Source organism: Psychrobacter okhotskensis (assembly GCF_013248965.1).
Taxonomy (GTDB): Bacteria; Pseudomonadota; Gammaproteobacteria; order Pseudomonadales; family Moraxellaceae; genus Psychrobacter; species Psychrobacter okhotskensis.
Genome location: NZ_JABRVQ010000004.1, coordinates 1 through 57,671, shown reverse-complemented (window position 1 = coordinate 57,671; position 57,671 = coordinate 1). Strand labels below are relative to the sequence as shown.

General features: G+C 44.5%; 45 protein-coding genes (1 of these 45 running past the window's edge). 12 read left to right on the top strand and 33 right to left on the bottom strand.

Going from position 1 to position 57,671, the window contains the following annotated elements; translation table 11 throughout:
- Positions 1 to 173 carry the beginning of a sulfite exporter TauE/SafE family protein gene (locus tag HQR03_RS03385; protein ID WP_173239202.1) on the bottom strand. The gene continues 631 nt to the left of window position 1, outside the view, so only the first 173 of its 804 coding nucleotides appear in the window; the start codon lies at positions 171 to 173; its stop codon lies off the left edge, out of view.
- Between the two features lie 179 nt (positions 174 to 352).
- Here HQR03_RS03385 and HQR03_RS03380 point away from each other — a divergent pair, with 179 nt between their 5' ends.
- Complete coding sequence (locus HQR03_RS03380; RefSeq protein WP_173239133.1) at positions 353 to 1,303, top strand: biotin--[acetyl-CoA-carboxylase] ligase; 951 nt, start codon at positions 353 to 355, stop codon at positions 1,301 to 1,303.
- Positions 1,304 to 1,340: 37 nt separating this feature from the next.
- Positions 1,341 to 2,069, top strand: a complete 729-nt coding sequence (locus HQR03_RS03375; RefSeq protein WP_173239132.1) for a pantothenate kinase — start codon at positions 1,341 to 1,343, stop codon at positions 2,067 to 2,069.
- A gap of 110 nt (positions 2,070 to 2,179) precedes the next feature.
- Here HQR03_RS03375 and HQR03_RS03370 read toward each other — a convergent pair whose 3' ends face one another.
- The 13 genes from HQR03_RS03370 to HQR03_RS03310 all read right to left on the bottom strand — a co-directional run bounded on the left by HQR03_RS03370 (position 2,180) and on the right by HQR03_RS03310 (position 18,971).
- Complete coding sequence (locus tag HQR03_RS03370; protein ID WP_101211778.1) at positions 2,180 to 2,647, bottom strand: energy transducer TonB; 468 nt, start codon at positions 2,645 to 2,647, stop codon at positions 2,180 to 2,182.
- A gap of 123 nt (positions 2,648 to 2,770) precedes the next feature.
- Entirely contained in the window at positions 2,771 to 3,958 is a 1,188-nt protein-coding gene (locus HQR03_RS03365) for an isovaleryl-CoA dehydrogenase (RefSeq protein ID WP_173239131.1), read from the bottom strand.
- A gap of 66 nt (positions 3,959 to 4,024) precedes the next feature.
- Positions 4,025 to 4,945, bottom strand: coding sequence for a hydroxymethylglutaryl-CoA lyase (locus HQR03_RS03360; protein ID WP_173239130.1), 921 nt, complete (start codon positions 4,943 to 4,945; stop codon positions 4,025 to 4,027).
- A gap of 50 nt (positions 4,946 to 4,995) precedes the next feature.
- On the bottom strand, positions 4,996 to 7,107 hold the full coding sequence (locus HQR03_RS03355) for an acetyl/propionyl/methylcrotonyl-CoA carboxylase subunit alpha (protein ID WP_173239129.1): 2,112 nt from the start codon (positions 7,105 to 7,107) through the stop codon (positions 4,996 to 4,998).
- Between the two features lie 56 nt (positions 7,108 to 7,163).
- On the bottom strand, positions 7,164 to 7,958 hold the full coding sequence (locus tag HQR03_RS03350; protein WP_173239128.1) for an enoyl-CoA hydratase/isomerase family protein: 795 nt from the start codon (positions 7,956 to 7,958) through the stop codon (positions 7,164 to 7,166).
- Between the two features lie 254 nt (positions 7,959 to 8,212).
- Positions 8,213 to 9,823, bottom strand: a complete 1,611-nt coding sequence (locus tag HQR03_RS03345) for a carboxyl transferase domain-containing protein (RefSeq protein ID WP_173239127.1) — start codon at positions 9,821 to 9,823, stop codon at positions 8,213 to 8,215.
- 140 nt (positions 9,824 to 9,963) lie between these two features.
- Positions 9,964 to 11,718, bottom strand: a complete 1,755-nt coding sequence (locus HQR03_RS03340) for an AMP-binding protein (RefSeq protein WP_173239126.1) — start codon at positions 11,716 to 11,718, stop codon at positions 9,964 to 9,966.
- Between the two features lie 280 nt (positions 11,719 to 11,998).
- Entirely contained in the window at positions 11,999 to 13,771 is a 1,773-nt protein-coding gene (locus HQR03_RS03335) for an AMP-binding protein (protein ID WP_173239125.1), read from the bottom strand.
- A 341-nt stretch (positions 13,772 to 14,112) separates the two neighbouring features.
- Entirely contained in the window at positions 14,113 to 15,339 is a 1,227-nt protein-coding gene (locus HQR03_RS03330; RefSeq protein ID WP_173239124.1) for an FAD-dependent oxidoreductase, read from the bottom strand.
- Positions 15,340 to 15,551: 212 nt separating this feature from the next.
- Positions 15,552 to 16,283 (bottom strand): amino acid ABC transporter ATP-binding protein, encoded by a 732-nt coding sequence (locus HQR03_RS03325; protein ID WP_173239201.1) that lies wholly within the window; start codon positions 16,281 to 16,283, stop codon positions 15,552 to 15,554.
- 193 nt (positions 16,284 to 16,476) lie between these two features.
- Entirely contained in the window at positions 16,477 to 17,148 is a 672-nt protein-coding gene (locus tag HQR03_RS03320) for an ABC transporter permease subunit (protein WP_101211769.1), read from the bottom strand.
- Positions 17,145 to 17,891 carry an amino acid ABC transporter permease gene (locus tag HQR03_RS03315; protein ID WP_025651659.1) on the bottom strand — a complete coding sequence of 249 codons (747 nt, stop codon included), beginning with the start codon at positions 17,889 to 17,891 and terminating at the stop codon, positions 17,145 to 17,147. Before HQR03_RS03315 ends, HQR03_RS03320 begins: the two co-directional genes overlap by 4 nt.
- A gap of 99 nt (positions 17,892 to 17,990) precedes the next feature.
- Positions 17,991 to 18,971 carry a glutamate/aspartate ABC transporter substrate-binding protein gene (locus HQR03_RS03310; RefSeq protein ID WP_272487607.1) on the bottom strand — a complete coding sequence of 327 codons (981 nt, stop codon included), beginning with the start codon at positions 18,969 to 18,971 and terminating at the stop codon, positions 17,991 to 17,993.
- A gap of 417 nt (positions 18,972 to 19,388) precedes the next feature.
- On the opposite strand from HQR03_RS03310, the gene hslO reads away from it, so the two are divergent.
- The gene (gene hslO, locus HQR03_RS03305) at positions 19,389 to 20,369 is read left to right on the top strand and encodes an Hsp33 family molecular chaperone HslO (protein ID WP_173239123.1); all 981 of its coding nucleotides are present in this window, start codon (positions 19,389 to 19,391) and stop codon (positions 20,367 to 20,369) included.
- A 299-nt stretch (positions 20,370 to 20,668) separates the two neighbouring features.
- Here the strand turns inward: hslO and HQR03_RS03300 are convergent, their stop codons facing one another.
- From HQR03_RS03300 to HQR03_RS14120, 10 genes are all read right to left on the bottom strand, one after another.
- Positions 20,669 to 22,150, bottom strand: a complete 1,482-nt coding sequence (locus tag HQR03_RS03300) for an alpha/beta fold hydrolase (RefSeq protein WP_173239122.1) — start codon at positions 22,148 to 22,150, stop codon at positions 20,669 to 20,671.
- Positions 22,151 to 22,385: 235 nt separating this feature from the next.
- The gene (locus HQR03_RS03295) at positions 22,386 to 24,596 is read right to left on the bottom strand and encodes a PhoX family protein (protein WP_173239121.1); all 2,211 of its coding nucleotides are present in this window, start codon (positions 24,594 to 24,596) and stop codon (positions 22,386 to 22,388) included.
- Between the two features lie 358 nt (positions 24,597 to 24,954).
- Positions 24,955 to 25,671 carry a fumarylacetoacetate hydrolase family protein gene (locus HQR03_RS03290; RefSeq protein WP_217271530.1) on the bottom strand — a complete coding sequence of 239 codons (717 nt, stop codon included), beginning with the start codon at positions 25,669 to 25,671 and terminating at the stop codon, positions 24,955 to 24,957.
- A gap of 95 nt (positions 25,672 to 25,766) precedes the next feature.
- Entirely contained in the window at positions 25,767 to 26,492 is a 726-nt protein-coding gene (locus HQR03_RS03285; RefSeq protein WP_025651665.1) for an ABC transporter permease, read from the bottom strand.
- 12 nt (positions 26,493 to 26,504) lie between these two features.
- A complete protein-coding gene (locus HQR03_RS03280; protein ID WP_025651666.1) occupies positions 26,505 to 27,239 on the bottom strand; it encodes an ABC transporter permease in 735 nt (244 codons plus the stop codon).
- A gap of 470 nt (positions 27,240 to 27,709) precedes the next feature.
- Positions 27,710 to 28,570: an ABC transporter substrate-binding protein gene (locus HQR03_RS03275; RefSeq protein ID WP_413772500.1), complete on the bottom strand. Its 861-nt coding sequence runs from the start codon at positions 28,568 to 28,570 to the stop codon at positions 27,710 to 27,712.
- A 197-nt stretch (positions 28,571 to 28,767) separates the two neighbouring features.
- Complete coding sequence (locus HQR03_RS03270; protein ID WP_173239120.1) at positions 28,768 to 29,706, bottom strand: transporter substrate-binding domain-containing protein; 939 nt, start codon at positions 29,704 to 29,706, stop codon at positions 28,768 to 28,770.
- 89 nt (positions 29,707 to 29,795) lie between these two features.
- Positions 29,796 to 30,593 carry a transporter substrate-binding domain-containing protein gene (locus HQR03_RS03265; protein ID WP_037024999.1) on the bottom strand — a complete coding sequence of 266 codons (798 nt, stop codon included), beginning with the start codon at positions 30,591 to 30,593 and terminating at the stop codon, positions 29,796 to 29,798.
- A gap of 347 nt (positions 30,594 to 30,940) precedes the next feature.
- Positions 30,941 to 31,741, bottom strand: a complete 801-nt coding sequence (locus tag HQR03_RS03260; RefSeq protein WP_025651670.1) for an ABC transporter ATP-binding protein — start codon at positions 31,739 to 31,741, stop codon at positions 30,941 to 30,943.
- Positions 31,742 to 32,078: 337 nt separating this feature from the next.
- Positions 32,079 to 32,402, bottom strand: a complete 324-nt coding sequence (locus HQR03_RS14120; protein ID WP_201582397.1) for a hypothetical protein — start codon at positions 32,400 to 32,402, stop codon at positions 32,079 to 32,081.
- A 534-nt stretch (positions 32,403 to 32,936) separates the two neighbouring features.
- Between HQR03_RS14120 and HQR03_RS03250 the strand changes: the two genes are divergently transcribed.
- From HQR03_RS03250 to gltS, 4 genes are all read left to right on the top strand, one after another.
- Entirely contained in the window at positions 32,937 to 34,238 is a 1,302-nt protein-coding gene (locus HQR03_RS03250) for a glutamate-5-semialdehyde dehydrogenase (protein WP_173239119.1), read from the top strand.
- A gap of 123 nt (positions 34,239 to 34,361) precedes the next feature.
- Positions 34,362 to 35,126 (top strand): ribonuclease domain-containing protein, encoded by a 765-nt coding sequence (locus HQR03_RS03245; RefSeq protein ID WP_173239118.1) that lies wholly within the window; start codon positions 34,362 to 34,364, stop codon positions 35,124 to 35,126.
- 1 nt (position 35,127) lies between these two features.
- Positions 35,128 to 35,475, top strand: a complete 348-nt coding sequence (locus HQR03_RS03240) for a barstar family protein (RefSeq protein ID WP_173239117.1) — start codon at positions 35,128 to 35,130, stop codon at positions 35,473 to 35,475.
- Positions 35,476 to 35,592: 117 nt separating this feature from the next.
- Positions 35,593 to 36,867 carry a sodium/glutamate symporter gene (gltS, locus tag HQR03_RS03235; RefSeq protein ID WP_173239116.1) on the top strand — a complete coding sequence of 425 codons (1,275 nt, stop codon included), beginning with the start codon at positions 35,593 to 35,595 and terminating at the stop codon, positions 36,865 to 36,867.
- 77 nt (positions 36,868 to 36,944) lie between these two features.
- On the opposite strand, the gene HQR03_RS03230 is transcribed toward gltS, so the two are convergent.
- The 5 genes from HQR03_RS03230 to HQR03_RS03210 form a co-directional block, all read right to left on the bottom strand.
- Positions 36,945 to 38,072 carry a hypothetical protein gene (locus HQR03_RS03230; RefSeq protein ID WP_173239115.1) on the bottom strand — a complete coding sequence of 376 codons (1,128 nt, stop codon included), beginning with the start codon at positions 38,070 to 38,072 and terminating at the stop codon, positions 36,945 to 36,947.
- 119 nt (positions 38,073 to 38,191) lie between these two features.
- A complete protein-coding gene (locus tag HQR03_RS03225) occupies positions 38,192 to 38,941 on the bottom strand; it encodes a type 1 glutamine amidotransferase (RefSeq protein ID WP_173239114.1) in 750 nt (249 codons plus the stop codon).
- 105 nt (positions 38,942 to 39,046) lie between these two features.
- On the bottom strand, positions 39,047 to 40,303 hold the full coding sequence (glyA, locus tag HQR03_RS03220; RefSeq protein WP_173239113.1) for a serine hydroxymethyltransferase: 1,257 nt from the start codon (positions 40,301 to 40,303) through the stop codon (positions 39,047 to 39,049).
- A gap of 345 nt (positions 40,304 to 40,648) precedes the next feature.
- A complete protein-coding gene (locus HQR03_RS03215) occupies positions 40,649 to 41,143 on the bottom strand; it encodes a chorismate--pyruvate lyase family protein (protein WP_173239112.1) in 495 nt (164 codons plus the stop codon).
- Between the two features lie 113 nt (positions 41,144 to 41,256).
- The gene (locus tag HQR03_RS03210; protein ID WP_173239111.1) at positions 41,257 to 42,633 is read right to left on the bottom strand and encodes a GNAT family N-acetyltransferase; all 1,377 of its coding nucleotides are present in this window, start codon (positions 42,631 to 42,633) and stop codon (positions 41,257 to 41,259) included.
- Between the two features lie 691 nt (positions 42,634 to 43,324).
- On the opposite strand from HQR03_RS03210, the gene HQR03_RS03205 reads away from it, so the two are divergent.
- Positions 43,325 to 45,544 (top strand): NADP-dependent isocitrate dehydrogenase, encoded by a 2,220-nt coding sequence (locus HQR03_RS03205; RefSeq protein ID WP_173239110.1) that lies wholly within the window; start codon positions 43,325 to 43,327, stop codon positions 45,542 to 45,544.
- Positions 45,545 to 45,862: 318 nt separating this feature from the next.
- Here HQR03_RS03205 and icd read toward each other — a convergent pair whose 3' ends face one another.
- Complete coding sequence (gene icd / locus HQR03_RS03200) at positions 45,863 to 47,122, bottom strand: NADP-dependent isocitrate dehydrogenase (protein WP_025651682.1); 1,260 nt, start codon at positions 47,120 to 47,122, stop codon at positions 45,863 to 45,865.
- 692 nt (positions 47,123 to 47,814) lie between these two features.
- On the opposite strand from icd, the gene HQR03_RS03195 reads away from it, so the two are divergent.
- Both HQR03_RS03195 and copM read left to right on the top strand, forming a co-directional pair.
- Positions 47,815 to 48,429, top strand: coding sequence for a pseudouridine synthase (locus tag HQR03_RS03195; RefSeq protein ID WP_173239109.1), 615 nt, complete (start codon positions 47,815 to 47,817; stop codon positions 48,427 to 48,429).
- Between the two features lie 605 nt (positions 48,430 to 49,034).
- Entirely contained in the window at positions 49,035 to 49,895 is an 861-nt protein-coding gene (gene copM, locus HQR03_RS03190; RefSeq protein ID WP_025651684.1) for a CopM family metallochaperone, read from the top strand.
- Positions 49,896 to 50,041: 146 nt separating this feature from the next.
- Here the strand turns inward: copM and HQR03_RS03185 are convergent, their stop codons facing one another.
- Positions 50,042 to 52,051, bottom strand: coding sequence for a M61 family metallopeptidase (locus HQR03_RS03185; RefSeq protein ID WP_173239108.1), 2,010 nt, complete (start codon positions 52,049 to 52,051; stop codon positions 50,042 to 50,044).
- Between the two features lie 326 nt (positions 52,052 to 52,377).
- Here HQR03_RS03185 and HQR03_RS03180 point away from each other — a divergent pair, with 326 nt between their 5' ends.
- Positions 52,378 to 52,863 (top strand): FKBP-type peptidyl-prolyl cis-trans isomerase, encoded by a 486-nt coding sequence (locus HQR03_RS03180; RefSeq protein ID WP_025651686.1) that lies wholly within the window; start codon positions 52,378 to 52,380, stop codon positions 52,861 to 52,863.
- A gap of 465 nt (positions 52,864 to 53,328) precedes the next feature.
- On the opposite strand, the gene HQR03_RS03175 is transcribed toward HQR03_RS03180, so the two are convergent.
- Positions 53,329 to 55,539: a carboxy terminal-processing peptidase gene (locus tag HQR03_RS03175; protein WP_173239107.1), complete on the bottom strand. Its 2,211-nt coding sequence runs from the start codon at positions 55,537 to 55,539 to the stop codon at positions 53,329 to 53,331.
- A gap of 801 nt (positions 55,540 to 56,340) precedes the next feature.
- Here HQR03_RS03175 and nagZ point away from each other — a divergent pair.
- A complete protein-coding gene (gene nagZ / locus HQR03_RS03170; RefSeq protein ID WP_173239106.1) occupies positions 56,341 to 57,423 on the top strand; it encodes a beta-N-acetylhexosaminidase in 1,083 nt (360 codons plus the stop codon).
- 109 nt (positions 57,424 to 57,532) lie between these two features.
- Here nagZ and HQR03_RS03165 read toward each other — a convergent pair.
- On the bottom strand, positions 57,533 to 57,671 hold a 139-nt coding region (locus HQR03_RS03165; RefSeq protein WP_173239105.1), incomplete at its 5' end, for an IS3 family transposase.

Here is a 57,671-nt window from a genome sequence, read left to right as displayed (position 1 = left end):
ATGGTCGCCAGTGACGTGCCAATCGCCAAATGAGTCACCACTTCAGGAGGGAAATGATACGCAGTAAAAATCCATACCAATGCTGGTACGATAATCATGCCGCCGCCGACGCCAAACAAACCTGCGCTGACCCCAGCAAACGCCCCTGCAATGACAAACCACACATACAACATCATAGTACTACCTTTTATAATGGTTATTTTTAGATGATAATAACCAGCGCCTGCACGTCATTAGCATCTAAGTCGTGACAATTCTGCCGATGGCTGTCATTCTTAACAATGGCCTTAGTATATCAAATGCTATCTTAAAGACTCTATCAAACAGTATATGAACTACAGCGACTAAATTTATGCCGTTATCTATATCTATGCCGTCACCAGCCAATTATTCCGTCCATTTACCCGAACTTACCCATCGTCATGTGACCAGCAGCGCCTCTACCAATAGTGAGCTGATAGACGCTGTGCAAGATGGCACGCTGGATGCTACTAAGTTGCAGCTACTAACAGCTGAAACCCAGAGTGCAGGACGCGGACAGCGAGGTCGCTCATGGCAATCACCGCGCGGTAATGTCTATCTGTCGTTATACCACCCAGTACACATGCCCATTAGCGGTTTGTTATCGTTAATCATCGGCGTTGAGCTGGCAAAAACGCCTGTTATCCAAACATTGAATGAGAAATTACGCGCGCAAGGTTTAACCCCTATCGGCGTAAAATGGGCCAATGACTTGGGCTTTTATCAAAATTCATCTGAAGCAGATAAAGCTGAACCAGACACGCAAATTATCCAATTTAATAAGCTTGCAGGTATTTTAATTGAACCAGTTTGGAAGGCAGGAAAATTGGTCGGCGTGGTCATGGGCGTTGGACTTAATGTACAAGCTGCGCCAAAGCTAACCGCGCAAACTTGTGAAGGCATGAGCTATCAAGCAATTAGCTTGCAAGATATTTATGAAATGCTGGCGTCAGATAACGCTAACAGTCTACCAACCTTACAGATGCTTTATCAGCAAATTAGTGAAGCACTACTGGCAGCTATAACGCGCTTTGAGCATTTTGATATCGAAAGGCCAACTGGGCATACTTACTATTTAGATAACTTTTTGCAAGAGTTTGCAAGGATGGATGCACTGGCAGGTCTGCGATTACGGGTCACCCAAGACCATGATGATAATTCGCATGTAATCACTGGTGACGCCTGCAGTATTGATACAAACGGCTGTTTGCAATTGCGTGAAGATAACGGTAAGATTTCTGCGCTTTTTACCGGTCGTATTGATGTGATTCATGAGGCTTAGACCGCCTACTTAACGAGCACCATATAAAGGGATTTTTATGCTCTGGTTAGATCTTGGTAATACCCGTCTAAAATACTGGCTCACCGATGATATCGGACAAATAGTCGCGCACGATGCCAAGCAGCATTTGCAAGCGCCTGCCGAATTACTCATGGGTCTAACCGATCGTTTTGAGCGTTATGCGCCCGACTTTATCGGTATCTCGTCAGTACTAGGTGACGAGCTGAACGTAAAAGTCTCAGAGACTTTGAGTCGTCTAGATATTCCGTTTGAGTTTGTCCATGTTGATGCTGCACACCCTTTGATGCGTAGCGCCTACAATGACGAGCAGCTCGGCTGCGATCGTTGGCTACAGATGCTGGGCGCAGTTGATAAGAAAAAGCGTCAATGTGTGATTGGTTGCGGTACAGCGGTGACGATTGATTTGATTGATCACGCGGAGCATTTAGGCGGTTATATTTTCCCCAGTATTTACCTGCAACGTGAATCACTATTTTCAGGCACCAAGCAAATTACCATCTCTAATGGTACTTTTGATAGCGTCAGTCAGGGAGTTACCACGCAAGATGCGGTCCATCGTGGGATATTATTGTCCATCGTTGGTGCGATCAATGAGATCAGTAACCGTCATCCAAATTTTGAAGTCATTATGACGGGTGGTGATGCAGCGATTATCTCGCAGCACGTCAACCGTCCAGTACGCTTGCGTGATGATTTATTGTTAAATGGCTTGGCACGATATTTTGATCATAGTAAACAGACATAGCAATTTTAATCTAAGATTTTTATAAGATATAAAATAAACATAAAAAAAGCAGTACGTTTTAAGCGTACTGCTTTTTTTGGTTTAAATACGTCTAACTTCTCTATTACTACCTATGGCACTGTAAAAATGATAGGTAAGCTAAAACTTGCTCTTACGGCTTTTCCTTTAACCATGACTGGTTTCATTCTGCCGCTTCTTACCTGTCGAATAGCATTCTCATCCAAGCATTGATTACCGCTGCTTTTTTTGACTTGTACTCTAGTAATTTTGCCTTGTTTATCAACCGATCCATCTAACAAGAGAGTGAGCTTATCGCCGGTACTCATAGTGTTTATACAATGAGATTCGATTCTCAAAATAGGTCTTACCACCCAATTTGCATTGCTAATAGAAATTTGAGTAACGGGTTCAGAATTAGACAAATCAACCAACTCTGCCTGTGCAGGCGACATACTCACTGTCATCGTAAACAATGCAAATAAACTGACTAACAGGCCATAAGCACTGATAGATTTTATACTGGTTCGAAAAGGAGAAGATGTATTAAAAGCTAAGTTAGTATGTAGTTTGCGAATCATTATAAAAGTCTTTTATCCAAATCATTAAAAAGTGCCACGCTATGAGACATATAACGTAGCACATTTTTAGATCTTAGAGCAGAAAAATTCGATAAAAGTTAACTTTTAATTCGCCATTAAACTTTACTTAGTCTCGTTAAACAACTCACGACCAACCAACATACGGCGAATCTCACTGGTACCCGCGCCGATTTCATAGAGCTTAGCATCACGCCAAAAACGACCAAGTGGATACTCATTGGTATAGCCATTTCCGCCAAAGATTTGAATGCCCTCGCCTGCCATCCACGTGGCTTTTTCGGCACACCATAAAATCACACTGGCGCAATCTTTACGCACTTCGCGACTATGACCAGCACCGCGCTGATCTAACAGATCCAAATTCTTGCCGACGGTGTATAAGAAGCTGCGACCTGCTTGCAGTATCGTATACATGTCTGCGACTTTGCCCTGAATCAGCTGAAACTCACCAATGGCTTGACCAAACTGCTTACGATCATGGATATAAGGCACGACATTATCCATCACCGCTTGCATGATGCCGATAGGACCTGCAGCTAATACTGCACGCTCGTAATCTAGACCACTCATCAGCACCTTAACGCCTTCGTTGAGGCCGCCTAAAATATTCTCTTTAGGGACTTCAACATTGTTAAAGGTCATCTCACCTGTATGGCTACCGCGCATGCCTAGTTTATCCAGCTTTTGTGCCGTACCAAAGCCTTCCATACCTTTTTCAACGATAAATGCCGTCATGCCTTTCGCACCCATTTCTGGATTGGTCTTAGCATAAACCACCATTACGTCCGCATCAGGACCATTGGTAATCCACATTTTGCTGCCGTTTAAAATGTAGCCACCGTCTTTTTCTTCGGCTTTTAGCTTCATGCTGACCACATCTGAGCCAGCGCCCGTTTCACTCATCGCTAGCGCACCAATGAATTCACCGCTAATGAGTTTCGGCAGATATTTTTGCTTTTGTTCCTCTGAACCGTTGCGTTTAATTTGGTTGATACACAGATTAGAGTGCGCACCATAGCTCAGCGCCACGGACGCAGAAGCGCGGCTAATCTCTTCCATCGCCACCATGTGAGCCACGTAGCCCATGTTAGAGCCGCCGTACTCTTCAGGAACAGTGATACCATGCAAACCTAGGTCGCCCATTTTTTGCCATAAATCCATTGGGAACTCATCGCTGCTGTCGATTTCGCTTGCACGCGGGGAAATTTCTTTCGCCGCAAACTGCTGCACCACATCACGTAACGCGTCGATATCTTCGCCAAGCTGAAAATTCAATCCAGGTAAACTCATAACCATTCCTTGTATTTTGATGTTTTAAATCTTGAATTTTAATCTGTTTTTTTAAAGTAGTGTTAGTTAAGGCTGACGCTTATTGATGATGGCTCGCGCCACGCTTGACCCATTACGACGACCTAAAAACTCACTGATACGCTCACCTGCCACGACTAATTTATCTAAGTCAATGCCAGTACTAATACCCATACCGTGCAGCATATAGACTACATCTTCGGTGGCGACATTGCCCGTTGCACCTTTGGCATATGGACAGCCGCCAAGCCCAGCCACTGAGGTATCAAATTCACTGACGCTCATTTGTAAAGCGGCTAAAGTATTACTCACGGCTTGACCATAAGTATCATGGAAATGGCCTGATAGCATAGCGATGTCGGCATATTCTAAAGCGGCTTGTAGCGCGCGCTGTACTTTCAGCGGTGTACCAACACCAATGGTATCAGCAATACCAATCTGTTCTGAACCAATCTCAACCAAGCGCTTAGTCACATAAGCCACTTGGCTAGGGTCAATCTCGCCTTCATAAGGGCAACCGACCGTGCAAGAGATAACACCGCGCACTTTGATGCCCTGCTCTTTTGCGGCAGCGGCAACGGGTGCAAAACGTTCAATACTTTCATCAATACTGCAATTGATGTTTTTTCGACTAAAGGTTTCACTGGCTGAGCCAAAGATAACAATTTCATCAGGACGATGCACAATAGCATTTTCAAAACCGCGCATATTTGGCACGAGTACCGAATAAATAATGTCATCACGCCTATTATCTGCAAGCACAGTCATCAGCTCACTGTTGTCACCCATTTGCGGCACCCACTTTGGCGAGACAAAGCTGGTCGCCTCAAGCTTTTTGACGCCTGCCGCGATTAAATCGTTGATAAGCGTTTGCTTAACGGCAGTCGGTACCGTCATCGATTCATTTTGTAAGCCATCACGTGGGCTGACATCCACGATGGTGACGTGCTCTGGATACGAATGGCTCATGGTTACTATCCTTTCATTGTTCTTATACTTCAGTTCTTATACTTCAGTTTTTAAGCTTCGCTAGCTTCCGTGTCAATACGCAGCAGCTCATCACCATCAGCAACCGAGTCACCCGCCGCAAATAACAATTCTGCCACCACACCGTCAGTTGGTGCTGTAATGGTATGTTCAATTTTCATCGCTTCAATAACGGCGAGTGGCTCGCCTTTCTTCACGCTATCGCCGACAGCCACTTTAAAGGCAACGACCTGCCCTGGCATTGGTGACTTCAAACTACCGACCGCTGCAGACTCTTCGCCCACATGTGCCATAATATCAATCAGCGTAATCTCGTCCCGACCGCTATCTGTGAACACATAAACGGTCTCATTATGTACCCAACTTTGAGCACTAATACGTGCGCCTTCTAGCCATAAAGTATGATTGTGTGCGTCACTGCTGGCGTAGCTGACTTCACCTTCATAAACACTCTCTGTCTGAGCGGCCACATTGACATTATCTTGAGTGTCGTTACTCGCGATCTCTTTTTCAATGGCCAACGTAAAGCTGCTGAGAGTATCGCTACCCTTTTTGCTGTCAGCATCATTCGCATTGTGCCAATTACTAATACGGGCGCTATAAGCTTGTTCATCATATATCAAGCTAAACGATCTTGTGTAATCGTTATAAGCACGGAAACCAGTAGGCTTACTAAAAGGATCTGCATCTGCGTCTTGTGCAATCCCTTCACTGGCAAGCTGCTGCGCAATAGCCGTCACAGCAAGCGTCGATAATTTAAGCGGATGCTGATTAAACAGCTCGTCCGCCTCACGCTCTATCAGTGCGGTATCGAGATTGGCTTGACTAAATGACTCAGTATTTAGAATATAGCGTAAAAACGCCACGTTAGTCGGCAAACCAACGATGCGTGTTTGTCCGAGTGCTCGATCGAGTTTCGCTAATGCTTGCTCACGAGTGGGCGCATGAACGATAAGCTTAGCAATCATAGAGTCGTAGAACGGGCTAATGACATCACCCTCGCGTACCCCATCATCGATACGTACATCGGTAATGTTAAAGGTGCTGTGCTCAGGCTTTCGATAGGTAAATAAAGTACCTGTCGCAGGTAAAAAACCATTGTCAGGGTTTTCAGCACAGATACGCGCTTCAATCGCATGACCGTTAATCGCCAGCTCATCTTGCTGCTTAGGTAATGGCTTACCCGCTGCGACCAAGAGTTGCCACTCGACCAAATCTACACCCGTAATGGCTTCACTAACTGGATGCTCAACTTGCAGACGGGTATTCATCTCCATGAAATAAAAATTCATAGAACCTTCGCGCTGCTCAACGATAAATTCAACGGTACCTGCGCCGAAATAATTAACCGCACGCGCCGCTTCAATAGCTGCTGTTCCCATCGCTTCACGCATTGAGACATCGACACCCGGTGCTGGCGCTTCTTCTAATACCTTTTGATGGCGACGTTGTACCGAGCAATCACGCTCAAACAGATGTACATAGTTGCCGTGCGTATCACCAAATACTTGAATTTCGATATGACGTGGTTTTAGAGCGTACTTTTCAATCAATACTTGATCATTGCCAAAACTGGTGATGGCTTCGCGGCGACATGAGTCTAACAGGTCAATAAAATCGCTGCTCTGCTCAACGATACGCATGCCTTTACCGCCACCACCCGCACTGGCTTTAATCAATACTGGATAGCCAATGCTGTCTGCTTGCTGCTTTAAAAACTCGGCATCTTGATTGTCACCATGATAACCTGGTATCAATGGCACGCCAGCTGCCTCCATTAGGCGCTTGGACTCAGATTTACCACCCATTGCACGAATAGCAGCAGCGGATGGACCAATAAACACCAAACCAGCATCCTGACAGGCTTGCGCAAAGTCCGCATTTTCACTTAAAAATCCATAACCTGGGTGGATTGCTTGCGCGCCAACATCGAGGGCAATCGCAATGATAGCGTCGCCTTTAAGATAGCTGTCTTTGGGAGACGATCCGCCCAAATAAACGGCTTCATCACAGACAGCGATATGCTTAGCTTCACGGTCAGCATCAGAATAAACAGCGACGGTGTTTACACCCAGACGCTTGGCAGTTGCTGCAACACGGCAGGCAATTTCACCACGGTTGGCGATTAGAATTTTAGAAAACATAACTATCCCTGTAACTTATCGTTTTTATTTATCGGCTTGACTATCGTTTTTTACTACTAGTCTGCTGTTAACCAATCAGGTTTACGCTTTTGCAAAAACGCTTGCACGCCTTCCTTTCCTTGCTCTGATGAACGGATATCAGCAATGCCTTTGACGGTATCGGCAATCAACTCATCGGTAATAGGTGCGCCCGCGACTTCGTGCAATAAGCGTTTGCAGGTCTTAACCGCGTCGGGGCTGTTTTTGACCACTTTATCGCAAAACGCAGCAACGGCATCGTCAAGCGATTCTTCGCTGACGCGCTCATGGATAAAGCCCAACTGACGCGCCTTTTTAGCATCGAATACTTCCGCACTTAAAAAATAGCGCTGCGAAGCTCGTGCGCCCAATGCCTTTATCACATAAGGGCTAATCGTTGCAGGAGCTAACCCCAAACGCACTTCACTTAAGCAAAAATTGGCAATCTTAACGGCGATAGCGACATCACAAACGGCGACCAAGCCCATACCGCCTGCATAAACGTCACCTTGTATAGCAGCTATCGTTGGCTTAGGACATTCATAAATGGTCTTAAGCATTTGCGCGAGCTTATCAGCGTCCGCTAGATTTTCCTCATAGCTATAATCTGCCATCGCGCGCATCCAGTTAAGATTCGCGCCAGCACAGAACGCTTTACCAGCAGCCGCTAACACGATGACTCGCACATTATCATCAGTGCCAAGCTTATTGAATACATCGGTCAACTCAGCAATCATTTCGTCATTAAAAGCATTACGTATCTCAGGGCGATTTAAAGTTACCGTCGCGATGTGCTGCTCAACGTTAACTAATAAGCTTTTATAATTATTCATATAGGGTTTTCTCAATGTTTTGTGATAACTTTTGCATGTCTTTTTTTACAGATAGTTTTGCGTAATGTTCTTTTTTACTTCTAACACCGTCATTCTATCTTCGAAAAGAAATGGGTGACTGGTAGAAATTCTCGTAGCATCGAGCGGTGTAGGCACAGCACGCAAGAAAATTTTTTACCAGTCACGTACTGACCTTAGTAACACAGCTTTCATTTTAAACTAAAGCATTCTCTCATCAAAAATATAATACTAATCTACATTCTAAAGACACCAAAACTTGTTTCTTCAATCGGTGCGTTGTGAGCCGCACTAAGCGCTAATGCCAGTACATTACGGGTATCGGCAGGGTCAATCACCCCGTCATCCCAGAGACGTGCTGTCGCGTAGTATGGGTGACCTTGCTCTTCGTACATGTCAAGAATCGGCGCTTTAAAAGCGGCCTCATCTTCCGCACTCCATTCCTCGCCTTTACGGTCGAAATTATCACGTTTGACGGTTGCGAGTACTGAGGCGGCTTGCTCACCGCCCATCACCGAGATACGCGCATTTGGCCACATCCACAAGAAACGTGGGCTATAAGCACGGCCACACATGCCGTAGTTACCGGCACCGAATGAGCCGCCAACGATGACGGTAAATTTCGGCACTTTTGCGTTGGCTACTGCCATGACCATTTTGGCGCCATGACGAGCAATACCTTCGTTTTCGTATTTTCGACCAACCATAAAGCCGGTGATGTTTTGCAGGAATATCAGTGGGATTTTACGCTTACAACACAGCTCAATAAAGTGCGTGCCTTTTTGCGCCGACTCACTAAATAAGATGCCGTTATTGGCGATGATGCCAACTGGCATACCTTCAATATGCGCAAACCCACAAACCAGCGTGGTACCAAAGCGCGCTTTAAACTCATCAAAGGCACTGTCATCGACAATACGAGCAATGATTTCTTTGATATCAAAGGGCTTGCGCTTATCCGTTGGAATGACTCCGTATAGCTCTTTGGCATCATAGCGTGGTGGAAGCGGCTTGATTTGATTCGGAATTTGCTTGGCAGGACGATTGAGATGACTGACGATATTACGCGCAATTGACAACGCGTGAGTATCATTTTGCGCCAAGTGATCGACGACTCCTGACAGACGGGTATGCACATCACCGCCGCCCAAGTCTTCAGCAGTGACCTCTTCGCCGGTTGCCGCTTTTACGAGTGGCGGGCCACCTAAAAAGATGGTTCCTTGGTCTTTGACGATAATCGACTCATCACTCATCGCTGGCACATAAGCACCGCCCGCCGTACAGCTGCCCATAACTACGGCAATCTGTGGAATACCTGCAGCACTCATGTTGGCTTGATTAAAAAAGATGCGCCCGAAGTGCTCTTTATCTGGGAACACGTCATCTTGGTTGGGTAAGTTAGCACCGCCTGAATCCACCAAATATACACAAGGCAAGTTGTTTTCTTGCGCGATTTCTTGCGCACGTAGGTGTTTTCTGACCGTCATTGGGTAGTAAGTGCCGCCTTTTACCGTGGCATCATTACAGACAATCATACACTCAGTGCCGTTAATACGGCCGATACCCGCAATCACGCCAGCCGCGGGAATCTCTTCGCCATACATATCGTGCGCCGCCATCGGAGCCACTTCTAAAAATGGCGTACCGACATCAAGCAAACGCTCGACACGCTCACGAGGTAGTAGCTTACCACGTGCTAGATGCTTAGCTCGCGCACGCTCTGAACCGCCTTGAACGACTTTACGCAAGTGCACATATAGGTCATCGACTACCGCTTGCATGGCGGCACTGTTTTGCTGAAATTCAGCAGCGTTTGGACTCAGTTTACTGGTTATGATAGCGCTCATGATATCCCTTTTCTTTTATACGTAAATGCAAGTAGCTTTTTTATGCGAGTTATTTTAACTGTTGTTTATTTTAAGCGTTACTCACATGATTAATCCGTGATTTTCAGGTCTGGTTATTTCATAGCTGACAAGCAAGCTTACTATAAGCCCAGCTCTTCTTTCATTTGTTCGATAATTTTATACTTTTGAATTTTGCCAGTGATGGTCATCGGGTATTCGGTCACGAAGCGATAGTAGGTCGGCACTTTATAATGAGCGATATGCTCGCTACAGAACTGGCGCACTTCTTCTTCAGTCAGACAATCTGGCTCTTTAGGAATAATCCATGCAGCCAGTACTTCACCATAACGCTCATCTGGGATGCCAACGATTTGCACATCACGAATTTTTGGATGGCGATATAAATAGTTTTCAATCTCAACTGGATAAATATTTTCACCGCCACGAATGACCATGTCTTTACTACGACCCACGATTTTGACATAGCCATCTTCGTCCATGGTCGCCAAATCACCGGTATGCATCCAACCATCTTGAATGGCTTCGCGGGTTTTAAAGCGACTGCCCCAATAACCTTTCATCACTGAATAACCACGGGTCAGTAGCTCGCCAGTTTCCCCTAAGGGTACAATCTCGCCCGTTTCGGTATCGACGACTTTAACTTCAAGCGCAGGTTGTACCAAACCAACGGTCGATACTTGCTTCTCAAGTGGCGTATGCTCATTGGTCTGGCAGGAAACGGGACTGGTCTCGGTCATGCCATAAGCAATGGTGACCTCACTCATATGCATCTTATCAATGACACGGCGCATGACTTCAATCGGACAGCTAGAGCCGGCCATAATGCCAGTACGCAAAGTCGATAAATCAAAATTTTCAAATTCAGGATGGTCGAGCTCGGCAATAAACATCGTCGGTACGCCATGCAGACCAGTACATTTCTCTTCTTCGACTGCTTGCAGCACTGATAACGGCTCAAAGCCATCGTTCGGATAGACGATACAGCCGCCATGCGTCAGAATCGCTAAGTTGCCGAGCACCATGCCGAAGCAGTGATATAAAGGTACTGGAATACACAGCCTGTCTTCTTCAGTGAGATTCATGGCCTCACCGATAAAGTAGCCGTTATTTAAGATATTGCGATGGCTTAACGTCGCGCCTTTTGGCGTCCCTGTCGTGCCACTGGTAAATTGGACGTTAATAGCATCGGTGTTTTTAAGCTGGGCTTGACGCTCGGCAACCCGTGGATCGTTGGCATCGCCTTCCGCCATCCAAGCAGAGAACTTCTGCATAAAACCAAACTCTTCATCAGAGTTTGGCTCATCAATCCAAATGATGCGCTCAATGGTTGGAATCTCGACCAAATCAAGCTGAGTATAATCTTTATGATAAATCTCAGGACACAGCTCACGGATGAGACCTGCATAGTCGCTGCTTTTGAAATGGCGCATGAGTACGAGTGCTGAGCAGCCGAGTTTATTTAAGGCATATTGCAGCTCAAAGGTACGATAGGCAGGATTGATATTGACGAGGATAACGCCGACTTTCGCGGTTGCTAGTTGCATCAAAAGCCATTCAGCATTGTTGTGCGACCAGATACCGATGCGATCGCCAATCTCGAGTCCCATCTCAATCATGCTACTAGCCAGCTGATTGACATGCTGTTGTAGCTCACGATATGTCCAGCGGATATTTTGATGGCGCACGACCAGTGCTTCGTGCTCTGGGTATTTTGATACAATCGCATCAAAGAAATCACCAATGGTCGCTTCAATCAGCGGCACATCAGGACCTTTATCATAACTTTGGGTAAGTGGCGCATTTGCTGAGCGCGCGCCCATATTGATGCTAGGAATATTTTTTAGAATGGTATCAAAATCAGGATTTTTAGTCATAACGAGTCCTTTCGTTTTACTTTATACGGTGCTTATTAATAGCCTGTGGGTATAGCGTTCTTCCTTGAACAGGTCTTACATAGCATGCAGCTACTATAACGCCATCAATGAAAGGCTGTCAATAATAGTAATACATTATGTATCATTTAAAAATAACGACACAAGAGTAATGCTTCAATGGTGACTAATCAACGAGTCTTTTATACGACCTAAATTAGAAAAGCCAGCTTTATACCATAATAGTAAAAAGCTGGCTTTTCCAGTGATGAATAGTTTCAAATCACTCCAAGCCCAACTCCTCTATCATTTGCTCAACAATTTTATATTTTTGAATTTTACCAGTCACGGTCATTGGATAGTCAGTCACAAAGCGAAAATAGGTCGGCACTTTATAATGAGCGATATGGTCACGACAAAATTGCCTTATCTCTTCTTCGTTTAAGCCACTCGGCTCTTTTGGAATAATCCACGCCGCCAGTACTTCACCATACTTTTTATCAGGCACGCCGACGATTTGCACATCACGAATTTTTGGATGGCTATAGAGATAGTTTTCGACTTCTACTGGATAAATATTTTCGCCGCCACGAATGATCATATCTTTACTACGCCCAACCACAGTGATATAACCGTCTTCGTCCATCGTTGCCAAATCACCCGTGTGCATCCAACCATCCTGAATGGCTTTTCGGGTTTTAAAACGGCTGCCCCAATAGCCTTTCATGACCGCGTAGCCGTATGTCAGTAATTCGCCCGTCTCTCCAATCGGGACGACCTCACCCGTTTCGGTATCGACGATTTTGACCTCAAGCGCTGGTAGCACCATCCCTACTGTCGATACTCTCTTTTCAAGGGGCGTTTGCGAGCTGGTCTGACAAGAGGCTGGACTGGTCTCGGTCATGCCATAAGCAATGGTCACCTCGCTCATGTGCATCTTATCCATGACACGGCGCATGACCTCAATGGGACAGCTTGAGCCGCCCATAATACCGGTGCGCAGACTAGATAAATCAAAGCTATCAAATTCTGGATGATCAAGTTCCGCGATAAACATCGTTGGCACCCCAAGCAGAGCAGTACACTTTTCTTCTTCCACTGTTTGCAATACTGTCAACGGATCAAAACCATCATTGGGATACACCGCGCAACCACCGTGGGTCAAAATAGCTAAGTTGCCACCCACCATGCCAAAGCAGTGATAGAGTGGCAATGGGATACATAGCCTATCTTCTTCGGTGAGCCTCATTCCTTCGCCCATAAAATATCCGTTGTTCAAGATATTGCGATGCGTTAAGGTGGCGCCTTTTGGCGTACCTGTTGTGCCACTGGTAAACTGCACACTAATAGCATCAGTATTCTTAAGCTGGGCTTGGCGTTCCGCTACGCGAGGGTCGTTTGCATCTCCCTCTGCCATCCACGTAGAGAACTTCTGCATAAAATTAAAGTCCTCATCACTCTCTGGTTCATCAATCCAAATAATGCGCTCGATGGTAGGAATCTCGACCAAATCAAGCTGAGTATAGTCTTTATGATAAATTTCAGGACATAGCTCACGGATCATTTGCGTATAATCACTGGTTTTAAAATGACGCATCAATACTAAGGCCGAGCAGCCCAGTTTATTCAGCGCATATTGCAGCTCAAAGGTACGATAGGCAGGATTGATATTGACTAAGATGACGCCGATTTTTGCTGTCGCTAATTGCATCAGCAGCCATTCCGCATTATTATGCGACCAAATAGCGATACGATCCCCTATCTCAAGCCCCATCTCAATCAGGGCACTGGCTAACTGATTGACTTTTTCCTGTAGCTCGCGATACGTCCAACGGATATTTTGATGGCGAGAAACCAAGGCTTCATGCTCAGGATATTTATTGACAATGGCATCAAAAAAATCTCCGATGGTCGCTTCAATTAGCGGTACATCAAGTCCTTTATCATGGCTTTGGGTGAGTGGTGCATTCGCTGAGCGCGCGCCTATATTAACTTTGGGGACATTATTAGGAATACTGTCATTAAAAGTATTGTCGGCATTGGTGAGCTGAGTCATAACGAGTCCTTTCGTTTTGCTGTTGAGAGTTTTTAGCAGTGCTATAAAAATAGGCTACCAAAGTAAATGTGATATTTTTCCTTGAACAGTTTTTAACGCATCCTCTTTATCGCTATAGATTTATCACCACAGATTGTGATTAAACTAAACTAAGTTCTAACCAATAATACAGTGCTTTAAATTAAAGAATATCAATAATAATACGATATGTATCGATATTATACTGAAGCGTTCTTAAGTCTAATATCGATACAAGAGATGTGGTACATGTGAATAAAAAAAGCCAGCGCTGCCTTAGGATGGCAACACTGACTTAACGTTAGAAGCTTTTCTTTTAACCATTACGATTTAAGTATAACGGGCGCTTTAATCGTTACTGTCGCACTGACTTCATTGTTATCATCTAACAAATTCATGATTAACGCTTCATCCGTTTCAGTCTTTACCTGCCAATTGCCAGCAGCTTGCGGAACCCCAGTAACCATCACAGAGATGGCTTTATTTTTCAGACGAATCATCGGCGGTTTATGCTCATAGCCGCCGTGCTCGTGACCCAAAATATCATCAGCAATCGTTGCCGCCTGCGCGCGCAGTGGCGCAACATAACGACAGGCTACCCCATTGATAGACATGCAATCACCAATGGCGTAAATACTAGAAGTATTAGTACGCAACGTTGTCGCATCAACCACGATACCGGTACGTCGATTGAATTCAACGCCAGCAGCAGCAGGCAATTTATCATCAACCGTCAGCCCGGTACTGGCAATGACATGGTCAACGATTAATGGTTCGGACTGCGAAGACACTGTGTTTTGTGCATCTAATGGCTCATAGCTGACTTGTAACTTTCCAATATTGTTGCCATCACTTATTCGAATAACCTCATTTACCTGATAGCCGCCCAAAAAGTTAATCCCTTGTGATTTTACCGCCCCTGCAATACGTGCCGTCGCTTTTGACGGTAGCATTTGTGAAAGCGGTGCATCATTTAAATCAATCAGCGTTACTTGATGACCAGCCTTGAGTAAATCCTCGGCGATTTCTGTCCCAACCATGCCCGCCCCTACAATGGCAACGTGCTGACTGCCGCTTGCTAGCTTTTCTTGCAACTGACCAAAACGCTCAATATGATTGACGTGCCAGACCAAATCCTCAGGCAAGCTTTTTGGGAAAATAGGATGTGCACCCATTGCCAGTACCATCTTGTCATAGCTTATCGCTGTCGGTGTCTCCGACTGCGTGCTAGATGCAATCTGCAATGTTTGACTCACAGGATCAATATTCATCACATGCGTATTAGCCAACAACATCACTTGCGCAGCCTCTGCGGCATCACTACCTGTAGCCCGCACCAAATCGGCGGCGCTTTTCTTCTGGCTAATCGCCATCGTTAGCATTGGTTTATGATAACGATCACCATTATCAGCAGTAATTAAAGTAATCGGAATGTCTTTATCTTTAGTCCGAATCGCATCAATCACGTGCCAGCCAGCCAATCCTGCGCCAATAATGACAATACCTGCCGATGGATTGCTCGCTACTACTGATGAATTTTCTACACTCATATTAGCTCCAATATCGTTTATAAATTATTTTAATTTTTGACATATTGGCTGCTATTGTATCAGTAAACAGCCATTCACTCATATATAGTCAGTCCTATATAAATCTACTGATATGCTGTGGGCACAAAAAAAGCGCCTATTAATAGACGCTATTGATAAATATTACTTATAAAAGCTTCAAATAACAAAGTAGCTGTTTTTAGTAGCCATCTCTAATGATTGAGAATCTTTGACAAGAACATCTGCGCGCGCTCACTTTTTGCGCCTTCAAAAAACTCATCTTTACTACAGTTTTCGACGATATGACCTTCATCCATAAAGATAATCCGATTGGCAACCTGACTGGCGAAGCCCATTTCATGGGTCACACACATCATGGTCATACCATCACGGGTCAGCTCTACCATCACATCGAGCACCTCTTGAATCATCTCTGGATCAAGCGCAGAGGTTGGCTCATCGAATAGCATGGCTACCGGATCCATCGCCAAGGCCCGCGCAATCGCCACCCGCTGCTGCTGACCGCCAGATAGCTCCGCAGGATATTTCGCGGCTTGTACCGTCAGTCCGACGCGGTCAAGATAGGCCATGGCTTTTTGTTTGGCCTCGCTCTCTTTACGACCCAATACCTTAATCTGCGCGACCGTCAGATTATCGATAATGGTCAAATGCGGAAACAGCTCAAAATGCTGGAATACCATTCCCACACTGCTACGCAGCTTAGGTAAATTAGTCTTAGGTGCGCCAACAGAGATACCATTAACGATAATTTGTCCTTTTTGGAAAGGCTCAAGTCCGTTAACCGTTTTAATCAAGGTTGATTTCCCACTACCTGATGGACCACAGACCACGACGACATCGCCTTTATGGACATGAGCGGTACAGTCAGTCAGCACTTGAAAGTCGCCATACCACTTACTGACACTGTCTATTTCAATGACCATCTCATCAGTCGCATGACCATTATTTGTGACCAGTCCGCCAAAGTCATTTGTATAAGTGTCAGCACTATTTATCACTGGCTCATTCATCACTGGCTCCTAACCACATTATGTTCGGTAATCATTATTAAATAAAAGTACTTTAGTAAAAGTATCAGACTCAACCTATTCAACTAAAAAGCTTTGATTAAAACGCTTAAAACCTTAAGCGCTTTTGTAATTGCTGCACGCCGATAGAGGCGCTCAAGCTGATGATAAAGTAAATTGCTCCAGCACCTAAGATATAAGGTGTCAATAGACCCATCAACTCACCACGAACGTAAGCGGCGCGGAAAAAATCCGTCAAACCAATGGCAAAAACTAGCGTCGTATCTTGGAATAAGATAATACACTGCTGCAAAATCAGTGGCAGCATCTTGCGAAATGCTTGTGGCAAAATCACAAGGCGCATGGTCTGCCCATAAGTCATGCCCAAGGCTTTAGCGGCATTAACCTGTCCACTACCAATCGATTGGATACCAGCACGCACCACTTCTGAAAAGTAAGCGGCCTCAAACATCATAAAGGCGACGACACAAGAAGCAAAAGCGGCATCAAGCTGTAGGTACTTACCTGCTACCCAAAAATAAATCATCGGTACCGCAAAATAAAACCACAGCAGCACCAATAACAATGGTACAGAGCGGAAGTAATTAACGTATAACTTTGCTGGTATTTCAAGCGCTTTGATACCTGACAAGCGCATCAATGCCAATACCGTGCCTAAACTGATGCCACCAACAATCGCCAAAAACAGTACTTTTAAAGTCATGAGCATACCGCCCATGAGACCAGGATAAGCAGTAGCAAGTTCGGTCATCATACTCATTTCTGACTCCCTGCAATAAGCCCCGGCACACGCAGTTTGCGTTCAATAAAGCCCATAATGGCAATCAATGACAGGTTAAATACTAAATAGATAATCGTCGCATACGTATAAATCTCAATACTATTTTGCGTATACTCGCTGATGGTTTTGGTTTGGCTAATCAGCTCCATCACCCCCACTAAGGAAGCGACAGACGCGTTCTTAAAACAGTTGGTCAGCTCTGAGCTCAGCGGGGGCAAAATGATGCGGAAGGCTTGCGGTAACAGCACTTCTTTATAGACTTGTGGAATACTAAAACCCAGCGCGTAAGCGGCATTGATCTGCCCTTGGGGTAATGACTCGATACCTGTCCGTACCTGTTCGACGATACGAGCGGCGGTAAACAAACCAAGACCAATACTGGCTGAAAGCATGGCTGAAGTGTTGGGCGATAGGTCACGATACCACCAGTCCTGTATCGCTGGTGTCAACCAGCCGGGGGCGATATAGAACCAAAAAAATAGCTGGACAAGCAAAGGAATATTACGAAAAAACGTCACATACGCCGTACCGATCGTCCGCGCGGTCTTATTGGGTAAGGTGCGCATGATACCAAAGACGGTACCGACGACCATGGCGATTGTCCAAGCAATACTACCAATCAATAGCAGCCAGCCAAGACCCGTCATCATCCAATGGATATAAAGCTCGCTACCGATACCGGTATGCTCAAAGAGCACACCCCAGTTCCAGCTATAATTCATGGTTGGCTCTCCGAGCAGCGATTGATAAGCCGACGCGCCAGATGGGTTTTACCTATGACTCTGAGCACGTCAGCAAGCTATGTGGTGGGACAAGGAACGTTATTGCGCAGTCGCAGCTTTAGGCTGAGCGCTATCATGCGGATTGGCAATCAAAGCTTTTAAGTTGTCTGACATCTCAAAGTTTAGATTGACGTTTTTCGGTGGAATTGGGTTCAAGAACCATTTGTCATAGATGCTATTAATCTCACCAGAACTATAAACATTGGCAAGCGCTTCATCGACCACGGCTTTGAACTCAGGATCATCTTTACGCATCATACAACCATAGATCTCAAACGATTGTGGCTCACCGACGATGACCCATTCATCAGGATTTTTTGCTTTGGCTTTTTCGCCAGCCAGCAAGACATCGTCCATCATAAAGGCATCCGCACGGCCGTTTTCTAGCATCAAGAAGCCTTCGCCATGATCTTTTGCTGAGATAATATTGGTATTCATTTTATTATCATCATTGTACTGACGGATGTAACGCTCTGAGGTCGTACCCGACGTGGTGACTAGGGTTTTATCCTTTAAGTCAGCAAAATCATTGATACCTGAATCTTTTTTGGTCAATAGACGAGTGCCGATTTCGAAGAAACCATTGGAGAACGCTACCTGTTTTTGGCGCTCTTCGTTGTTGGTCGTTGAGCCACATTCGAAATCTACCGTACCGTTTTGTACCAATGGGATACGGGTTTGTGAGGTGATCAGGTTATAACGAATTTTTAGATCGGGCATGTTTAACTTTTGCTTGACTGCTTCCACCACTTTCATTTCTAAATCATGGGCATAGCCGATAGGCTGATTAGGATCATCAGCGATATAGGAGAATGGAATAGAGGAGTCACGGTGACCGACGACGATAGTGCCTGAATCTTTGATTTTTTGTAGCGTACCGTTAGGATTTGCTGCCGCTTCTGTGGCGGTCGCATCGCCTGCTGCTGACTCGTCAGTGGTTTGGTTGCTATTATTACAGCCCGTTAGGGCTAATGCCATAAACGCAACCAGAGTCAACGGTTTGGAGAATAAGTAGGTCATGAGATACATCCTTTTATCACAATATTGAAAGGATACTTGAGCGACATGAAGCTTATTGATTTGACAGTATCGCCCTGCATCCGTGCAGTTGTTGCTGTTATTTATCATAATGCAACTTAATGTTACTGTACAACAAATTTGCGGGTGGTGGTAAACTTTTTTTAATGAAACGACGACTTTCATTTTTAAGTGCTATACCAAGACGCAACGATTGAATGAAAGCCAGCCATTGCAAGAAATATCGACAGATACATTGAAGTACACAATGACAGATATATTGATAAACATCAGGTTAATTAATAATGACATTTATGCTAAATAAATGTCTTCAGACTTTAAAGCAATCGAGTAAATACGATTGATAAATCCTGAGCAATCCCCATAAAGCTAACAACTTCTTAATACTACAAATGACTTATGACCCAAGATACTCAAGTCCCAAATGTGGACAACCAAACTGCTGGCAACCCTACTGATAACGATATCCGCCAACGCTTTTTTATCGAAGACTCGCCCGTACGCGGTGACGTGGTGCGCCTATCACGCAGCTATGCGAGCACCATTGCTCAAAAGCCTTATCCTGAAGCGCTAAAACGCTTATTGGGTGAAATGCTGACAGCGGCAAGTTTGCTGATCAGTACCGTTAAAATCAATGGTCGTCTATCGATTCAACTGCAATCATCAGACAGCGATAGCCTGCTCAATTGGGCAATGGCAGAATGTGATCAAGACGGTATCATTCGTGCGCTTGCTAGCTGGAAAGGCGAGACGGATGAGCAGGTACAAGCGTGGGACAATATGACCCATGCCAAAGAAGCGTTTGCTGAACTTGGTGCGATGGGACAAGGCGTATTGTTTATCAATATTCAGCCTGATGGCGGTGAGCCATACCAAGGTATCGTCGAGCGCAGTCATGACAACTTGGCTGACTGCTTAGCGCATTATCAAAAGCAATCTGCGCAGATTCCAACGCTGATTAACTTGGCGTCTGATGGCCTACAGGCAGGTGGTATTTTAGTACAGATGCTACCGCGTACGGCTGAGGAAACCTATGAAGTCGAGCAAAACGAAGACGCGGGCATCGATGATGATTTGTGGACACGTTTAAGTGTGCTAACTCGTACAGTAAAAGCAGAAGAATTGACCACGCTGGATGCCAACGAGATTATTTATCGATTATATAACGAAGAAAACGTCGTAGCGCCCGATCCTGTTGCTTTGGCATTTGGTTGTACCTGCTCACGCGAGAAGTGTGAAATGGCGATTGAGCAAATCGGTGAAGCAGAAGCCTTAGAGATCGTCGAAGAGCAAGGCGGTACGTTTGAGATGGATTGCGGCTTTTGCGGTGAAGTTTATAAATTTAATAAAGACGATGTCGCAGCAGTATTTGCTGACTAATTTGTATTAATGCAAACCAATTATTATAAAAATCCCTCAAGTATGCTGCTTGAGGGGTTTTTGTTTTTTAACAGAGTCATTAGGGCGTGTCCTCATTTTAAAAATGGTCATAAAAATGAGATAAACTGCCGTCAAATGAGGAAAATAGCGCAAATAATATCGGGATATTAATCAGCTATTTGACGATACTTGGCAAGATTTAGCCCATTTAGAGACAAGCGCTTGAATTGAGGACATGCCCTAATAATGGATGAGTTTTTTTAATGATAAATGACTGCGAATAACAGCTCAGTACCTTTCTACACCGCTATATCTAAACTCCTAGGATAAGAATATATGCGCGTTCTACCAGCATAATCGCTTTTTCCATTATCAAGCAACCATTCAACGACTTGCTCACGCACCCTTCTACTATGAATTAAGTTCATATGATTGACGCCATAAAACACCGCTTTATGACCATCTGGGACAAATAACGCATGCTCGGCATCATCCTCGCCTAGCGCTGATGCGACCGATACCAAGCTATCGCCAAGTAAATCTGTCATCTTTGAATCATAATGAGTCTCGACCAAGGCACTAGCGACAAAATATGTTTTGATACCACTTGGCAGCCGTGCAGGATGGCGGAAATCTTGTGGTAGCACGCTACGACCTTCTAGAGACTTCCAATCAGCATCCCGAATGCTACCATGACGCAGATCAATAATACCGGCACTTCGCATATCGCCTAACTTGGCAAGTGAGCCTGCAAAGGGTAGCTTGGCGATAATATCTTGGACGTGGTTGCCGATGCGCTCAAGGACAGCCCCATGATGCGGCGAGCCTAACGTGATAAGATTGCCCACCCGTTTGACCCAATCCAAGCGTTCTTGCTGACCATAAAACAGTGCACTACGAGCGACCAAGCCGCCCATACTGTGCCCGACCAGATCTATCTGACTGATGTTTGGATTGTTATCCACTAAGTCTTTTAGCAATTGCGAGAATTTACGACCACTGCGTGAGATGCGTCGGCCAGTATTGTAGTCCAGCAACAGCACAGTAGTGTCTGGCTGGGTGTTCTTGATGGCATCATCGATACCATTACCTTCTCGCGATTGCCAGCTCAAGTGGCTCATACACAAACCATGACACAAAATGGTGACACGCCCTGATAGCGCGTCACGTTGCAGATTGCCGTCTCTGTCGTATAGCACCATCGGCACCGCAAGCGCATTACCATTATTCACGAGGTGATCGCCCATGACACCATTGAGGACATTGACCAGCTTTTTTAACGAATCTGGTAGTGGTCGCGCACTTTTTTGACTAATGATGTTTTTGTAGATACGCAGCACCGATGCGAGATTATTGCCCACCATCAGCATGATATGGCGTATCGTGCCATAGATGCGTCCGGTGATACCACGTTGCCAATTGTTAACATTGCCTTCGTTAAAACGCCCCAAAGGACGCAAGATAACTTCGCGGTGGATGGCTTCTACAATCTCAGTGACCTCAACCACCCCCATCGTCGCCAGCTGTGCTAAGCCCTCAAAAAAATCAGCCAACGAGATAGGCTCACGCGACGTTGTCGCATTGTTATCATCTGCCAATAGTTTGACCAACTCATCGACATCGATGGCTTCAAGCTGGTCTATTTGCTCGTACAAATCACCATGCAGCGGCATGCTATCGTCTGAGACGAAATGCGCCTCAAGTTCATGGCGGTTGCGGGCATCGCTGTTAGCGCTATCAGGGATAACACTATCAGCATAAGATAAATTTGGACGATTCATAATAGTGAAACATTCAGCAAAGAGGATAGTTTTACATACTATCCTTTAAATGAGCTAAATAGAAGGGAATGATTTGACCTTCGCGTATGTTTCTTGACAAATAACTTAATAATTTTATAGAGATAAGCCTTAGACGATGTCATTGATCTCATAAAAACAAAAGAATCCCAAGCCATTACTTGGGATTTTTTTGACTGATTAATTTTTTATAAATTTGTTATATATAGTTAATCGCTTATATAAAGGACTCGGCCAGTATAACATCGCCATCCTCGCGCGTAATCATGACCGTGGCTGAACGTGGCGTACTGCCACCAGCGATGGCGCCCCAAGTATTACCAGGATGCTGAATATTGATAAACAGCGTTTTAAAATCTGGCGTCATGGTAATACCTGTCACTTCGCAGCCCTCAGGACCAACGAAAAAACGTTTGATATTGTTATCACTAGCAAGCATGCCGACTGGCGTTTGTTGCCCAGCCGAAGTGGTGGTCAGCGCACCATCATTCACCTTGCCCGGTAGCGCCGCCAGTAACATGCAGTTCGTGGTATCGGTATACGCACCATCATCGGTCTGAATCCACAACACACCACGTGGGTCAAAGTATAAGCCGTCTGGCGAGGACAAATCATTGCTGGCATTTAACTGCGATAAATTCTCTGCGGACAAACCACTAGGCGCAGCAAACAGATAAATATCCCATTCAAAGGTCGTTGCCGCATGATCGCCGCCCGCTTCTGCCCAGCGGATGATATGCCCATTGTCATTGCCACGCGCTTTGCCACCTGCTTCATAGCTGCGCGGATTGGATGCTGAAACGGGCTGGTCGTCACGCTCGCCGCGATATTTATTATTGGTCAAGGTCACGTACACCTCGCCAGTCATGGGGCTGACTGACACCCATTCAGGTCGATCCATCTTGGTTGCACCTAGCGCGTCAGCAGCAGCACGGACAAAGATTAAAACCTCATCCTGTCCATTGAAAGGCAGGTCGCGATTAGAAGCGTCCAGTCCATTTTGACCATGAATCAGTGCCTTCCATTCGCCTCGACCATTTTCATTAAAGGTCGCGACGTAGAGCGTGCCCTCATTCATATACTTGTCGCCAGCTTTTAGGCCGCCACCGATATCAGTATTTGACCATGTGGCTTTGGAGACGAATTTATAGATATACTCACCGCGCGCATCATCGCCCATATAAAAGACCACGGGCTTGCCTTGCTCAACAGGCGCGTAGGCACAGTTTTCATGCGCGAAACGCCCTAGTGCGGTACGCTTTCGTGGTACGGATTGCGGCTCAAACGGGTCAATTTCGGTGATATAACCAAAGGTATTAAAGCCATTACGGTAATCATCGGCAGCGCTTGCTCCAACGGCAGTCATGTCCCAACGTGAGAATTCGTCAGGGATTTTGGCGTCTTTGGCCTCAGGTGTGTGCCATAAATATTCAAAGCCAGCAAAGTTCTCTGTTGCCCCATAGCGCTTACGACCATAGTTATGTTCAGCACTCAATTGACTGGCATCTTGTCCACGCGCGAATACCCCTAGGAAGTTCTCTTCGGTGGTCAGATACGTGCCCCAAGGTGACAGCCCTGCACCACAATTATTATTGATGCCGCGAGTCTGAAAACCGGTCGGGTCAAATTTGGTCTTAACCAAATCAGAACCAGCAACAGGCCCCGCCAATTGCGTCGTGGTACTACTGGTAATACGGCGATTGTATTTTGAATCAGTCACCATCTCATAGCCTATCCCATTGGCGCGTCGACTCATCTCAACCACCGCAACGCCATGGCAATTAACCTCTCGGCGTACATCGCTCGCGAGGCGACGGTTCTGGAATATCGGCGCAGCATCATTATCTTGAGTCACATAATAGCCAAACGGGCTAAGCTCGCTACTATTCACGTACTCATGGTTCATGACCAGCAGACCATTATCTGACGCTTTAGCATCATACGCGCCGCCTTTCTTACCAAAGAACCACATGCCATCATGATTGTCACCCATACGCCATTCAAACGATTCAGCAGACTGCTCACGATTGTCTTTCCAGTCATCGATACCAGACATGAGTGGCGTACCCAGTGGTAATATCATCTCCGCTTTGTAGCCTTCAGCGACGCTCATCGTTTCGGCAGTGGAATGCGCCACTGCGGTAAACTTCAAGGCTTCCGGACGCTTGAGATCACCTTGTGCAGGAATAGCAGCATTGTCATTGTTGCCTGCGCTATTATCGATAGTATTACTGTCATCGTCGTCACTACAGCCAACCAACGGTAACGCGCCAAAAAAAGCGGCTGCTGTCAATCCTGTGCCACCTTTTAAGATACTGCGGCGATTCAAGCGGCGGCTAATAATGGTTTGAAAATCTATATTATCGCTAGGGTTAGAGTCCTCAACGACTTCGTGGGCAAGCAGTTGCTTATTATTCAATACTGTCATTATCAGTCACCTTGCTGTTGGCTGGGTTGGCATAAAAAGGCTCGTTGCGGTGGTATCTTGTCCGCCACAACAATACGAATTACACTTAAGTCTACCGAGCATTTATGACAGTACGTTGAAAGCCAGATGACAGTTTGATGACAATCCTTTTGATAAAGAATCGCTGATGAAGAGCTTTTATAGCCACTAATAAAACAAAAATCCCAAGCGTTGACTTGGGATTTTTTATTACTATAGACTGTTCGATTTGAAAGTAGTACAAGGTAACCAAGTGTAGAGGTACCAGTCATACTTCAAGCGAGGTTAACGCTGTCACACTTTTATAGTGGATTAACTATAGACAACGAACTTAGCAAGTTTATTGCACTTGCGCCTGCCATTCATGTGCGCCCAACTTTAGCATGAGCTTATCACCTGCATGCAATATACCCACACCGCTTGGCGTGCCAGTCATGATGACATCGCCTGCTTGCAAGCTAAACGCATGACTGATATTGGCCAATAATTCATAAACCGGAAACAACATCAAAGCGCTCTCACCATCTTGCTTAAGCGTGTCATTGATGGTCAGTTGATAATGCACATCGGTAAAGTCACCGAAGGCTTGCGGGTCGAGCCAGTCAGCGAGTACACAAGCACCGTCGAAACACTTGGCACGCTCCCATGGATGACCTTTTTCTTTTAACTCAGTTTGCAAGTCACGCAAGGTCAAATCTAGTCCTAAGGTCACGCCACCAATCGCCCGCTGGGCTTGCTCAATCGTCGCGGCTGATAGGTCTGCCGATAGCTGAACGCATAGTTCCGCTTCATAATGCGTATCGCCGAATACTTCTGGATTTGGGCGGATAACGCCTTGACGAATAGAGACCACCGCAGAGGCTGGCTTCATAAATAGCATGGGCGCGGCTGGCACCTCATTACCCAATTCGTGAGCATGAGCGGCATAGTTACGACCGACGCAGACGACCTTTCCGATGGGTGCGCGTAAGCTCTGATTGACACTCGCAGCGCCGTCATCATCATTGACATTTGCGGCAATGGCATCGACTAATGACATATGTGGTGATTGGCTCATACTAGACTCTCACAGCAAAATTATGGAAATTTTTATTGGCAAATTTAGTATTATCCAATATGACTTTAGCGATAAATCACTTTAATAATAAATCATTAAGGAATCGTATTGGTCATCACATCTGGTGGCACATAGCTGGCATGACGGTTCATTCTTTTTTCAAACAGTCTAAAGCTAAATAAGATCACCCACGATAACAACAAATAGACGATACCGGCTGCAAAGAACAATTCCATCAAGGTATAAGTACGGGCACTAATCGTACGAGCAACGCCCGTAATATCCATCAAAGCAATGGTTGACGCCAGAGCGCTGCCCTTTAGCATAAAGATAACTTCGTTACTGTAAGCGGGAATCACAATGCCAAAAGCACGCGGTAAGGTAATACGAGTCAGCTTCTGCCATTTTGACATCCCAATCGCATCAGCAGCTTCGAGCTCGCCCACGGGAATGTTTTGAATCGCGCCGCGAATGATTTCTGCCAAATAAGCGCTGGTATTGAGCGTGAAGGCAATGATGGCACACCAATAGGCTTGGCTCAGCACTGGCTCCCATAAGAATGAATCACGTACCGCTTCGAACTGACCAAGACCATAATAAATCAAAAATATCTGCACCAGTAGTGGCGTGCCACGGAAAAAGAAGATATATAAAAAGGGCAGTATCTGTACCACCCAATTTTTAGACAGTCGTAACAGCGCTAAAATCAGACCAAAGAACAGTCCTATAATACCTGAGATGACCACAAGCTGAACGGTCAAAACCGCGCCGCCTAGTAAGTCAGGGATATGCTCAAAAATAACCTGCCAATTCCAATCCATAGTATCTCTCCTCTATCCTATGGTCGATTGACGTTGAACGGATTGACGACTCAGCTTTTTAGCATAGCGCGCCGCTGGGTTGGCACGCCATTCAAGCCACATCATAAAACCCGTAATCAGCACGGTTAAACCCAGATAGATAATCGCCGCCGCCATATAAAAAGTAAACGGCTGCTGTGTTGACTGCGCCGCGCGCGAAGACTGATACATGATATCTTTGAGACCAACCACCGATACCAATGCCGTGTCCTTGAGCAACACCAAAAATAGATTGCCCAATCCGGGCAGCGCAATCTGCCATACTTGCGGTAGGGTAATACGATAAAAGGTCTGAAAAGGACGCATGCCTATCGCTTGCGCCGCCTCACGTTGGCCTATCGGAATCTCTTGAATCGACATGCGGAAAATTTCAGTCGCATAGGCACCAAAAGCAATCGACAACGCCATGACGCCGCCCCAAAAAGCACTAATTTCGACATAGTCGTTATAGCCGAACTTTTTGAGAATGCTCATCAGCAGTATAGAGCCGCCATAATAGATAAACAGCACCAAGAGCAGCTCAGGAATCCCGCGCATAGTGGCGGTATAAACAGTCGCAAGCTTACGTAGCAGCCAGATATTTGACAGCTTAGCTGTGGCACCGAGCAGACCTAAAAACATGCCGATGACTAAACTGGTCATGGCAAGTTGTATGGTGACGGTAGCGCCGCTTAATAGAAGCGCGCCAAATCCTTGTAAATCAAACACAATTATCCACTCAGTCTCTTTATATTAGCAATATTAGCAAAATATGAGTTAAAAGAATCAGCATCAATAGCTGAGCGCTGCCTATAACCGTATTTTATATCAAATTGATACGGACAATCTGTTTAATAGCACGACAACAGATTAATACCATCATAGAAGCGGTAATTGACACAGTAGAAATGAGCGCCGATTTTATCATATTCGCTCGCCGCTATGTTAATACTGACACGTAAAAGCGCGCCCTAAATCGCCACTTATCTCTACAAAAAGAAAATAAATAAGCAAGATTTGACCAAAGTTGACCCTCAATATTGATTCAATCAGCAAGATGTCATCGAAGCGTTCAAATTATTACACAAAAGGTTATAAGGCATTCTATAAAACAATAAAAAAGGACATCACCATTATAGTAATGTCCTCGTTATTAATACTAAAGTTTCAAACCTTACGATAATATTTATATTAAACGGTTATTGCGCGGTGCTATCTACCACTGGCTGCTCAGTATTTTCTAACGTAGCGTCCGTAACTATGCTGTTACTAGCGGCTGGCACGGCAAAGTACTTTTGATTGATTTTGTCATAAGTACCATTGGCCTTTAGATTGGCTAATGACTGATTGATCTTTGCTTGTAGTGCCTCATCATTAGGACGCACCGCTATGGCAAAGTTATCATTAATATCAATCTCATCACCTTTTAGAACATAATTACTGCCTGTGGGTGAGCTAAGCCACTCTAACGCCGGTAGTTTGTCAGATATCATTGCATCAACGCGACCGGAACCCAAATCTAAAAAGGCATTACTCAAGGTATCATAGAGCTTCATATTGGCTTTTGGATACGTATTCTCTAACCACTGCGAAGAGATGGTCGAGCGCTGCGCGGCAATCGAGTGCGCATTGATATCATCGCTGTTGCTTGGCTCAAAGCTGCTGTCTTTTTTGGCCAAAAAAACCAACGTATTACTAAAGTAAGGATTCGTAAAGGCAACTTGTTGCTCACGCTCAGGGGTCACTGACATCGCCGCGACGATGGCATCATATTTACCAGCCTTGAGACCAGGGATAATACCATCCCAGTCTTGGGCAGTAATCTCGCAGGTGACTTGCATATCATCGCAAAGGGCATTGGCCATATCCACATCGAAGCCGCCGAGTGTGCCATCTGCATTGGTATAGTTGAAAGGAGCATAAGCGCCTTCAGTACCGATACGTAGCACCTCCTCTGTCGCCGCAGTTGCGGTCTCAGTGGTCTCATTAGCTGCAGAGTTGCTGTCGTCAGCACTGTTTTGACTGTTGTTACAACCCGCTAAAGTAAAGACAGCAGCCATGCCCAACAGCGGCATAGACCAGCGGCTGGTCGTTACCAGCGTTCTGATTGAGGTACGAGTCATATTGAGGGCTGGGATAAGATAGTGGCTCATGATCATCCTTGATATTTATACAGTAGAAAACAGCTTAGTAAAACAACGCCTGCCTTTTATTAGGGCGTGTCTCATATTAGGACATGCCCTAGGCCAAACTCGTCCTAGTTGGTTGCCGTTTCTGTTTGTTCTTCTTCAGCAATCACTGCATTGGCATCGACATTACCTTCATCAACGACAACCACTTGCTCAACACTACCATTAGCGGCTGTTTTTTGTGCAGCAGCCGTTGTGCTAGTACCAAAATAGCTGCCAGTGATTTGATCATAGGTGCCATTGGCTTTTAGCTCTGCCAATGCTGCGTTAAATTTGGCAACTAGTGGATCACCTTTACGGAAGGCAATACCCATGGCGTCATCATTGGTGCTGATCTCTTGACCTTTGACTTCGTAGTCTTTGCCCGCTTCCGTTTTTAGCCAGTCAATACCCGTTACTTTATCAGACATCATCGCACGTACACGACCTGAGGTGAGATCTAGATAAGCGTTGTCCTGAGTATCATAAAGCTTGACATCGGCATCGGCATGTTCGTCCTGCAAGTACTGTGACGCAACCGTTGAGCGCTGTGAGGCGACGGGCTGGCCTTTGAGAGCTTCTACGCTGATATCATCACCTTTTTTACCGATTAAGATGATGCCACTGTGGAAGTAAGGGTCGCTAAATTCCACGACTTCTTTACGCTCAGGGGTGATTGACATCCCTGCGATGGCCGCATCAAATTTCTGTGCATTCAGTCCCGGAATCAGACCATCCCAATCTTGGGAGATGACTTCACACTCTGCTTTCATTTGCGCACATAGTGCATCGACCAGCTCAATCTCATAGCCGATCAGTTTGCCATCGGCATCTGTGTAGCTAAAAGGCTTATAGCTTGATTCGGTGGCGATTTTGATGTTCAACGGTGTATCAGTTGCCGCATCAGCTTCGGCACTGTCTGTTGGTGCTGAGCTATTATTACACCCTGCTAGCATTAGCATGGCAGCGCTGAGCGGCGCAAGCCAAAAGGCTTTTTTGGTCATTAATGATGTCATTGAAATGGTCATGTTTGCTATTCCTTAATATATTTACCAGCCGTGTATTAACCCACTATTCGTTGATCGACGCTTATTCGTTAAAGCTTATTCATCAACGCTTACTGATCAAAATTAATTTGCTCAAGACGTGCCAGCTCACCATTACTACGGATTTCGCTAAGCGCTTTGTTAAATTCGTCTCTGAGTGGGTCGCCTTTACGGACAGCAATAGCAATATTATCGTCGTTATCAATCTCATCACCAACGACGCCGAAGCCTTCAGTATTGTCTGCTAACCATGACTTGGCTGAGACTTTTTCAGCCAATACCGCATCGCTACGTCCAGATTTTAGATCCAGATAAGCATTGTCATAATTGTCATAAAGCTTGACGGTGTTGCCGTCTTTGCCTTCATAGTTGTCTTGTAGGTACGCGCCTGGCGTCGTTGAACGTTGACCGCCAAGGGTTAGGTTTTTGATTGCCATCGGATCAAAGCTGCCTTTGGTATCGGTCAGCCATACCATAGTATTGGCAAAATAGGGCTCACTGAAATCGACTTTTTCTTGGCGTTCAGCGGTGATAGACATACCAGCGACCACAGCATCATACTTTTGTGCCAACAAACCCGGAATGATACCGTCCCAATCTTGGGCAACGATTTCACATTTGGCTTGCATCTGATCACACAGGGCATTGGCAACGTCAATATCAAAACCGGCCAGCGTACCATCGGCATTGGTGTAGTTAAAAGGAGGGTAAGCGCCTTCGGTTGCGATACGAATGGTTTTGCCAGCCGTTTCTGCTGCTGGCGCATCGGCGTTGGTAGCAGCCGTTTCATCAGCAGGTTGACTACAAGCACTCAGCATTAACGCTGCAGTGACGGTCATCGATGACCATAATAGGCGAGAATTCGACATCATACATTCCTTAAGTTCTAATGGGTTTTTTAGGGTTCTGATATTTTGTTCTCTGACTTCCCTGCCAGACAAGCAATATAGATAGCAGAAAATGCAAGCAACCGTTATTAACGACCGCCTGTCAACCTTTTGATAATACCTGAGTAAAATATCAAAAACAAACGTTTTGCATACCGACTGTTATTATTGGGTAATAAATGGTCAACGGTACTTACCAATCAGCAGTTTGCGCAGCATAAGCCCATGTGCAATAAAAGCTTAATCACCATGAGCGACGATACGTTTTATCGGAATGCATCATCATTCTAAATGTCATTGGCTAAATATTATTGGTCAAGCGTCAGTGGTTATAGGTGTTGACGATGCGATGCCATAAAGTCTTTGACACGCTCAGAGGTAGGATTATCAAAGACTTGTTCGGGCGTACCCATCTCTTCAACGATTCCTTGATGTAAGAATACGACTTGGCTGGAGACTTCACGGGCAAAACGCATCTCATGAGTGACGATTAGCATGGTGCGCCCCTCTTCTGCCAATTCACGCATGACCGCCAGTACTTCATTCACCAGCTCTGGATCTAACGCTGACGTTGGCTCATCAAACAATAATACTCGTGGCTGCATAGCAAGGGCACGGGCAATAGCGACGCGCTGGCGCTGACCACCGGATAAATTGGCAGGATAAGCGTCTTTTTTATCCAGCAGACCCACTTTATCGAGCAGTTTTTCAGCATCGCTAATGGCTTGATCTTTTTTAATCTTTAAAACTTGCGTTGGCCCTTCGATGATGTTTTGCAAAATCGTTTTGTGTGGCCACAAGTTGAAGTTCTGAAAGACGAAGCCCACCCGCGCACGCAAACTCTCTAATTGCTTGATATCTGCGGCTTGAAGCTCACCTGATTTACTGGGCTTTAACATCAGCTCGTCGTTACCAATGATGATACGACCCTGATTGGGCTTTTCAAGCAGATTAATACAGCGCAATAAGGTAGATTTACCAGAGCCAGACGAGCCTAAAATAGAGATCACATCACCATCATAGGCGGTGAGCGACACCCCTTTTAGTACTGCCAATGAGCCATAGCTTTTATGGACGTCTTGTAAATCTAAGGCGATAGGCCGAGTCGGATTTTTTGCAATATCAAGCATGGTTCAGCAGACTTCCAATAAATATGAGTGAATACGAAAATAAAAAACAGCACTATATATATAGTATAAATCAATGCTCTATAGACCGCTTTATATGATAGCGCGATGACTGATGTGCCATAAGAGAGGTATTGTCTCCTATAATGCAGAGAAAACGCAAACTTTGCACAGCATTGGCTCATGAATCAGCCAATAAATGACTGGCACAAAAAAGCCCAGACTGCATTTAAACGCTGGGCTTTATTTTATCACTTTAGCGTACAAGACGTTGTTTTATCTGAGCATCGAGTCATCATACTTCAACCTGACGTCTTGAGACGATTTTTGACGTACTCATTTAATAGGTTGAGACGTGCTCTTGTTGTTCAGAGCCGTCTAATACGTCGTCGTCAGCAGTCGCGACAGCCACATCATCTTTATTGCCCACTGCCATAGCCTCATCGTCGGCACTAGCAATGGCTATATCATTTTCTGTCGCTTTGTCAGCCGTTGAGACACCAGTGGCGCCTTGCTCGACTTCGACTTGGGCGTCAGTCGCGGTACCGGCCTCAGCCGTTGTTGCTTCTTTATCAGCACAAGCGCCTAGCATTAAGGTTGCAGCGGCTAGCGTGGCATACAACCATTTTTTACCTTTGTCATTCTTGTCATTAATGATAGCCATTGTCCTTCTCCATGCTCGTTAATCGATAAATTGATAGTCAACAATTTGTAGACTTAGTCGTTACTATACTGACCATCGGCACTGGTATCCTTAGTAATTGCAGCGCAGTTCTGTTAAAAACACGTAATTATCAATTCATTTTGTAATGACACTCATATCGTTTTATTTTAGGTTAGCGATTACAACCACCTCGCTATAAAAAACCTCTATAAGCGCTTTGTAAAGCGGGTTCTGTTCACAAATTCAACTTTACTATCGACCTAATCTGCTCTATGTTAAATGACATAGCGCTATAATCGCGCTCAGAACCATTTTTTGTAGACTATTGATGATATTTGGCAGTTTTTCTGCCTTTTTAGGTATTTTTGCAGCTATTTTAGTTACTTTTAATCAGTTAATAGAAATAATGATTTAATAAAACTGATCATTTGATCAAAGCAATGATTTGATAGAAGTAACCCTTTGATAAAAATTGAGTGTCTGTCATTACTTAGTCTACGAATCGTTAAATTAGAAATATAAGGAAAAAGATTTATGAGTCAATCGAACACCACAGACGTTACCACCTATATGCAATCTGTTGGCAAACAAGCGCGCGCCGCATCACGTGCTTTAGCTGCGGCCAATACGGGTGACAAAAATGCCGCTTTGATGTCGATTTATGACGTCCTGATGAATGCCAAACAGGATATTTTGTCTGCCAATAAAATCGATATGGACAATGGTCAAAAAAACAACTTAGACGCCGCCTTGCTTGACCGTCTAGAGCTAAACGATGCGCGCTTCGACGGTATGCTACAAGGTTTAAAAGACGTATCGGCGTTACCTGATCCTATCGGCGAAGTCACTGACATGACTTACCAGCCATCAGGGATTCATTTGGGCAAAATGCGTGTACCACTCGGCGTGGTCGGTATGATTTATGAGTCGCGTCCTAACGTCACATTGGAAGCCGCCTCTCTTGCTCTAAAGTCGGGCAATGCGATTATATTGCGCGGTGGTTCTGAAGCATTCGAATCCAACCAAGCAATCGCCAAATGTATCTTAGAAGGTCTAAAAAAAGTCGGACTGTCTGAGCACAGTGTGCAAGTACTACAAACGACCGATCGCGCTGCTGTCGGCGAGCTGATTACGATGACAGAATATGTCGATGTAATCGTGCCACGCGGCGGTAAGGGTTTGATTGAGCGTATTAGCCGCGATGCCAAAGTTCCTGTGATTAAGCATCTAGATGGTAACTGCCATACCTTTATTGACAGTGATGCCGATCCTGAGATTGCTATCAAAGTCAGCGTCAATGCCAAAACCCATCGCTATGGTACTTGCAATACCATGGAGACCCTCTTGGTCGATGAATCAGTTGCCAATGAGCTATTACCAAAAATTGCTGAAGCTATCGTAAAAGCTGATGATGCCATGCAACTGCGCCTTGATGATAAAGCACAGGCTATCTTAAATGACAATGCTACCCTTCAAGGGCATTTGTCAGCGGCGACTAGCGCAGACTGGGATACAGAGTACCTTGCACCTATATTAGCGGTGAAAGTGGTATCGGGTATCGATGAAGCGATTGAGCATATCAATACCCATGGCAGCCAGCATACCGACGTTATCATTACTGACAACTATACCAAGTCGCAGCGTTTTATCCGCGAAGTAGACTCAGCCAGCGTGATGATTAACGCCTCTAGCCGCTTTGCTGATGGTTTTGAATATGGTCTGGGTGCAGAGATTGGCATCTCAACCGACAAAATTCATGCGCGTGGTCCTGTTGGACTAGAAGGTTTGACCTCACAAAAATGGATCGTTTATGGTCATGGTGAGACACGCACCTAATTTATTGCGCTCCGCCCTATCATCTACCGTCTAAATTAACGTATAATCCAAAAAAAACGTCAGCTTAATTGCTGGCGTTTTTTATGAGTTATAAAAACAGGAAGCTTAGAGGATGACATACTGATGCAAAGTGGCAAAATCAAGCACTGGAACCAAGATAAAGGCTATGGCTTTATCGATGTGGATAATCAAAACGAAGACGTGTTTTTTCATGTGAGTACAGTGCGCTTGTCACAGCCCATCAGCGAAGGCCAACGTGTCTATTTTCATAGTCAGCGTAATGACAAAAACCAATTACGCGCCACTGAAGTCACTTCCAAAGACTTGAGTATCTTAGAAACCTCAGACATCACATCTGCTGCCCGCTCCTCCAATAATACTGAACGAGACCGCCAGCAGCATAAACGCCACACGACTCAAAATAATAATGTTAAAAAGAGTCGTAGTCATCAAAAGAAAAAAAGCCCGCTCTCGACTTTATTTAGTTTGATTGCGATCATAGCGGTAGCGGTTTATTTCTTTGCCGATCTAAAATCCACCCTTCTTGCTGACAATACTCAGTCGACGCCCATATCACAGACTTCCTCTATAGCAGCGGGTCAAGCACAGACGTCAGCCATTACTGGTGATGCACAGATTGACACTACCATTGCGCTGATAAAGCAAGGCGGGCCGTTTCCCTATCCAAATAAAGATGGCACGACGTTCTATAATCGCGAAGGCCTACTACCTGCTCAGTCGCAAGGCTACTATCACGAATATACCGTCCCTACCCCTGGCGTTTCTCATCGCGGGGCGCGGCGCATTGTCACCGGTGGCAACCCGCCGACCATTTATTATTTGACGGTGGACCATTATGATAGCTTTAGCAAACTGGAGGTGAATTAAGATGAGTGACGCCATTTATTATATTGACTCAGCCAACAGCGAGCTTAACGACATCGCTTCTGTTCCTGCACACGCTATCGACATTCCACTCGATGAGGTGCTTGATAAGCGCGCACTTTTAGTCAGTTTGGCTAAAGCCTGTGATTTTCCTAGCTACTTTTCGCATAACTGGGACAGTGCATGGGACTGCTTAACCGATAGCGAGGTCACGCAGTTAAAGCTTGATTTAACAAGGGTAAAAAACATAAATACTGAAGACTTTACTATATTTAAAAGTATCATCGAAGATGCGTATAGAGATTTTGGTAAGCCGCAGTTATGGATTGTGGTATCGAGTAAAGATAAATAATTTGGGGTGTGTCATCGATGACATGCTTTAGTGCCTTATTGAAAAAACCTAAATGTAAGACAGCACTGATTCTGTCCTACATTCAGGTTAATTTATATTTGTAAAAAGGATCAACTCATGGAAATTACTTTAAATGGATATTACACGCTGATCTTGGCAACGTTCGTGCTATTACTCGGACGTTTTTTGATTAAAAAAATCAAGGTATTAGAGGATTTTAATATTCCAGAGCCTGTCGTGGGTGGCTTGGTCGCCGCGATGATTGTTTACGCGCTTAACTTAATTTGGGGCTACAGTTTCAACTTTCATCAAGGTCTGCAAACAGCGACTATGCTGATGTTTTTTGCCTCTATTGGTCTCAGTGCTGATTTTGGACGACTAAAAGCCGGTGGTTCGCCATTATTTATTTTCACGGTTGTGGTCTCGGTGTTTATCATTTTGCAGGACGTCGTTGGCGTCGCGATGGCGAGCGCACTGGGACTCGATCCTTTGCTTGGACTGGTGACTGGTTCTATCGCGCTCACTGGTGGGCACGGTACGGCAGGGGCTTGGGGCGTGGTATTAGAAGAAGAGTATGGCGTGGTCGGTGCGACGACACTCGGTATCGCTGTTGCCACTTATGGCTTGGTGGCCGGCGGTCTCATTGGTGGACCTGTCGCTCGTCGCTTGATTCAACGTCTTGGTCTAAAACCGACTCCGGCTAATCCAAACCCAAGCGATGTCGAAAAACTGGCTGGCGAACAGTCGTTATACAGCACCAAACATACCGAAGATGGGGATCATAGACAGGAAGAGATGTTTGAAAAACCTGATAACATCCGCCTTATTACCGCCTCATCTACGATTGAATCATTAGCACTGTTTGCGGCGGCCTTAGCTTTCGCCGACATAATGACCATCGTCGCAGAAGGCACTTGGTTCCAACTGCCAACGTTCGTATGGGCGCTAGCGGCTGGGGTAATTATTCGTAACTCGTTAACTATCGTCTTCAACTTTGATATGTTTGACCGTGCTATCGATGTCATTGGTAATGCGTCCTTGAGTCTATTCTTGGCGATGGCGCTGTTATCATTGAAGCTCTGGCAGTTGACTGACTTAGCGGGCCCTGTGCTGATTATTTTGCTGGTGCAAACCTTGATTATGATTATCTATGTTTACTTTATTACCTTTAAAGTGATGGGTAAAAACTACGATGCGGCTGTACTGTCAGCAGGTCATTGTGGTTTTGGTATGGGCGCAACCCCGACGGCGATTGCCAATATGCAGGCGGTAACGGATCGCTACTTGGCCTCGCCTAAAGCGTTCTTAATTGTGCCGATGGTTGGTGCTTTCTTCGTTGATATCGTCAACGCGACGATCTTGCAGATATTTACTAAACTGCCGTTTATGTGATTGGTTAAATAATAAAGACAAATCAATAAAAAAGGCTGGGCTACGTAATCGTAGTCCAGCCTTTTTATTGGTTATTTTTATGCTTTCGTTGCAAAATTATCATTCATTAAATTATCATGCGCTTCACAGCCGAATAATAAACAACCAAAAAATTCCCTACTAAACTCTGCTTTGATACTACTATTAGGCTTAGAAACACCATCAGCTTCTAGTGTAATTATTCGATTATTAATTACATTTTTTAGATATTCTATAGTTTCATTTTCTTCTTCAAGTAAATCTAACTTGTTTTCTAGCCTATAATTTTCAGCATCAATTTTAGATTCAGATAAATATTTAACTTCATCGTTAAGCATAGCTTTTTTCATTCTATACCACTTATTTTTGTCAGCTTTATAGATGGCATACCATATCAATTCCCATGAGTCATCCATGTAACTCTCAGGAATCATCTTATTCGCTAAATCATATGCACATGCTCTTGCATACAGATTAGCAATATCTAAACTATCATAATGAACATTTTTTTCTAATTGATTTATTAGCGTTATAGCTTTTCGTGGATGTCCAATAAGGATTTGTAGTCTAATCTGATTAAGTAAAATATTATACTTTTTTTCATCTAGTATGGATTGTGAGACTTTATCTTTATTAGAACCTATATTACTATCTTCAAGTACTTGCAGAGCTTTAACAAAATACTTTGATGCCTCTTCATGTTTATCAAGCATGACATAGGTGCAAGCGATATTATTATATAGATTAACAGGCAGCAGTTGATGTCCCTTATGCTGCTCAGCCGATGTAGAATGAAATTTTTCGAGAGCTATTAAACAATATTCTATAACCAACTCATAGTGATTTACAGGTTTATGTGAATAACTATCGTCTGTATATCCAACGTCAAAAGTAAGCATTAGAATATAACTAGCATAAGGATAATAGGACTTAGGCTGTAAAAGTAAAGCTTGTCGCTGTAGTCCAATACTTCTAATTTCCTCTCCATATTCATGATACAACCAAAATGCCAAATTATGAGTATTCTCTATCGAAGGATTGACTTGATAAGCTCTTTCTAGATACTCTAAATCCTTATTGCCCTCTGGATTTTCGATATAGTAAAGCGCAATTTTCGCTAACAATTTGTCATCGTCAGGATGCTTTTCTAACTGCTCGAGTAATTTATCAATATTATATTCTGTCATGTTAATTATCCTGTAATGACTACTATTTAAGAGTTAGATTGTAAGTCATAATCTATATCATTTTATCATCCAAAAAAAACCGCCTAGCAAAAACTAGGCGGTTTTTTATTGCTTACAGATTATTGACCAGATTTCACCAAGTTATCTAGGATTGTTGAAAGCCATGCGTTGTTATCTTCAATATACTTATCACCTAACTCTACAATCTCATCAGCCGATTGAACGGAGTCAGGATGCTCAATCATTGCCTCTTGTATATACGGCTGTCCATGCGCCACCATATCTACCATACTCTTTTTGGTGACTTCAAAATGACATTGCCAGCCAAGTACCCACGTACCTAACGCTTTATGTTTTGGTGTTTGATAAATAAAACCTTGATTGGCCCAAACTTGTGACGTTGCAATCGGCGTAGCGCCTTCAGGACACTCAAAACCATCGCCATGCCAATGAAATACAGTAAACTCATCTTTTGGTAGCTCTTTTAGTAGCGGATGCGCAAGCCCATGTTTGGTCAATTGAATAGGCAGCCAGCCAACCTCTTTTATACCGGATGGCGCAACGTTTGCACCCAAACTATCTGCTATCAGCTGTGCCCCCAAGCAAACACCCACTACCGTTTTTCCTTCTTCGATACTTTGCTGAATGAAAGCTTTTTCATCAGCTAGCCACTGAAAATCTGTTTCATCGTGAATGCCCATTGGCCCACCCATAATGATCAACCAATCAAAACTGTCTTGAGCGGGTAATGGATCATTTTTATAAAAACGAGTGACAGCAATGCTGTGACCTTGTCTATCTGCCCATTGTTTAATATAGCTAAGTTCTTCAAAATCAACATGGTACAAAGCATGGATTCGTAGCGTCATCAAATTATCCTTTTGTTAAAAAAATAAAAACCGCCTAGCAAACGCTAAGCGGTTTTTTTGTTAACCAATCCTCACAGAGCGTTGGCTACCATTGAAGCAACTGGCTTACTGGTTTTTTTCGTAAACGGGCAATTCTTTGCAGATCGCTTCTACTTTGCCGCGTACTTCAGTCGCAACCGCTTCATCACCGCGACCGTCTAGCACGTCACAGATCCAACCTGCCAAATCACCTGCTTGCGCTTCGTTGAAGCCACGAGTAGTAATCGCTGGCGTACCGATACGAATACCAGACGTCACGAACGGCGATTTTGGATCGTTTGGTACAGCGTTTTTATTCACCGTAATATGTGCATCACCAAGCCATTTGTCCGCTTCTTTACCGGTCATTTCTTGCTTGACTAGGCTGATAAGCATTAGATGGTTTTCAGTACCACCAGAGATAATTTCATAACCGCGCTCTTGGATAACTTTTGCCATTGCTTGGGCGTTTTTGACCACTTGCTGCTGATAGGTTTTGAAGTTGTCCTCTAGCGCTTCTTTAAAGCAAACCGCTTTTGCCGCGATGACGTGCATCAACGGACCGCCTTGGTTGCCTGGGAATACCGCAGAGTTGAGTTTCTTTGCCAGCTTCTCATCACGAGCCAAAATCATACCTGAGCGTGGACCACGTAGGGTTTTGTGCGTTGTAGTCGTGACCACATCCGCAAATGGTACTGGACTTGGGTACACGCCACCAGCGATAAGACCAGCCACGTGTGCCATATCTACCAGTAGATACGCGCCTACTTCGTCCGCGATTTCACGGAAACGCGCCCAATCGACCACTTGTGAATATGCTGAAAAACCAGCGATAATCATTTTTGGCTTATGTTCTTTTGCCAAACGCTCAACTTCGTCATAATCGATAAGGCCAGTGCCTTCGACCAAGCCATACTGTACGGCGTTGTAGTTCAGACCTGAGAAGTTAATATGGGCGCCATGAGTCAAGTGACCACCAGCGTCTAGGCTCATGCCTAGTACCGTGTCATTGGCTTCAAGCAAGGCTAAAAATACCGCAGAGTTTGCTTGGCTACCCGAGTGTGGTTGAACGTTGACGTACTCAGCACCGAACAGCTCTTTTGCACGATCAATAGCCAATTGCTCAACCACATCGACGTGCTCACAACCACCGTAATAGCGCTTACCTGGATAACCTTCGGCGTATTTATTGGTCAGGTCAGTGCCTTGTGCTTCCATCACTGCTTGCGAGCAATAGTTTTCAGAGGCAATAAGCTCGATGTGATTTTCTTGACGAACGCTTTCTGCGGCCATGGCTTCAGCAAGTACTGGATCAAACTCTTTGATAGAAATATCTTTAAACATAGTGATGTCCTAGGTAGTGGCTATCGTTAATGGTAGTGTTTATGAAAAAGAAGCGAGTAGTAAAAGGAGGTAAAATAGGCAAGCAAAGGCAATTGGCCTTGTTATTAACTCGTCCATTATAGGCAATAAATTCGACATATAAATGCATCGATATCATCGCTAAAGATTAAGTGTAACATGAAAATTTGTACTGCGAGCGCAAAAAAACCTCACAGCAAGCTGAGCAGTTTAAATGGCGATATCACGCAGATAAATAGCCAATAAAATAAAGTATTTACTGGCGGCTCACCCATACGGTTAAAACAATATTTTTATTAATATCCTAACTTATATAGTAGCGCGTGCTCATTTTAAAAATGAAGCTAAAAACGTTTCGCTAATCAGTAGCGTGCGCCCATACCAATCATAACGTGTTTGTCGTTGCCAGCCTGCGCCCGTGTGTTGGATAAAGCGCTGATTGGGCAAAGTACGACTGCGCTTAAACAACACATATCCGATGGGCGTGCCTTTTAACTGTTGCAGACGACGGGCGCGCCCTTTGAGACTGGGTAACGGAAAGATACTCTGTGCCTCGACCCATGGTTGCTCATCATTACCATATAGCTGCGCCTCGCGTACCCACGCCAGCATCGGACGATTTAGCGCTGAACCTTGCAGTCCTAATTGTCGTTTTTGTTGCAATGTTAGCGCTCGAAAGCCCTCAAAACTGCGTTCTACTCGTAATGGTTGCCCTGCTCTTTGTTCCAACATCGCAGTCAGAGAGCCTTCGGCATTAAGCCAAGATACCAGCTCAGAGGGCGGGGTAAAAGTGGCAGGACTAGCAAAAAGATTACTGGGCATAGTTGACGGCTAATAGTGAGAATTTAAAAAGTAAACGGCTGCGAGTGTCTGTGAATAAAGCGACATTGATAAAAGCAGCTATTAATAATAGTCAATATTCGTAAAATCGAGGATTAACGATTGATATCAAAGTCTGGCATATTATCGGCATTAAATGGCAATGCCTCATGGGCCTGCTGACGATATTGCGCCATATGCAAGCTATCTTTTGCACAAAAATCGCTAATCGCTGGCACAAAGCGCACATCATAAATACGGTGGATAGAGTGAGTGGTCGTTGGAATAAAACCGCGAACCAGCTTATGCTCCCCTTGCGTGCCCGGATCAAAATACCTTAAGCCTTGCTCGATAGCAAACTCAAGCCCTTGATAATAACAAAGCTCAAAGTGCAAGCTATCATACTCACCAAGCGCGCCCCAATAGCGGCCGTACAAGGTAGCATTATCATCAACATTATCGCTGTCCGCTTTATCGTATAAGAATAAGCTACTCGCGATGATTTCACCATCGGCATCCATGGCTTGCGCCAACATGATGTGCTCAGGCATGCTGTCGGCTAGCGCCATAAAAAAATCAAGGGTCAAATATGGCTTTTGCCCACGTACCGCATAAGTCATCACATAACAATGATAGAACGCTTGCCAGTCTTCATCCGTGATGTCGTTACCACACTTACGCTGACAGCTAATGCCTTGCTCGCCGACCTTGCGACGCTCAGCCCGAATAGTCTTGCGTTTTTTGGCTTTTAATGTCGCCAAGAATCCTTCAAAATCCATAAACAGCTGGCTGTCTTGGCTAAGATTTTTATTTTGCCATAAAAACTGACAACCTTGACGCTCAAGTATCGGCATTTCAATGATAGTGGTAGTAGGCGTAGCGATAGGCTTGCTCGCTAAGTCATTCTTTTGGGCGGCGAGCGCTTTTTCTATATCAATCTTAGTCGGCATAGAGTTGATAGCAAGCGAGGACAGCTCATCTGTGACAAACAATCCATGCCAGCCCGACGCGCCTACTTGCTGGGCGACATCATCAACGCCAGCAATCGCCGTCTTTATAATGTCTGCAGTTAAGCTCTCGCCTTCTGCTAACCACAAGCGCTGTCCGGTAATCGGGGTGTAAGGGACACTTGTCACCAGACGTGGGTAATAATCGAGACCGTATTGAGCATAAGCTTGTGCCCACGAATGGTCAAATACAAACTCACCTTGATGATGACCTTTTATGAACACGGGCATGACGGCTACCGGATGCGTTATGTCTGCCGGTGCTGCCTCTGTCAACTTAGCCGATTCTGCTACGGCATCATTCTGAGTACCCTCTACCCGATGTACCAAGATATAAATAGGTAGCCAGCCTGCTCGCTCACCAATTGCGCCAGTATCACTAAGCGCTTGCCAAAAATCAAATGACATAAAAGGAGTATCTGGCGCTTGCCACTGTGCTTGGCTCTGCCAACTGGTATCACTGAGTAGCGCATATTGTAAAGTCATAGTACCCACACTGTTTTTTCTTAAGGGTTTAGCCTACCAAATATCAGCGCTTTTGCTGTCACAATTTGCAAAAATAGCCATATTTCTTGAAAATTACGTAGCACGCCTTAATATCAAAATAGCATAAAAAAAGCCAGCCACACGAATGTAGATGACTTTACGAAACTAGCCGTACTATTTTTAATTGAGCGCTTTCAGCTAATGAGCACACTATTTTTATGAATGATAGGGTGAACGATATATCTATTAATTGCTGTTACCTGATGACTCAAAAAACAGGGTTTAAAGAACGGTAATTGTATAGAAAAGATGATATCAAAGCTCATGACTGGTAGAATAAGGCTATTATTAGCTTAATATAATTTGTATACATGAGATATGAATAAAAATAGTACAATTGGTTCATTATGCGAGATTGACATCGCCTTGGATCTATAGTGGGTCAACTATAATCTGCTGTTAGTCAGCCAGTTTTGTGTAGAGAATCACAATACTGTCTCAACGTACTATTTTTAGTTTTGATTCACCACAGTTAGCGACAGAAATTTTTAAGTTGCCTTGAGGCTCTCCAAAAGATTACTCATGTTACATTTGCTCCAAGCATGGCCCACTATCGCAGAGAGTCTCTATAGAAGCACCCATTGATTTAAGCATTAATATTAACTACAGCCTAAAGGGATACACTACTATAATGTCAAAAATTATTTATACAAAAACTGATGAAGCCCCAGCGCTAGCAACCTTGTCCTTCTTACCTATTGTCAAAGCCTTTACCCAAACCGCAGGGGTTGAGGTGGAAACCACTGATATCTCTGTTGCCGCGCGTGTGTTGGCTGAATTTCCAGAGTATTTAAGTGAAGAGCAGCGCGTTCCTAATAATCTAGCTGAGCTTGGTCGATTGACGCAAGATCCTGACACCAACATTATCAAACTGCCAAATATCAGTGCTTCTGTTCAGCAGCTAAAAGCCTGTATCAAAGAACTACAAAGCAAAGGCTTTGCTATCCCTGACTTTCCAGAAGATCCAAAAACCGACGAAGAACAAGAAATTCGTCAGCGCTATGGTAAAAGTCTAGGCAGTTCGGTCAACCCTGTACTGCGCGAAGGCAACTCAGATCGCCGTGCGCCGAAAGCCGTTAAGAACTTTGCGCGCAAGCATCCGCATTCTATGGGCGAGTGGAAGCAATGGTCAAGTACCCACGTATCACACATGCACAGCGGTGATTTTTATGATGGCGAACAATCGATAACTTTAGATAAAGCCCGTAACGTGCGTATGGAGCTGTTACTTGAGGATGGTACAACGAAAGTATTGAAGCCAAAAATTGCGTTGCTTGATAAAGAAGTCATTGACCTGATGGTCATGAGCAAAAAATCGCTACTAGAGTTTTATGAGCAAGAAATGGAAGACTGCCGCGAAGCTGGTATCTTGTTTTCACTGCACGTAAAAGCCACTATGATGAAGGTTTCGCACCCTATCGTGTTTGGACATGCGGTTAGAATTTATTATAAAGATGCATTTGACAAGCACGGTGCTTTTTTTGATGAATTAGGCATTAACGTCAACAATGGTATGGCTGATCTATACGACAAAATCTCTACTCTGCCATCCTCTAAACGTGAAGAGATCGAGCAAGACTTGCATGCCTGCCAAGAGCATCGCCCACGTCTAGCGATGGTTGACTCTTCAAAAGGTATCACCAACTTCCATTCGCCAAGTGACATTATTGTCGATGCGTCAATGCCTGCGATGATTCGTAACGGTGGTAAAATGTGGGGCGCTGATGGCAAACTATATGATTGTAAAGCCGTCATGCCAGAGTCTACCTTCGCCCGTATTTATCAAGAAATGATCAACTTCTGCAAATGGCATGGTAACTTTGATCCAACCACCATGGGTACGGTTCCTAACGTAGGCCTCATGGCACAAAAAGCAGAAGAATATGGCTCACATGACAAAACCTTTGAGTCTAGCGCTACCGGTATCGCCCGTATTGTAGATATTGATACCGATGAAGTATTGCTTGAAAAAGATGTAGAAAAAGGCGATATCTGGCGCATGTGTCAAGTCAAAGATGAGCCTATCCAAGATTGGGTGAAACTTGCCGTTCGCCGTGCGCGTGAGTCAGATACTCCCGTCATCTTTTGGTTAGACCCGTACCGTCCGCACGAGAACGAGCTAATCAAAAAAGTTAACATGTATTTGAAAGACCATGATACTGACGGTCTGCACATTGAAATCATGTCACAGGTGCGCGCCATGCGTTATACCTTAGAGCGCGTCGCTCGCGGTCTGGATACTATCTCTGCCACAGGTAATATTCTACGAGATTATCTCACTGACTTATTCCCAATTCTCGAGTTAGGAACCAGTGCTAAGATGCTATCAGTCGTACCATTAATGAAAGGCGGCGGTTTGTTCGAAACTGGCGCTGGTGGTTCTGCACCCAAGCACGTTGAGCAGCTGGTAGAAGAAAACCATCTACGTTGGGATTCATTGGGTGAATTTTTAGCCTTGACGGAGTCATTGGAGCATTTGGCCAAAAACGATGACAATGCTAAAGCGCAAATCTTAGCAGATACGCTCGATAGAGCCACTGAAACGTTGCTGCTAAATGACAAATCACCGTCACGTAAAACCGGTGAGTTAGATAACCGTGGTAGCCATTTCTATCTGGCGATGTACTGGGCTCAGGAGCTGGCCACACAAGACCAAGATGCAGATCTTAAAGCGCAATTCGCCCCGCTAGCGCAAAAGCTTGAGAGCAATGAAGACGCCATTATTAAACAGTTTAATGATGCTCAAGGCAAAGCGGTAGACATCAAAGGCTACTACTTCGCAGATGAAGCATTGGCTGAAAAAGTCATGCGTCCAAGCACCTTATTCAATGAAGCGTTGGCATCGTTGTAATAGATTTAACTGGCTAGCCTTAAGTAACGTTACTTCTTTATACTTTTGCAGCTAGCGTCAGTTAAAAACAATAAAACACCCCGCAGCTCTATAGAGTTGTGGGGTGTTTTTTATTGTCTGTAGATAAAAAGGTAATAGTGCTTATATAGGGTCTGTGCAGACAGAGGGGACAAAAAATTGATATCAGCAGTATCGTAGCGATTCTAAAATTCCTTGACCATAGTTATAACATCAGCATAAAAAAATCACCTACATGATTGTAAATGGCTTTTTCAACAGCTTATATTAAATTGCTTTTAGCTCATCATAAAGCGATGACTAGGCATCCATGTGCTTAATGATTGCTTTACCAAACTCAGAAGTGCTGAGCAAAATAGCATCAGGCATCAAACGCTCAAAGTCATAAGTGACCGTTTTATTAGCGATAGCGCCTTGAATACCATTGATAATGAGGTCAGCGGCTTCTGTCCAGCCCATGTCACGTAACATCATCTCAGCCGATAGAATCAACGAGCCGGGGTTTACTTTGTTCTGACCAGCATATTTAGGCGCAGTACCATGAGTCGCTTCATAGACAGCGATTGCGCCGCCTTTGTTGGCACCCGGTGCAATACCGATACCGCCCACTTCAGCCGCTAGGGCATCAGAGATGTAATCACCGTTTAGGTTAAGCGTGGCGACGACAGAATAATCGGCAGGACGCATCAGAATTTGCTGCAAAAAGGCATCAGCAATGACGTCTTTGATAATGATGTCATTACCCGTTTTTGGGTTTTTCATCGTCATCCAAGGGCCACCATCTAACAACTCTGCATCGAAGCGCTCTGCGGCTAATTCATAGCCCCAGTCTTTAAACGCGCCTTCGGTGAACTTCATGATATTGCCTTTGTGCACTAAAGTCACACTCGGCAAATCGTTATCGATAGCGTGTTGAATGGCTTTACGCACTAGACGCTGCGAGCCTTCTTTGGATACAGGTTTGATGCCAATGCCGCAGTCATCGTCGAAACGAATCTTCGTCACGCCCATCTCTTCTTTTAAGAACTTGATGATTTTCTTAGCGTCATCACTGCCCGCTTTCCACTCGATACCGGCATAGATATCTTCTGAGTTTTCGCGGAATATCACCATATCCGTCAGCTCAGGATGCTGCACGGGGCTTGGCACGCCTTCAAACCAGCGAACGGGACGTTGGCATACATAGAGGTCAAGCTCTTGACGCACAGCGACGTTTAATGAGCGGAAGCCGCCGCCTACTGGCGTGGTTAATGGCCCTTTGATACTGATCACGTAATCTTTTAAGATCTCTAGCGTTTCGCTTGGCAGGTAGTCACCATCATAGATTTTGGCCGCTTTTTCGCCCAAATACGCTTCCATCCAAATGATGGACTTTTTGCCATGGTAAGCTTTATCAACTGCAGCATCAACCACCTTGACCATGACCGGAGTGATATCTACCCCAATTCCATCGCCTTCAATGAAGGGAATAATGGGATGATTGGGGACATTCAACGATAAATCAGCGTTGACGGTTACTTTTTCGCCGTCTCTAGGTACGATAACCTTATCATATGACATGGATAAAACTCCTTGGTTGTATGTTGGATGTCGCAAGTTTCATTGGTACTCTAGGCGATCCGTTATGCTTGCGCTACTTTATTATGGTTATGCGTGGTTATAGTTATACGTAATTCACGTCTTTAGCTAAGCGAGAAAAAATCAAGTACTTACGATCTTATATTTACGGCTCTTAAATGTGGGCATTTTGCAAATCCATTCTGAACTCACATTATGGCACTCAATGCTTTAACATAAAAAATTGAAAAAAATTTTAATAATAGCCATAGACTGAGCAATGAAAAGAAAAGCCAGTTAACAATAACATCAGCAAAAAAATTATGAAAATAAGTAAAATAACAAAAATACTTTATATAAACTTAATAATTATTGATAATTTACAAGCCTAGGTAACTGTACAAATCTGATGTGCTATCCTAATCATTGTACTAAGATAAAGGGCTGCGCAACAATTTTTCTAGCGCATAACTCATGTGCAAGTATCAATATTATAAATACCACTATTATAACATGGTTTTACTGTAGACATAAAAGCGCACCTTCATAGGCTATGGCTGATAAGTTAATACATTATTTGTTGTGTGTTCTTTTTTGATTACAATAACGTTAATTAAGTTATCAGCCGCTTCATAATCGGTCTAATTCTTACCTTTCATGCTTTATCAATATCTTTATTTAGGAAATGCTATTTTATGTCGACCACCAGTCTCATTCTGTTTAATAAGCCTTACGGTGTGCAAAGTCAGTTCCGTGATGACAGCAACAACGACCACACCACCCTATCGGAATATTTCACGGATAAGTCTTTGCGCGTTGCTGGCAGATTAGATGCGATATCTGAAGGGTTACTGATTTTGACGAGTGATGGCAGGGTTAATAAAGCCATTACTCATCCACCAAAAGCCAATGCTGGACGTAAACAAGGTAAGACTTATTTAGTACAAGTTGAAGGTACTCCTACTGCCGAGCAACGTGATAAGCTTCGACAAGGCGTGATTCTTAAAGATGGTAAAACTCTGCCTGCCGACATCAAACAGCTTAGTGAAGAGGATTTACCGATGCCACTTTGGCAACGTGACCCGCCTATTCGTGAGCGTAAAAGCATACCCACATCATGGTTGATGCTGACGATTTATGAGGGTAAGAATCGTCAAGTCAGACGCATGACGGCGCATGTTGGCTTGCCTTGTCTGCGTCTTATTCGTTGGTCAGTGGCAGGCTTTGAATTGGGAGAACTGGCAGTTGGTGAGTTTGTGCGTATCCATTTAGACAGTGCAAAACTGCGAGAATTGGGTGTTCATAATTAATCGAACCTAACATCATTTTGATGTCGGTATTATGAGGGTCTGTTGAACATTCAAATGTGGTACTGGCAGCGTCTATTTTTTAGACAATACGCAGTGAAATTTTTGACGACTAGTCGTTCTAGGTTAGACAATTTCGCCATGTATTGGTAAAAAATAGCCCTGCCCTGAAAGGCTGATACTAAAATCACCCCAAACATTGTTGTAAACCTAGCTAAGGTCTCGACATTATCGTCGGTTTACGCCTGATTTGATAAAAGGTTTGATGCGATTTTAGCGATCAGCAGTCCTAATATTTGAATGTTCAACAGACCCTAACATTAATTATCACTTTTATGAATAATATCTACCAACTATCACGTGTTCGAGTATAGATAGCAACAACAGATAATATAAATAAGATAATGGATAAATCGACACACGTATCTGCTTGAGAGAGCTCAGTCATGAAATCGAGCAAATATATTACGACCTGTTAAACATAGCGTCTCGAACTGGTAAGGTTTATCTGCTAAGATTCAGCACTTCACTGCCTTAGTGCCATATTAGTGGCGTACTTTGACTTTGCCTCTATTTATTGTTCCTCTTATCTCTTTTAAGGATATGTCATGATTCCTTCGCGTCGTTTCGCCTTGTTCGCCACCAGCATTGCTGCGGCACTTATACTGAGCGCTTGTCAGCCAGCAACCGAGAACGATGAGGGGATGCCTACAGAAAAAGTGGCGACACCATCGACTGAGATGCCTGCGAATCATGAAGGCATGGACATGGATGCTCACGCAGGTCACGATATGACAGGTGGCGATGCAATGGCGGATGAGATGCAAATGACGGATATCCTCCAAGACTACACCAAGTCAATGACGAGAATGCATGATGAGATGATGATCGGCATGGTCTATAACGATGCTGATACTGCCTTTGCGAAAGGTATGCTGGGACATCATCGCGGCGCCCTAGACATGGCAAAAATCGAGCTAAAGTATGGTACTGACGCCGCCATGCGAGAGCTGGCGCAAGAAATCATAACGGCGCAGCAAGCTGAAATAGACATTATGAATAAATGGCTCGCTGGCCATCCCGATGCAGCTAAACCCAAGCCTAATACTCAAGCGATGCAGCAAGCTTATGCCAAGAGCATGGATGCAATGCATGATGACATGATGCTAGGTATCGCTGACCCTGTCCCTGATATGGCGTTTGCACGAGGTATGTTGCCCCATCACATGGGCGCTGTAGACATGGCAAAAATACAGCTCAAGTACGGTACTGATGCCGAGATGCGCAAATTGGCTCAAGATATCATCGATGCCCAGCAGTCTGAAATTGAACGCATGCAAAACTGGATTGCCGCTAACAAAACCGCCGAGGTTAATAACAACGCTGTTAGTAACGATACTGTTGGCAATGACGCTACTGTTAAAAATGAGGCATCCACTAAAGCACCTGCTGAGCAACCTGCTATCTAAATTGAATATGGTTCAATCGGTACCGATAAATGTACAAGCTATCACATCAAACCCCTTCTAATCATAAATGCTTAGCAGGGGTTTTTGTTTTTACTCGGACATATTGAATCATAGCTACGGTTCTAAGTATGTTAAAACTGCTCTATTTACGCTTGTTGACGTGCCATGACATCAAGCCATACCTGCCAGCTTGGCTGTACGGTTGAATGGTCACTACTATCGTCTGATACTGACTCTGTCTTTGCTAAGTACAAGCTTACTTTGTGCGGAAAGGTTTTGTCGTCTATGCTCTGCTGTTTTGCACTATTAAGCACCGCTTTAGGTAGTACGCTGACGCACATCAACTCATCGCGACGAAACAGGTAACATTCAACCTCACGCTCTGCTTTAATAAGCGACGCTAATTGCTTGGTGTCTGCCTTGATACCGTCAATAGCGATGATGACATCATGCGCCGATATACCAGCGTTGGCAGCCACACTGTCACGCGTCACGCGATTGACCTTCAGTCCAGCTGGCGTCTCACTACAGCGCATACCCCAAGGCACATGCTTATCGGCAGTTTCTTTGCTATTAACATGTATTTTTATGCCGTTTGCCGTTAATAATGCTTCAATGGGTAATTCTTCCACCCCATTGACATAGCGGCGCTCAAACTCTTGCCAGTCAGTAAGCGCCATAAATTGCCCGACAACTTTGCCCATATCGGCACTGCTGATACCAATCCGTCTATTGTCATTCTGCGTTGCTTGGTTATAAAAAGCCTTGACCACATCAAATAACCGATAACGACCGTTGCTCTTTTCGAGTAAAGTTAAATCTAAACAAAGCGCCACCAATGCGCCTTTATTGTAGTAACTGATCCCAGCATTACCTGTGTTTTCATCATTACGATATAATTTAATCCATGCATCAAAACTCGACTCAGCGACACTTTGATAGGCGCGTCCAGGCGTTTGATAGTAGCGATTGATTTGTTCAGCCAGTAATTTGAGATAACTTGGTTTATCAATCACCCCTGACGCTTGCAACATAAAATCATCAATATAAGAAGTAAAACCTTCAAATACCCAAAGCAGCGGTGTAAAAGCTTCGCGGCGCAAATCTACATCCAACATGACATCGGGGCGTACGGTTTTGACCCACCACGCATGAAAGTACTCGTGGCTGCACAAGCCTAAAAAACGCTGATAATCGCTGCTGGGTACTTTGGGTTCGTCAATACTGGGCAAGTCGCGACGCGGGGTAATCAGGCTGGTCGAATTGATGTGTTCAAGACCTCCGTAGTCTTGCCCACTGGCAAAAGTCATAAACGTATAGTCGTTGAAGGGTGCATCACCCAGCCAATCTAGATACGTCTGACAAATGTGGGTGACGTCTTGCTGTATCCTACCCATATTGGCATTATGCTTACCCGACAGATAAAAACGGTGAGGTAGGGTCTGATGCGCATGGTCTTGGACAATAAAGTCAAATTTATCCTGTTCAGCGATTTCAAAAGGATAATCAATCAGCTCGTGATAGCTGTTTGCCTGTAGTGCAAAGCACTGCTGCCCATCAAGTCGTAAATGGGTAGATTCAAGACCACAAGCTAAGAGCACACGGCTTTCTTGTTTATCCGCCAAGAATGTGGCTGGCACTATCAAGCTTACTTGTATAGGCGTCTGCTCTTGCCCATCTACCGCTAGCGCTAAAGAAGTAAAGTTCCCATATAAGCGCTGCTGATCGACGTAGGCGGTGCGCACAGACAAGTCATAACAGTAGACTTCATAATGGACGTCTACGGTCTGCCCTGCTTTAACTTTTGGTAATTGCCAGGTATTTTTGTCTGTCTTTACCGCGCGCTGTATCTCAACGCTCTTATTATTGTCGTCAGTGATTTGGTAATGTACTGCGGTAATATTGCGGGCAAACTCGCGCATCAGATAGCTACCCGGTATCCATGCTGGCAACCACAGCTTTGGTGAGTCTACGTTTGCTGTAAAGGTAAGCGACACATCTACTAAGTGCTCATAAAAACGCTCAAAATCGAATCGATAACTGCTATCGGCTACGATTTCAGCATTCTCACTGATTGAAGTCGTACTTATTGACTTATTATTGGGAGTGTCGGTGTTAGAACTATTGATATCAGCTTTATTGGTAAATGAATTCATCGTCTTTCTCATCTTTATTTTTATCGTTATGGTAGAAGTCCTTAACCGAAAACGCAACGGGCAAACCAGAAAAAACAAGCACGCTACTCTGTAAATGATAGAAAACAACGTTTATTTTCATAAATTATGATATTAATTTGCATTTTTTATCACTTTTCCCTTGAAAGTTATGTGAGCCATCGCAATTAAAGATGCTAACTGCTAAAGTTACTTTAATAAACTGATGATAATTGACTAATGACGTGGCTATCTGGCTTGCCGATTGGCTTTTTTAGGTTTATTGCAACCGTATTTAATTTTTTACACAGATATATTTAGGATAATTTATGACTACTATCGCAAAAGACACTGCCGTCAAATTCAATTACACACTAAAAGACGACGAAGGCAACGTGCTTGACCAATCACCAGAAGGTCAGCCACTTGCTTATCTACATGGTCACAGCAACATCATCCCAGGCCTAGAAAAACAACTAGAAGGCAAATCTGCTGGCGAAACAGTAAACGCTGTCGTTGAGCCTGCTGATGGCTACGGCGAATACCAAGAACAAGCGGTACAGCATGTGCCACGCGATAACTTCCAAGGCGTTGATGACATCCAGCCTGGTATGCAATTCCAGTCAGAAGCCGGTGGCCAAGTAATGTTGGTGACGGTTACTGAAGTAAATGATGACGAAGTGGTCGTTGATGCCAACCATCCACTAGCTGGTAAGCGTTTGACATTTGATGTTGAAATTCAAGAAGTACGTGCAGCGACTGAAGACGAACTAAACCACGGCCATGTCCATGGCGCAGGCGGTGTTGAGCACTAATCTCTATTTGAGTATTAGAAAACATTTAAACGATAAGCGAGTACGATGAAGCTTGTCGTTTATTGTAAAAGGTCAGTAGATACGTCTACTGGCCTTTTTTTATGTTTTACGGCTTATCTATAAAAATACTTTATCCCAAACGTAACAAAGCCGCATAACGACGAGCGCTATGCGGCTTTTATCACCAACCATCCATGTTAACGCTACATGATACCTAATCCCGAGGCATCCTATAACTAGCAGGCATCCAGCCTTATTATCCCTAATTAGCAAACCATCTATCCCTGATGCGATCTTTAAGATACCAATCCCTAGTATCAATGAACTGTTTCGTTCAATCGTGCCGTACAGTTATAATCGCAGATTGACCCAAGGTTAGTAAGAGGTCGAAGCGTCAATCCATGTAAGCATATGCTTACATGGTTGTTTATATGACTGCTTTTATGGTTCGCTCATATACGGCTACTATAGACTCTCTTCAGGGCTAACCGTTGCTTTTGAATCAGCGCTGAGCATAATATAAGCCGCTTCATTGATAAAAGCTTCGTCTTCAGGTAGCTCTGGACGCTCATTGGCTTTCATTTGACTACGCTCTTCAAACTTCGCATCCATCGCCGCCTGATAAGTATTCCAGTTGGCATACGGACGCTCACCTGTAGCGATGAGGCGTTTATTCTCCGCTTCTAATGAACGCTTTTCGATCAGCTGCATTTTGGCACGGCGGCTATTGATATCGAGATTGACAGGCTTTTTCTCATCATCCATATCGCGAATGTCATTTAACGCAGATAAGTAAATAAACTGTGGATCCTTTTGCTGACGAATTGTAGACTGCTGGTTCAGCGTCGCTAACGTATCGCTAGTGAATTTACCTTCAGGCTTATAAGGCGCGGTTTTGATGGTATCCCAAGGCAGCGCTTTTTTCTGTGCCCGCTCGCCAAAGGTAGCATCGTCATAGATATTAACCAATTCGACATCGGGGACTACGCCTTTATTCTGCGTACTGCCGCCGGTGATACGATAGAATTTACGTTGGGTTAAGGTCGCTGAACCCAAGGCTAAATTGTCCAGCTGAATCTGGGCAGAGCCTTTGCCAGTTGTGGTACTGCCGACCACTAAACCACGGCCATAATCTTGAATGGCGGCAGCAAAAATCTCACTTGCAGAGGCAGACGCTAAGTTAGTAATGACCACCATCTTGCCGTCATAGAGTTGTTCGCCACCATCGTCGTCACGGTACACTTGGATGTTGCCGCGATTGTCACGGATTTGGACCAGTGGACCACTCTTAATAAAGAAGCCGAGCATTTTGGCCACTTCATCTAACGAGCCACCAGGGTTGTTGCGTAAATCAACCACGAGGCCATCGATGTTTTCTTTATTCAATTCTTTGAGCGCTTTTTCGGTATCGATACTGACACTACGATAATCTTCACCGTTACGGCGCGCCTGATAGTTCAAATAAAAGCTTGGTATCTCAAGGACGCCAATACGCTTGGGTGTTTTATCGATATTCGGACGCTGTACTTCTACGACGCGCTGGGTAACGCCTGATTCTTCTTGCTGAATAATATCGCGCACCACAGTGACGGTACGGGCGCTGGCTTCTGGTGCGCTGGCCTGACGTAGCTTGAGCGTGACTGAAGTACCGCGCTTACCACGAATGAGACTGACGATTTCACGCGTCGACCAACCGACTACATCGGTCATGTTTTTGCCGTCTTTGGCGATACCAACAATCAAGTCATTGGGCTTAATCTGTCCCGTTTTTGCCGCTGGCCCACCATCTACCAAGGTCACGATGCGTGTATAGTCTGGGTTTTTACGATCTGGCCGGATAGAAACACCAATGCCTTCTAACTGTAGACTGGATTGAATCTGCAACTCTGTCGCTTGAATAGGTGCATAATAATTGCTGTGCGGATCATAAGTCAGCATCGCTGTGTTTAAGATAGTCTCCATGATTTCGTCATCTTTGAGACGCTTAAACTGCTCTTGTTGACGTGACAAACGATTGAGCAAAATCTCACTGGGCGTGCGCTCATCATTACGGATCAAATCCTGACCACGAGTGATGTCTGGATTATTTAAGAAAACTTGCTCTTTGGCTTTTTCATCTTCTTGACCCAAAGTGATACTCATCAGCTGAAACTTCAGCTGACGCGCCCAATAATCACGCTGTTCTTTTTTGGTCTTAAAATGGCTAAGCTTTTCGCGGTCAAGGACGATGGTCTCATCGCTGGTCAAATCCAGATCCGTCTTTAGCATTTTGCTTGCCATGGCAAAATATTCGTTTGAGCGTTTACGATAGCGCTCGAATACCTCTACCCCTGCAGACAAATCACCACGTTTGAGGCGATCACCGAACTCGGCGGCATATTTTTTCTTTAGCTCATCAACATCAGATTGCAAAAACAAAGTATGGTTTGGATCAAGGCTATCAATATACATAGACAGAATTTCGCTGCCTGTTTTGCTATCGAGAGACTGATTGAGATAATGGCTGCGATCAAGCAAGGCGGCGACCTGACGAGTAGTGACTTTTTGTTCAGGTGTCTGGACGAAACCTTCAGTGTTGGTATCTGCCACTGCGGTACCGTAGCTCTGAGTAAGAATAAGACCGGCGATGCCCACTGACGCTGCACTGAGTAACCACTGTGCTGGTTGTTTTTTCATCATATCTACCTAGTTATTTTAAGTTAAAAGTATTATTAATTTTCATCGAAAGAATTTGCTCGGTCATTCCCTATGCATCAAATTTAGTTATTCTCTTACAGCGCTGCTTTTCACAAACCATCTTTATGGCATTCACTTTATATTGCATTAACCTTGTTATGAATTTGACAACTGCCAAAAAAGATACTTTATATAGTCGATTCAATTTAAAAGTAGTACAAGGCAACCGAGTGTAGATGTATATGTGATACTTCAAGCGAGGTTAACGCTGTAATACTTTTATAGTGGAATGACTATAAGACTTCAGCATTGCTATTACGTAATGATATTTTTACTTAATGAAATGACTGCTTTATCATATTAATCGTTGAACAAAATACTGCCAACGTCTTGCAAAAAATCAATCAATACTAGCATGAGCATAAATGTGCAACTGTCTCAATCTGTATAAGCAATATTACACTTTACCTCGGTACATACCAAACTTTCTAGCATATTTATTAGCGATGGCTGCTGCTCGCTGCTTGACAGATATCGGTCATTCATTTCGGTCAATTTAACCAGTAGATTATGCGCAGCTCACAATAGCTGTCATAATATATCGATAATAGTGAGTGATTATTGCGCTTATTTACCCTGATTGATGGTGCGCTGAGCTCATAATATAACACTGAATAGTCGATTCTATTTGCCTCTGTTACAAAGGGAATTGCGTGCAGTTAGGCAGACCGTACTGTACGCTGATTGATGCAATAATGGCTTTAGAATAGATGACTGATATAACATAATAAGGATCACGCGATGTATGGCGTCTTAATGATTGATATTGATAGTACCGCACTGACTGCTGAAGATGTGAGTTTAATCAAACAAGCCCAAGTTGGTGGGATCATCTTGTTTGGCCGAAATGTCAAAGATGCCGCGCAAGTGCGCGCACTGTGTGACGATATACGCTATCACAACGCCGATATCTTGATCGGTGTTGATCAAGAAGGTGGGCGCGTCGCAAGATTACGTGAAGGTTTTACCCCATTGCCCGCGATGGGGCGACTGGGTGAGTTATTTAATCAAGATCCTAGCCGTGCGCTTAGCTGCGCTTATGACTGTGGCTATCTAATGGCAGCAGAAGTGCTGGCCGTGGGCATAGATCTGAGCTTCGCACCGGTACTCGACACAGACGGTATTAGCCAAGTGATTGGTGACCGTAGCTTTCATCAGCAGCCGCAAGCCATTACGGCTTTGGCGACCCAGTTTATGCGCGGTATGAAAGCGGCTGGCATGGCAACCACTGGTAAGCATTTCCCCGGTCACGGCGCCATCGCTCCTGATTCTCATGTATCAGAAGCGATCGACAGCCGCAGTTTGGATGAGATTATGCACAGTGACATGCAGCCGTTCGCCCAAACGCTGCCTTGGCTTGATGCCTTGATGCCAGCGCACGTGATTTTTTCACAGGTGGATAACAAGCCAGCGGGATTCTCTAAAATTTGGCTGCAAGACATCATCCGTGATGAGCTAAAATTTGATGGCGTTCTATTCTCTGATGATTTATCTATGGCAGGCGCGCAAGCAGCTGGGGATGTTAGCGCGCGCGTCAAAGCTGCAATTGAAGCTGGTTGCGACATTGCTTTGGTATGCAATGATAGAGTTGCGGCTCATGAAGCGGCCGAAGCGGCGCAAAACTTGCCCTACCCCAATCAAAAACGTATCAAAACCATGTGCGGGCAGATACCCGTTTGGCAAGGTAATCTTGAGGCGACTTGTCAGCAGTTTGACTATTGGCAGCAAGCAAAGCAGAACGTCACTCAGACCTTTTTTAATACCTCGGCAGAGCAGCCATCTACAGATCATGCGGCATCAAAAGATCCTACTGTCTATAAATAATAGCCTGTCATTTTTTGGTTAACCATAAATACATGCCAAATCCCTACTAAAACCATGGCAAATAAAAAACCGCACCTTTGAACTGACCCCCGAAACTTGGACGGTTTAATTAAAGATAGTACTGAGCTCTGTATTGTACAGGGCTCAGTCCTTTTAGTTTAAGCTGAATTCTCTCATGATTATAATAATGCATATACTCATGAATCTGTTTCTCTAAATCTTCAATGGTTTTCGGCTTCTTAATATAA

Bases quoted from the DNA above. Each gene is read 5' to 3' on its own strand.
- HQR03_RS03380 (WP_173239133.1), top strand. From the start codon at position 353: ATGCCGTTATCTATATCTATGCCGTCACCAGCCAATTATTCCGTCCAT.
- HQR03_RS03375 (WP_173239132.1), top strand. From the start codon at position 1,341: ATGCTCTGGTTAGATCTTGGTAATACCCGTCTAAAATACTGGCTCACC.
- HQR03_RS03370 (WP_101211778.1), bottom strand. From the start codon at position 2,647: ATGATTCGCAAACTACATACTAACTTAGCTTTTAATACATCTTCTCCT.
- HQR03_RS03365 (WP_173239131.1), bottom strand. From the start codon at position 3,958: ATGAGTTTACCTGGATTGAATTTTCAGCTTGGCGAAGATATCGACGCG.
- HQR03_RS03360 (WP_173239130.1), bottom strand. From the start codon at position 4,945: ATGAGCCATTCGTATCCAGAGCACGTCACCATCGTGGATGTCAGCCCA.
- HQR03_RS03355 (WP_173239129.1), bottom strand. From the start codon at position 7,107: ATGTTTTCTAAAATTCTAATCGCCAACCGTGGTGAAATTGCCTGCCGT.
- HQR03_RS03350 (WP_173239128.1), bottom strand. From the start codon at position 7,958: ATGAATAATTATAAAAGCTTATTAGTTAACGTTGAGCAGCACATCGCG.
- HQR03_RS03345 (WP_173239127.1), bottom strand. From the start codon at position 9,823: ATGAGCGCTATCATAACCAGTAAACTGAGTCCAAACGCTGCTGAATTT.
- HQR03_RS03340 (WP_173239126.1), bottom strand. From the start codon at position 11,718: ATGACTAAAAATCCTGATTTTGATACCATTCTAAAAAATATTCCTAGC.
- HQR03_RS03335 (WP_173239125.1), bottom strand. From the start codon at position 13,771: ATGACTCAGCTCACCAATGCCGACAATACTTTTAATGACAGTATTCCT.
- HQR03_RS03330 (WP_173239124.1), bottom strand. From the start codon at position 15,339: ATGAGTGTAGAAAATTCATCAGTAGTAGCGAGCAATCCATCGGCAGGT.
- HQR03_RS03325 (WP_173239201.1), bottom strand. From the start codon at position 16,283: ATGGTCATTGAAATAGACAGTGTCAGTAAGTGGTATGGCGACTTTCAA.
- HQR03_RS03320 (WP_101211769.1), bottom strand. From the start codon at position 17,148: ATGAGTATGATGACCGAACTTGCTACTGCTTATCCTGGTCTCATGGGC.
- HQR03_RS03315 (WP_025651659.1), bottom strand. From the start codon at position 17,891: ATGAATTATAGCTGGAACTGGGGTGTGCTCTTTGAGCATACCGGTATC.
- HQR03_RS03310 (WP_272487607.1), bottom strand. From the start codon at position 18,971: ATGACCTACTTATTCTCCAAACCGTTGACTCTGGTTGCGTTTATGGCA.
- hslO (WP_173239123.1), top strand. From the start codon at position 19,389: ATGACCCAAGATACTCAAGTCCCAAATGTGGACAACCAAACTGCTGGC.
- HQR03_RS03300 (WP_173239122.1), bottom strand. From the start codon at position 22,150: ATGAATCGTCCAAATTTATCTTATGCTGATAGTGTTATCCCTGATAGC.
- HQR03_RS03295 (WP_173239121.1), bottom strand. From the start codon at position 24,596: ATGACAGTATTGAATAATAAGCAACTGCTTGCCCACGAAGTCGTTGAG.
- HQR03_RS03290 (WP_217271530.1), bottom strand. From the start codon at position 25,671: ATGAGCCAATCACCACATATGTCATTAGTCGATGCCATTGCCGCAAAT.
- HQR03_RS03285 (WP_025651665.1), bottom strand. From the start codon at position 26,492: ATGGATTGGAATTGGCAGGTTATTTTTGAGCATATCCCTGACTTACTA.
- HQR03_RS03275 (WP_413772500.1), bottom strand. From the start codon at position 28,570: ATGGCTGCTGTCTTTACTTTAGCGGGTTGTAACAACAGTCAAAACAGT.
- HQR03_RS03270 (WP_173239120.1), bottom strand. From the start codon at position 29,706: ATGACCATTTCAATGACATCATTAATGACCAAAAAAGCCTTTTGGCTT.
- HQR03_RS03265 (WP_037024999.1), bottom strand. From the start codon at position 30,593: ATGTCGAATTCTCGCCTATTATGGTCATCGATGACCGTCACTGCAGCG.
- HQR03_RS03260 (WP_025651670.1), bottom strand. From the start codon at position 31,741: ATGCTTGATATTGCAAAAAATCCGACTCGGCCTATCGCCTTAGATTTA.
- HQR03_RS14120 (WP_201582397.1), bottom strand. From the start codon at position 32,402: ATGGCTATCATTAATGACAAGAATGACAAAGGTAAAAAATGGTTGTAT.
- HQR03_RS03250 (WP_173239119.1), top strand. From the start codon at position 32,937: ATGAGTCAATCGAACACCACAGACGTTACCACCTATATGCAATCTGTT.
- HQR03_RS03245 (WP_173239118.1), top strand. From the start codon at position 34,362: ATGCAAAGTGGCAAAATCAAGCACTGGAACCAAGATAAAGGCTATGGC.
- HQR03_RS03240 (WP_173239117.1), top strand. From the start codon at position 35,128: ATGAGTGACGCCATTTATTATATTGACTCAGCCAACAGCGAGCTTAAC.
- gltS (WP_173239116.1), top strand. From the start codon at position 35,593: ATGGAAATTACTTTAAATGGATATTACACGCTGATCTTGGCAACGTTC.
- HQR03_RS03230 (WP_173239115.1), bottom strand. From the start codon at position 38,072: ATGACAGAATATAATATTGATAAATTACTCGAGCAGTTAGAAAAGCAT.
- HQR03_RS03225 (WP_173239114.1), bottom strand. From the start codon at position 38,941: ATGACGCTACGAATCCATGCTTTGTACCATGTTGATTTTGAAGAACTT.
- glyA (WP_173239113.1), bottom strand. From the start codon at position 40,303: ATGTTTAAAGATATTTCTATCAAAGAGTTTGATCCAGTACTTGCTGAA.
- HQR03_RS03215 (WP_173239112.1), bottom strand. From the start codon at position 41,143: ATGCCCAGTAATCTTTTTGCTAGTCCTGCCACTTTTACCCCGCCCTCT.
- HQR03_RS03210 (WP_173239111.1), bottom strand. From the start codon at position 42,633: ATGACTTTACAATATGCGCTACTCAGTGATACCAGTTGGCAGAGCCAA.
- HQR03_RS03205 (WP_173239110.1), top strand. From the start codon at position 43,325: ATGTCAAAAATTATTTATACAAAAACTGATGAAGCCCCAGCGCTAGCA.
- icd (WP_025651682.1), bottom strand. From the start codon at position 47,122: ATGTCATATGATAAGGTTATCGTACCTAGAGACGGCGAAAAAGTAACC.
- HQR03_RS03195 (WP_173239109.1), top strand. From the start codon at position 47,815: ATGTCGACCACCAGTCTCATTCTGTTTAATAAGCCTTACGGTGTGCAA.
- copM (WP_025651684.1), top strand. From the start codon at position 49,035: ATGATTCCTTCGCGTCGTTTCGCCTTGTTCGCCACCAGCATTGCTGCG.
- HQR03_RS03185 (WP_173239108.1), bottom strand. From the start codon at position 52,051: ATGAATTCATTTACCAATAAAGCTGATATCAATAGTTCTAACACCGAC.
- HQR03_RS03180 (WP_025651686.1), top strand. From the start codon at position 52,378: ATGACTACTATCGCAAAAGACACTGCCGTCAAATTCAATTACACACTA.
- HQR03_RS03175 (WP_173239107.1), bottom strand. From the start codon at position 55,539: ATGAAAAAACAACCAGCACAGTGGTTACTCAGTGCAGCGTCAGTGGGC.
- nagZ (WP_173239106.1), top strand. From the start codon at position 56,341: ATGTATGGCGTCTTAATGATTGATATTGATAGTACCGCACTGACTGCT.